46 protein-coding genes, 2 tRNA genes and 2 rRNA genes (1 of these 50 only partly in view) are annotated in these 57,321 nt (G+C 62.4%); 25 read left to right on the forward strand and 25 right to left on the reverse strand.

Translation table 11 applies throughout. The features are described from left to right. Positions 1-51: 51 nt before the first annotated feature. The 11 genes from HS961_RS00005 to HS961_RS00055 all read right to left on the reverse strand — a co-directional run bounded on the left by HS961_RS00005 (position 52) and on the right by HS961_RS00055 (position 15,737). Positions 52-2,929: ribosomal RNA gene (locus tag HS961_RS00005) — 23S ribosomal RNA — on the reverse strand. A 403-nt stretch (positions 2,930-3,332) separates the two neighbouring features. Beyond that, positions 3,333-3,408 (reverse strand) — tRNA-Ala (locus tag HS961_RS00010). A gap of 89 nt (positions 3,409-3,497) precedes the next feature. Next, positions 3,498-3,574: transfer RNA gene (locus HS961_RS00015), tRNA-Ile, on the reverse strand. A gap of 114 nt (positions 3,575-3,688) precedes the next feature. Next, positions 3,689-5,221: ribosomal RNA gene (locus HS961_RS00020) — 16S ribosomal RNA — on the reverse strand. Together the 16S and 23S rRNA genes with 2 tRNA genes alongside form the textbook arrangement of a ribosomal RNA operon. A gap of 424 nt (positions 5,222-5,645) precedes the next feature. Beyond that, the gene (gene gshB, locus HS961_RS00025) at positions 5,646-6,599 is read right to left on the reverse strand and encodes a glutathione synthase (RefSeq protein ID WP_182325797.1); all 954 of its coding nucleotides are present in this window, start codon (positions 6,597-6,599) and stop codon (positions 5,646-5,648) included. 100 nt (positions 6,600-6,699) lie between these two features. Then, entirely contained in the window at positions 6,700-7,881 is a 1,182-nt protein-coding gene (locus tag HS961_RS00030; RefSeq protein WP_182325798.1) for a benzoate/H(+) symporter BenE family transporter, read from the reverse strand. Between the two features lie 70 nt (positions 7,882-7,951). After that, positions 7,952-9,847 (reverse strand): potassium transporter Kup, encoded by a 1,896-nt coding sequence (locus HS961_RS00035; protein WP_182325799.1) that lies wholly within the window; start codon positions 9,845-9,847, stop codon positions 7,952-7,954. Between the two features lie 143 nt (positions 9,848-9,990). Further along, a complete protein-coding gene (gshA, locus tag HS961_RS00040) occupies positions 9,991-11,280 on the reverse strand; it encodes a glutamate--cysteine ligase (protein WP_182325800.1) in 1,290 nt (429 codons plus the stop codon). A gap of 116 nt (positions 11,281-11,396) precedes the next feature. Next, on the reverse strand, positions 11,397-12,863 hold the full coding sequence (locus HS961_RS00045; RefSeq protein WP_182325801.1) for a TrkH family potassium uptake protein: 1,467 nt from the start codon (positions 12,861-12,863) through the stop codon (positions 11,397-11,399). A gap of 9 nt (positions 12,864-12,872) precedes the next feature. Next, positions 12,873-14,360 (reverse strand): Trk system potassium transporter TrkA, encoded by a 1,488-nt coding sequence (gene trkA, locus HS961_RS00050; RefSeq protein WP_182325802.1) that lies wholly within the window; start codon positions 14,358-14,360, stop codon positions 12,873-12,875. Between the two features lie 96 nt (positions 14,361-14,456). Then, entirely contained in the window at positions 14,457-15,737 is a 1,281-nt protein-coding gene (locus HS961_RS00055; protein ID WP_182325803.1) for a glutamate-5-semialdehyde dehydrogenase, read from the reverse strand. A gap of 125 nt (positions 15,738-15,862) precedes the next feature. On the opposite strand from HS961_RS00055, the gene HS961_RS00060 reads away from it, so the two are divergent. Beyond that, on the forward strand, positions 15,863-16,150 hold the full coding sequence (locus HS961_RS00060; protein WP_238347723.1) for a hypothetical protein: 288 nt from the start codon (positions 15,863-15,865) through the stop codon (positions 16,148-16,150). A gap of 38 nt (positions 16,151-16,188) precedes the next feature. On the opposite strand, the gene HS961_RS00065 is transcribed toward HS961_RS00060, so the two are convergent. Further along, positions 16,189-17,109: a phosphoribosylaminoimidazolesuccinocarboxamide synthase gene (locus HS961_RS00065; RefSeq protein ID WP_182325804.1), complete on the reverse strand. Its 921-nt coding sequence runs from the start codon at positions 17,107-17,109 to the stop codon at positions 16,189-16,191. A gap of 485 nt (positions 17,110-17,594) precedes the next feature. Between HS961_RS00065 and hpf the strand changes: the two genes are divergently transcribed. From hpf to hprK, 3 genes are all read left to right on the forward strand, one after another. Next, complete coding sequence (gene hpf, locus HS961_RS00070) at positions 17,595-17,927, forward strand: ribosome hibernation-promoting factor, HPF/YfiA family (protein ID WP_182325805.1); 333 nt, start codon at positions 17,595-17,597, stop codon at positions 17,925-17,927. Between the two features lie 136 nt (positions 17,928-18,063). Beyond that, positions 18,064-18,549 (forward strand): PTS sugar transporter subunit IIA, encoded by a 486-nt coding sequence (locus HS961_RS00075; protein ID WP_182325806.1) that lies wholly within the window; start codon positions 18,064-18,066, stop codon positions 18,547-18,549. Between the two features lie 127 nt (positions 18,550-18,676). Beyond that, positions 18,677-19,633, forward strand: coding sequence for an HPr(Ser) kinase/phosphatase (gene hprK, locus HS961_RS00080; RefSeq protein ID WP_182325807.1), 957 nt, complete (start codon positions 18,677-18,679; stop codon positions 19,631-19,633). 15 nt (positions 19,634-19,648) lie between these two features. Here hprK and HS961_RS00085 read toward each other — a convergent pair whose 3' ends face one another. From HS961_RS00085 to fur, 3 genes are all read right to left on the reverse strand, one after another. Then, a complete protein-coding gene (locus tag HS961_RS00085; protein WP_182325808.1) occupies positions 19,649-20,857 on the reverse strand; it encodes a DUF1501 domain-containing protein in 1,209 nt (402 codons plus the stop codon). Positions 20,858-20,869: 12 nt separating this feature from the next. After that, entirely contained in the window at positions 20,870-22,462 is a 1,593-nt protein-coding gene (locus HS961_RS00090) for a DUF1800 domain-containing protein (RefSeq protein WP_182325809.1), read from the reverse strand. A gap of 142 nt (positions 22,463-22,604) precedes the next feature. Further along, on the reverse strand, positions 22,605-23,027 hold the full coding sequence (gene fur, locus HS961_RS00095; protein WP_182325810.1) for a ferric iron uptake transcriptional regulator: 423 nt from the start codon (positions 23,025-23,027) through the stop codon (positions 22,605-22,607). 100 nt (positions 23,028-23,127) lie between these two features. On the opposite strand from fur, the gene HS961_RS00100 reads away from it, so the two are divergent. The 6 genes from HS961_RS00100 (at position 23,128) to HS961_RS00125 (ending at position 28,912) form a co-directional block, all read left to right on the forward strand. Further along, on the forward strand, positions 23,128-23,697 hold the full coding sequence (locus HS961_RS00100) for an outer membrane protein assembly factor BamE (protein WP_182325811.1): 570 nt from the start codon (positions 23,128-23,130) through the stop codon (positions 23,695-23,697). A gap of 115 nt (positions 23,698-23,812) precedes the next feature. Beyond that, positions 23,813-24,649, forward strand: a complete 837-nt coding sequence (gene dapB / locus HS961_RS00105) for a 4-hydroxy-tetrahydrodipicolinate reductase (protein WP_182325812.1) — start codon at positions 23,813-23,815, stop codon at positions 24,647-24,649. Between the two features lie 39 nt (positions 24,650-24,688). Then, positions 24,689-25,423, forward strand: a complete 735-nt coding sequence (locus HS961_RS00110; RefSeq protein ID WP_182325813.1) for a MotA/TolQ/ExbB proton channel family protein — start codon at positions 24,689-24,691, stop codon at positions 25,421-25,423. Positions 25,424-25,447: 24 nt separating this feature from the next. After that, a complete protein-coding gene (locus tag HS961_RS00115) occupies positions 25,448-25,876 on the forward strand; it encodes an ExbD/TolR family protein (protein WP_182325814.1) in 429 nt (142 codons plus the stop codon). A 202-nt stretch (positions 25,877-26,078) separates the two neighbouring features. Further along, positions 26,079-27,080 (forward strand): DUF2157 domain-containing protein, encoded by a 1,002-nt coding sequence (locus HS961_RS00120; RefSeq protein WP_182325815.1) that lies wholly within the window; start codon positions 26,079-26,081, stop codon positions 27,078-27,080. Next, complete coding sequence (locus HS961_RS00125; RefSeq protein ID WP_182325816.1) at positions 27,080-28,912, forward strand: GDYXXLXY domain-containing protein; 1,833 nt, start codon at positions 27,080-27,082, stop codon at positions 28,910-28,912. The genes HS961_RS00120 and HS961_RS00125 overlap by 1 nt, the downstream gene beginning before the upstream one ends. Positions 28,913-28,918: 6 nt before the next feature. Here the strand turns inward: HS961_RS00125 and HS961_RS00130 are convergent, their stop codons facing one another. Further along, positions 28,919-30,145 (reverse strand): mechanosensitive ion channel family protein, encoded by a 1,227-nt coding sequence (locus HS961_RS00130; protein WP_182328041.1) that lies wholly within the window; start codon positions 30,143-30,145, stop codon positions 28,919-28,921. A 273-nt stretch (positions 30,146-30,418) separates the two neighbouring features. Here HS961_RS00130 and leuS point away from each other — a divergent pair, with 273 nt between their 5' ends. The 7 genes from leuS to HS961_RS00165 all read left to right on the forward strand — a co-directional run bounded on the left by leuS (position 30,419) and on the right by HS961_RS00165 (position 37,950). Continuing rightward, positions 30,419-33,118 carry a leucine--tRNA ligase gene (leuS, locus tag HS961_RS00135; RefSeq protein WP_182325817.1) on the forward strand — a complete coding sequence of 900 codons (2,700 nt, stop codon included), beginning with the start codon at positions 30,419-30,421 and terminating at the stop codon, positions 33,116-33,118. Between the two features lie 5 nt (positions 33,119-33,123). Next, on the forward strand, positions 33,124-33,636 hold the full coding sequence (gene lptE / locus HS961_RS00140; protein ID WP_182325818.1) for an LPS assembly lipoprotein LptE: 513 nt from the start codon (positions 33,124-33,126) through the stop codon (positions 33,634-33,636). Between the two features lie 40 nt (positions 33,637-33,676). Next, positions 33,677-34,729: a DNA polymerase III subunit delta gene (gene holA / locus HS961_RS00145; protein ID WP_182325819.1), complete on the forward strand. Its 1,053-nt coding sequence runs from the start codon at positions 33,677-33,679 to the stop codon at positions 34,727-34,729. A 163-nt stretch (positions 34,730-34,892) separates the two neighbouring features. Further along, entirely contained in the window at positions 34,893-35,711 is an 819-nt protein-coding gene (locus HS961_RS00150; RefSeq protein WP_182325820.1) for a MetQ/NlpA family ABC transporter substrate-binding protein, read from the forward strand. 2 nt (positions 35,712-35,713) lie between these two features. Next, entirely contained in the window at positions 35,714-36,778 is a 1,065-nt protein-coding gene (locus HS961_RS00155; RefSeq protein ID WP_182325821.1) for a methionine ABC transporter ATP-binding protein, read from the forward strand. Continuing rightward, positions 36,762-37,415 (forward strand): methionine ABC transporter permease, encoded by a 654-nt coding sequence (locus tag HS961_RS00160; RefSeq protein ID WP_182325822.1) that lies wholly within the window; start codon positions 36,762-36,764, stop codon positions 37,413-37,415. The genes HS961_RS00155 and HS961_RS00160 overlap by 17 nt, the downstream gene beginning before the upstream one ends. A gap of 16 nt (positions 37,416-37,431) precedes the next feature. Further along, on the forward strand, positions 37,432-37,950 hold the full coding sequence (locus HS961_RS00165) for an OsmC family protein (protein WP_182325823.1): 519 nt from the start codon (positions 37,432-37,434) through the stop codon (positions 37,948-37,950). 32 nt (positions 37,951-37,982) lie between these two features. On the opposite strand, the gene HS961_RS00170 is transcribed toward HS961_RS00165, so the two are convergent. From HS961_RS00170 to HS961_RS00190, 5 genes are read right to left on the reverse strand one after another with little or no spacing between them, the layout of a single operon-like run. Next, complete coding sequence (locus HS961_RS00170) at positions 37,983-38,600, reverse strand: hypothetical protein (protein ID WP_182325824.1); 618 nt, start codon at positions 38,598-38,600, stop codon at positions 37,983-37,985. Further along, complete coding sequence (locus HS961_RS00175; RefSeq protein ID WP_182325825.1) at positions 38,600-39,118, reverse strand: carboxymuconolactone decarboxylase family protein; 519 nt, start codon at positions 39,116-39,118, stop codon at positions 38,600-38,602. The genes HS961_RS00170 and HS961_RS00175 overlap by 1 nt, the downstream gene beginning before the upstream one ends. 15 nt (positions 39,119-39,133) lie before the next feature. Then, complete coding sequence (locus tag HS961_RS00180) at positions 39,134-40,120, reverse strand: Bug family tripartite tricarboxylate transporter substrate binding protein (RefSeq protein WP_182325826.1); 987 nt, start codon at positions 40,118-40,120, stop codon at positions 39,134-39,136. A gap of 30 nt (positions 40,121-40,150) precedes the next feature. Next, positions 40,151-40,984 (reverse strand): SDR family NAD(P)-dependent oxidoreductase, encoded by an 834-nt coding sequence (locus HS961_RS00185; RefSeq protein WP_182325827.1) that lies wholly within the window; start codon positions 40,982-40,984, stop codon positions 40,151-40,153. A gap of 22 nt (positions 40,985-41,006) precedes the next feature. Next, positions 41,007-41,894 carry an amidohydrolase family protein gene (locus HS961_RS00190; protein ID WP_182325828.1) on the reverse strand — a complete coding sequence of 296 codons (888 nt, stop codon included), beginning with the start codon at positions 41,892-41,894 and terminating at the stop codon, positions 41,007-41,009. A 93-nt stretch (positions 41,895-41,987) separates the two neighbouring features. Here HS961_RS00190 and HS961_RS00195 point away from each other — a divergent pair, with 93 nt between their 5' ends. From HS961_RS00195 to HS961_RS00205, 3 genes are all read left to right on the forward strand, one after another. Beyond that, the gene (locus tag HS961_RS00195) at positions 41,988-42,875 is read left to right on the forward strand and encodes a LysR family transcriptional regulator (protein ID WP_182325829.1); all 888 of its coding nucleotides are present in this window, start codon (positions 41,988-41,990) and stop codon (positions 42,873-42,875) included. A gap of 266 nt (positions 42,876-43,141) precedes the next feature. Continuing rightward, on the forward strand, positions 43,142-45,580 hold the full coding sequence (locus HS961_RS00200) for a membrane-bound PQQ-dependent dehydrogenase, glucose/quinate/shikimate family (protein ID WP_182325830.1): 2,439 nt from the start codon (positions 43,142-43,144) through the stop codon (positions 45,578-45,580). 136 nt (positions 45,581-45,716) lie between these two features. Continuing rightward, positions 45,717-46,400: a TetR family transcriptional regulator gene (locus HS961_RS00205; protein WP_182325831.1), complete on the forward strand. Its 684-nt coding sequence runs from the start codon at positions 45,717-45,719 to the stop codon at positions 46,398-46,400. A 134-nt stretch (positions 46,401-46,534) separates the two neighbouring features. Here HS961_RS00205 and HS961_RS00210 read toward each other — a convergent pair whose 3' ends face one another. Beyond that, positions 46,535-47,905 carry a hypothetical protein gene (locus tag HS961_RS00210; protein WP_182325832.1) on the reverse strand — a complete coding sequence of 457 codons (1,371 nt, stop codon included), beginning with the start codon at positions 47,903-47,905 and terminating at the stop codon, positions 46,535-46,537. Positions 47,906-48,056: 151 nt separating this feature from the next. Between HS961_RS00210 and HS961_RS00215 the strand changes: the two genes are divergently transcribed. The 5 genes from HS961_RS00215 to HS961_RS00235 all read left to right on the forward strand — a co-directional run bounded on the left by HS961_RS00215 (position 48,057) and on the right by HS961_RS00235 (position 52,321). Beyond that, entirely contained in the window at positions 48,057-48,974 is a 918-nt protein-coding gene (locus HS961_RS00215; protein WP_182325833.1) for a LysR family transcriptional regulator, read from the forward strand. A gap of 79 nt (positions 48,975-49,053) precedes the next feature. Continuing rightward, a complete protein-coding gene (locus HS961_RS00220; protein ID WP_238347725.1) occupies positions 49,054-49,971 on the forward strand; it encodes a tripartite tricarboxylate transporter substrate binding protein in 918 nt (305 codons plus the stop codon). Positions 49,972-50,294: 323 nt separating this feature from the next. Then, the gene (locus HS961_RS00225; protein WP_182325834.1) at positions 50,295-51,020 is read left to right on the forward strand and encodes an OmpW/AlkL family protein; all 726 of its coding nucleotides are present in this window, start codon (positions 50,295-50,297) and stop codon (positions 51,018-51,020) included. A gap of 216 nt (positions 51,021-51,236) precedes the next feature. Next, entirely contained in the window at positions 51,237-51,821 is a 585-nt protein-coding gene (locus tag HS961_RS00230; protein WP_182325835.1) for a DJ-1/PfpI family protein, read from the forward strand. Between the two features lie 62 nt (positions 51,822-51,883). Further along, the gene (locus tag HS961_RS00235) at positions 51,884-52,321 is read left to right on the forward strand and encodes a hypothetical protein (protein ID WP_182325836.1); all 438 of its coding nucleotides are present in this window, start codon (positions 51,884-51,886) and stop codon (positions 52,319-52,321) included. Positions 52,322-52,381: 60 nt separating this feature from the next. Here the strand turns inward: HS961_RS00235 and HS961_RS00240 are convergent, their stop codons facing one another. The 3 genes from HS961_RS00240 to HS961_RS00250 form a co-directional block, all read right to left on the reverse strand. After that, positions 52,382-53,368, reverse strand: coding sequence for a siderophore ABC transporter substrate-binding protein (locus HS961_RS00240; RefSeq protein ID WP_182325837.1), 987 nt, complete (start codon positions 53,366-53,368; stop codon positions 52,382-52,384). 73 nt (positions 53,369-53,441) lie between these two features. After that, positions 53,442-55,361: a ligand-gated channel protein gene (locus HS961_RS00245; RefSeq protein WP_182328044.1), complete on the reverse strand. Its 1,920-nt coding sequence runs from the start codon at positions 55,359-55,361 to the stop codon at positions 53,442-53,444. Positions 55,362-55,883: 522 nt separating this feature from the next. After that, positions 55,884-57,321 carry the 3' portion of a ligand-gated channel protein gene (locus HS961_RS00250; RefSeq protein WP_182325838.1) on the reverse strand. 647 nt of this gene lie beyond the right edge of the window, so 1,438 of the gene's 2,085 nt are visible here — the last part of the coding sequence; its start codon lies beyond the right edge, outside the window — the gene reads right to left on this strand; its stop codon occupies positions 55,884-55,886.

A 57,321-nucleotide genomic window follows, 5' to 3' on the forward strand; every position in this document is an offset into this window, starting at 1 on the left:
GCAGTGTTTCTTTGCATGGGCCCCATCTAAGGCGGGGCCAATCAAAGTTATAGGGTCAAGCCGCACGAGCAATTAGTATTGGTTAGCTTAACGCATTGCTGCGCTTCCACACCCAACCTATCAACGTCCTGGTCTAGAACGACTCTTCAGGGGGGTCAAGCCCCCGGCAGATCTCATCTTGGAACGAGTTTCCCGCTTAGATGCTTTCAGCGGTTATCTCTTCCACACATAGCTACTCGGCAATGCCACTGGCGTGACAACCGATACACCAGAGGTGTGTCCACTCCGGTCCTCTCGTACTAGGAGCAGGCTTCCTCAAATCTGCAGCGCCCACGGAAGATAGGGACCAAACTGTCTCACGACGTTTTAAACCCAGCTCACGTACCTCTTTAAATGGCGAACAGCCATACCCTTGGGACCGACTACAGCCCCAGGATGAGATGAGCCGACATCGAGGTGCCAAACACCGCCGTCGATATGAACTCTTGGGCGGTATCAGCCTGTTATCCCCAGAGTACCTTTTATCCGTTGAGCGATGGCCCTTCCATACAGAACCACCGGATCACTATGTCCTGCTTTCGCATCTGCTCGACTTGTCAGTCTCGCAGTTAAGCACGCTTATGCCATTGCACTATCGTCACGATGTCCGACCGTAACTAGCGTACCTTCGAACTCCTCCGTTACGCTTTGGGAGGAGACCGCCCCAGTCAAACTGCCTACCATGCACTGTCCCCGATCCAGATAATGGACCAAGGTTAGAACCTCAAACACACCAGGGTGGTATTTCAACGTTGGCTCCATGAGAACTAGCATCCTCACTTCAAAGCCTCCCACCTATCCTACACAGATCTGTTCAAAGTCCAATACAAAGCTACAGTAAAGGTTCATGGGGTCTTTCCGTCTTTCCGCGGGGAGATTGCATCATCACAAACATTTCAACTTCGCTGAGTCTCAGGAGGAGACAGTGTGGCCATCGTTACGCCATTCGTGCAGGTCGGAACTTACCCGACAAGGAATTTCGCTACCTTAGGACCGTTATAGTTACGGCCGCCGTTTACTGGGACTTCAATCAAGAGCTTGCACCCCATCATTTAATCTTCCAGCACCGGGCAGGCGTCACACCCTATACGTCCACTTTCGTGTTTGCAGAGTGCTGTGTTTTTATTAAACAGTCGCAGCCACCTATTCTTTGCAACCCCGTTTAGCTCCATTTGTTCAACTTCACTTACTGAGGGCACACCTTCTCCCGAAGTTACGGTGTCAATTTGCCGAGTTCCTTCTCCTGAGTTCTCTCAAGCGCCTTAGAATACTCATCTCGCGCACCAGTGTCGGTTTGCGGTACGGTCGTGTGTAGCTGAAGCTTAGTGGCTTTTCCTGGAAGCTGGGTATCACTCACTTCGTCTGCAAGCAGACCCGTTATCACCCCTCATCTTAGCCCGGCGGATTTGCCTACCAGGCATGACTACAGGCTTGAACCAACATATCCAACAGTTGGCTGAGCTAACCTTCTTCGTCCCCACATCGCACTACACATCGGTACGGGAATATTGACCCGTTTCCCATCAGTTACGCATCTCTGCCTCACCTTAGGGGCCGACTTACTCTACGCCGATGAACGTTGCGTAGAAAACCTTGCGCTTACGGCGAGGGGGCTTTTCACCCCCTTTAACGCTACTCATGTCAGCATTCGCACTTCTGATACCTCCAGCATCCGTCTCCAGACACCTTCACAGGCTTACAGAACGCTCTCCTACCACGCACAGTAAACTGTGCATCCGCAGCTTCGGTAACTGGCTTAGCCCCGTTACATCTTCCGCGCAGGACGACTCGATCAGTGAGCTATTACGCTTTCTTTAAATGATGGCTGCTTCTAAGCCAACATCCTGACTGTTTTAGCCTTCCCACTTCGTTTCCCACTTAGCCCGTTTTAGGGACCTTAGCTGGCGGTCTGGGTTGTTTCCCTCTTGAGTCCGGACGTTAGCACCCGGTGCTCTGTCTCCCAAGCTGTACTCTGCGGTATTCGGAGTTTGCATAGGTTTGGTAAGTCGCCATGACCCCCTAGCCTAAACAGTGCTCTACCCCCGCAGGTAATACTTGAGGCACTACCTAAATAGTTTTCGGAGAGAACCAGCTATTTCCAAGTTTGTTTAGCCTTTCACCCCTATCCACAGCTCATCCCCTAGTTTTGCAACACTAGTGGGTTCGGACCTCCAGTACCTGTTACGGCACCTTCATCCTGGCCATGGATAGATCACTTGGTTTCGGGTCTACACCCAGCGACTTGTCGCCCTATTCGGACTCGATTTCTCTACGCCTTCCCTATTCGGTTAAGCTTGCCACTGAATGTAAGTCGCTGACCCATTATACAAAAGGTACGCAGTCACCCCTGGGGGCTCCTACTTTTTGTAAGCATGCGGTTTCAGGATCTATTTCACTCCCCTCCCGGGGTTCTTTTCGCCTTTCCCTCACGGTACTTGTTCACTATCGGTCGATGATGAGTATTTAGCCTTGGAGGATGGTCCCCCCATATTCAGACAGGGTTTCTCGTGCCCCGCCCTACTTGTCTCTAGCTTAGTACCACCACTGCGTTTTCACATACGGGGCTATCACCCACTATGGCCGGACTTTCCATTCCGTTTTGTTAACACAATGACTATCTCTAGACGGCTCTTCCGAATTCGCTCGCCACTACTATCGGAATCTCAGTTGATGTCTTTTCCTCTGGGTACTTAGATGTTTCAGTTCTCCAGGTTCGCTTCGACAACCTATGTATTCAGTTGCCGATACCTATTGCTAGGTGGGTTCCCCCATTCAGAAATCTCCGGATCAAAGTTTATTTGCCAACTCCCCGAAGCTTATCGCAGGCTATCACGTCTTTCGTCGCCTATCATCGCCAAGGCATCCACCACATGCTCTTAGTCACTTGACCCTATAACTTTGACATCTATCTCTAGATCTCAAGCAAAGAACCCAAGCAACTGCTTTGCGAGGTCTCTCACCTCGCGCGTTATGCCGTAAATTGAATATCTATCTTGCCAACCTATTGCTAAGTCAGCAGGCTTGTAGAATATTCGTCATTACTGAATAAAAATTGCTCACGCAAAGTTTCATTCGTTTTGACGCAATCAAATTGTTGCTGGTGGCACGGTCTGCACTAAACCTTTACGAATGTGCAGTTTCCACCAGCAACGCTGATTTTCGACTCTATGAATTTTTAAAGAACAGCCGTGTTGTGCGATCTATATCGCTCAACAACAAAGCAGTCTGTCTCCAAACTGCTTTGGTGTTGATGACCCTAAAGGTCAATCTGATAAGTTATCTATTACAAGTGTTGGTGGAGGATGACGGGATCGAACCGACGACCCCCTGCTTGCAAAGCAGGTGCTCTCCCAGCTGAGCTAATCCCCCTGATTGCCTATAGCTTGCTCTAGTCAATCAGCATCTAGCTAATCAACCAAAGCGGCATAAGCTCAACTTCTAATCCGTCGGAACCGTAATGGTGGGTCTAGTTGGGCTCGAACCAACGACCCCTGCGTTATCAACACAGTGCTCTAACCAGCTGAGCTACAGACCCATTCCAACGCCTTGCAGCTGCTGCGTCCTAACAGACACAGTCTCTACAAAGCCTTGGCTTGTGTTCCAACAACCGATAAGTGTGGGCGTTCAATTTTGATTGCTAAGTTTCCAGAAAGGAGGTGATCCAGCCGCACCTTCCGATACGGCTACCTTGTTACGACTTCACCCCAGTCACGAACCCCGCCGTGGTAAGCGCCCTCCTTGCGGTTAGGCTACCTACTTCTGGCGAGACCCGCTCCCATGGTGTGACGGGCGGTGTGTACAAGACCCGGGAACGTATTCACCGTGACATTCTGATCCACGATTACTAGCGATTCCGACTTCACGCAGTCGAGTTGCAGACTGCGATCCGGACTACGACTGGCTTTATGGGATTAGCTCCCCCTCGCGGGTTGGCAACCCTTTGTACCAGCCATTGTATGACGTGTGTAGCCCCACCTATAAGGGCCATGAGGACTTGACGTCATCCCCACCTTCCTCCGGTTTGTCACCGGCAGTCCCATTAGAGTGCCCAACTAAATGTAGCAACTAATGGCAAGGGTTGCGCTCGTTGCGGGACTTAACCCAACATCTCACGACACGAGCTGACGACAGCCATGCAGCACCTGTGTTACGGTTCTCTTTCGAGCACATGTCCATCTCTGGTCACTTCCGTACATGTCAAAGGTGGGTAAGGTTTTTCGCGTTGCATCGAATTAAACCACATCATCCACCGCTTGTGCGGGTCCCCGTCAATTCCTTTGAGTTTCAACCTTGCGGCCGTACTCCCCAGGCGGTCAACTTCACGCGTTAGCTTCGTTACTGAGAAAGTTAATTCCCAACAACCAGTTGACATCGTTTAGGGCGTGGACTACCAGGGTATCTAATCCTGTTTGCTCCCCACGCTTTCGTGCATGAGCGTCAGTACAGGTCCAGGGGATTGCCTTCGCCATCGGTGTTCCTCCGCATATCTACGCATTTCACTGCTACACGCGGAATTCCATCCCCCTCTACCGTACTCTAGCTATGCAGTCACAAAGGCAGTTCCCAGGTTGAGCCCGGGGATTTCACCTCTGTCTTACATAACCGCCTGCGCACGCTTTACGCCCAGTAATTCCGATTAACGCTTGCACCCTACGTATTACCGCGGCTGCTGGCACGTAGTTAGCCGGTGCTTATTCTTACGGTACCGTCATGGACCCTCTTTATTAGAAAGAGTCTTTTCGTTCCGTACAAAAGTAGTTTACAACCCGAGGGCCTTCATCCTACACGCGGCATTGCTGGATCAGGCTTTCGCCCATTGTCCAAAATTCCCCACTGCTGCCTCCCGTAGGAGTCTGGACCGTGTCTCAGTTCCAGTGTGGCTGGTCGTCCTCTCAGACCAGCTACAGATCGTCGGCTTGGTAAGCTTTTATCCCACCAACTACCTAATCTGCCATCAGCCGCTCTAGTAGCACAAGGTCTTGCGATCCCCTGCTTTCATCCTTAGATCTCATGCGGTATTAGCTACTCTTTCGAGTAGTTATCCCCCACTACTAGGCACGTTCCGATGTATTACTCACCCGTTCGCCACTCGTCAGCATCCGAAGACCTGTTACCGTTCGACTTGCATGTGTAAAGCATGCCGCCAGCGTTCAATCTGAGCCAGGATCAAACTCTATAGTTCGATCTTGAATTTAAAGTCTCTCGACTACTCACTCACTTGACGGAATAAAAAAGATCCTAAGATCTTACTCATTACTGTTTTTGTGAGCGCTTGTTTTGCTCCGAAGAACATATGGCAATCGCCACCAAACGCCCACGCTTATCGGCTGTTAATTTTTAAAGACCTAACCTGCAAGCCTTAGCTTCCAGATCCACCCCGCTGCAATCAGCGAAGCCTTGTATTGTAGCACAGCTTTTTGAACTGTTTGACAAAGTTTTCAGCGTCTTCGCTTGCCACCTTGTCAGCACCCAAAAAAAACAAACCTTGCGAACCGCCCTCTTTCGAGTCTGGCAGCTTTGCAAGGCATCGTGCTGTCGATAGACGCTATTGTATAGGCGTTTTCCCGGGGCTCCAGGAAAACGTCAGAGTTTTTTGCAGGCGTGTGTCAGACGGCGTCTGCAACGGCCTTTTCCAGTGCTTCGATGAACATATCACCCACGGGGAAGCCGGCTTGCTGTTCGATCTCCTGGAAGCAGGTGGGGCTGGTCACATTGATCTCGGTGATGCGGTGGCCAATGATGTCCAGACCGATCAGCAAAAGGCCACGCGGCGCCAGCTCTGCACCAATGTGCTCGGCAATGGCGCGGTCTTCCGGCTCCAGTGGCTGCGCCACGCCCTTGCCGCCAGCGGCCAGGTTGCCGCGCACTTCATTGCCTTGCGGAATACGCGCCAGGCAGAACGGCACCGGCTTGCCGCCAATGATCAGCACGCGCTTGTCGCCCTTGCTGATCTCGGGCAGGTACTTTTGCACCATCACGCTCTGCGCGCCATCGAGGTTCAAGGTTTCGATGATGCTGCCCAGGTTCATGCCATCGGGACCCACACGGAAGATGCCCATGCCGCCCATGCCGTCCAGCGGCTTCAGGATGATGTCCTGGTGCTGGGCGTGGAAGTCACGGATATCCTGGGCGCTGCGGGTGACCAGGGTCACAGGCGCGTATTCGGCAAACTCCATGACCGCCAGCTTTTCAGGATGGTCTCGCAGCGAAGCAGGCTTGTTGAACACCTTGGCACCTTCGCGCTCAGCCTGGCCGAGCAGGTGCGTCGCATAGAAGTACTCGCTGTCGAAGGGCGGATCCTTGCGCATGATGATGGCGTCGAACTCGGCCAGCTCAGCGCGGCGACCCGCTGCTTCGTCAAACCAGCGGGACTCGTCCCCGGTCAGCACAATGTCGCGCACCCGGGCCGAGACCTTCTCGCCGCTGATCCAGCGGATGTGCTGTGGTTCGCAGACGGTAATGCGGTGGCCGCGCGCCTGGGCGCTGCGCATCATCGCAAAGGTACTGTCCTTGTAGATCTTGAAGGACTCAAGCGGATCGGCAACAAAGAGGATATGCATGGTGTGGGTTGGCAGCCTGGTGGCAGCCCTGTGTATTCAATAGCCATGCGCGCCCACCAAAAGGGCCAACGCAGGCAGGAATGGGCAGAAAGAGGCGCGCTCAAGCCGAGCGGCGCTTGCCATAATGTTGCACAAAAAACGCAAGGCTGCCTGCAACCACCGCCCAAAAGGCCGAGCCGATCCCGGCTATTGTCACGCCGCTCACTGCTACCAGGAAGGTGATCAGCGCGGCCTCGCGGTATTGCTCACCTTGCAAAGCGGTGTGCAATCCGCCTCCGATGGTGCCCAGCAGCGCGATGCCGGCAATTGCCACCACCAGCTCATGCGGGAAAGCCGTCAGCAGCCCGGCGATGACCACACCGAACCAGCCAATCAGCACATAGATCACACCGCAGACCACCGCTGCGGTGTAGCGGCGCGCTTTATCAGGATGGGATTCTGGCCCCATACAAATCGCTGCGGTGATGGCTGCCAGATTGATGCCAAAGGCACCAAAGGGTGCCAGCAGCAAGGTGGCCAGGCCGGTCATCGTGATCAGCTTGGAGACCGGCAAATCAAAACCCGAGCCCCGAATGATGGCCACGCCCGGCAGATTCTGCGAGGCCATGGTGACCACAAACAAGGGCAGCGCCAGGCTGATAGCGGCCTGCCAACTGAAGCTGGGCATGGTGAAGACGGGCATCGTCAGCCCCGGCTGCACGGCCGACCACTGGATCTTGTGCTGCAGCAGCGCCACCGCAATGCCGACTGCCAAGGTCAGCATGACGGAATAGCGCGGCAACAGGCGCCGGCCCAGCAAATAGGCCAGCAGCATGGCCACCACCAGCCAGGTGTTGGTCTGGGCCGCAGCAAAGGCATCCAGGCCAAAGCGGGTCAGCACGCCTGCCAGCAAGGCCGAGGCGATGGCAATGGGGATGCGGTTCATGAGCCGCTCGAACCAGCCCGTGATGCCCACCAAGGCAATCAGCACCGCGCTGATGATGAAGGCGCCAATCGCATCGCCCATGCCGAATGCGCCGGTGGCGCCGGCCGTGGCCAGCACTGCGGCACCGGGGGTGGACCAGGCGACCACTACCGGCTTGCGCAGCAAGATGCTGGGCACCCAGCAACACAGCCCGACACCAATACCCAGCGACCAGACCCAGGACGAGACCTGGGCGGGCGTGGCGCCAAAGCTTTGCGCGGCCTGAAACACGATGGCGATGGAGCTGGTCAGCCCCACCAGCACCGTGACAAACCCCGCTATGAGCGATGAGGCGCTCAGATCCTTGAAAAACCGCATAGGCCCTTTCGCGCCACCATGGGCCCCGCTGGCCCTGGGTGAGCGCAGCGGGTGAGAAGCCCTGGCGGGATTAGATTTCTAGTTTGGAGCCCAGCTCTACCACGCTGTTGCTGGGCAGCAGCAGGAACTCGGCCGCACCCGCCGCATTGTGGTGCATCTGGGCGAACAACTTCTGACGCCAAGGTGCCATGCCGGCACTGGCCTTGTCGGTGGGCACAAACACATCGCGCGAGAGGAAATAGCTGGTCACCATCTGCCCGGTGTCACAGCCGTGCCCGCGCAGCTGGTGCAGCGCATTGGGTACATCGACATCGTTCTTGAAGCCATAGTTCAGCTGCACACGCCAGCAGTCGCCCCCCAGGGGCTCAATCACCGCGCGCTTTTCCATGCCGATCCAGGGCACCTCGTGGTAGACGATGTTGACGAACATATTCTGCTCATGCAGTACCTTGTTGTGCTTGAGGTTGTGCAGTAGCGCCGTGGGCACCACATGGGGGTCGGAGTTCAAAAACACCGCCGTGCCCGGCACGCGCGTAGGCGGCGCCTGCAGCACCATCTGCAAAAAGCCCTGCAGATCGATGCCATTGGCGTGCAGCTTGCTGTAGACCAGCTCCCGCCCGCGCTTCCAGGTCATCATCACCACAAACAGGCACAGGCCGATTACCAGCGGGAACCAGCCGCCATCGAACAGCTTGAGCAGGTTGGACGCGAAGAAGGTGAAATCGATGCAGAAGAAAAACACCGTGGGCGCCAGCGCCATCCACAAGGGGTATTTCCAGCCGTAGCGCAGCACAAAGAAGGTGAGCACTGTCGTGATGGTCATGTCCAAGGTCACCGCAATGCCGTAGGCCGCTGCCATATTGCTGCTGGATTTGAACAGGATCACCGCCAGCACAATGGTCAGGAACAGGGCCCAGTTCACGAACGGGATATAGATCTGGCCGGTGTCGCGCACGCTGGTGTGGAAGATCTGGATGCGCGGCAGGTAGCCCAGCTGGATGACCTGCTTGGTAACACTGAAGGCACCAGTGATCAGCGCCTGCGATGCGATCACCGTGGCCATCGTCGCCAGCAGCACCAAGGGCAGCAGCGCCCAACCCGGCGCCAGCATGAAGAAGGGGTTCTTCACCGCCTCGGCGTTCTCCAGCACCAAGGCCCCCTGGCCAAAGTAATTGAGCACCAAGGAAGGCATCGCAATGCTGAACCAGGCTAGGCGAATCGGCTTGCGGCCAAAGTGGCCCATGTCCGCATACAAAGCTTCAGCGCCCGTCACGCACAGCACCACGGCGCCCAGAATGATGAAGCTGATGCCCGGATGGCGAAAGATGAAGCCCAAAGCATGGTAAGGGCTGAGCGCCCACAGTACCTGCGGGTGGTCCATGATGTTCCAGACACCCAAGGCCGCAATGCACAGGAACCAGACCACCATGATGGGGCCGAAGAATTTGCCAATGCCTGCGGTGCCGCGCTTTTGCACCCAAAACAGCAGCAGCAGGACCACCAGGGTGAGCGGAATCACCCAGGACTTGAAGCCGGGCGACACCACCTCCAGCCCTTCAACCGCTGAGAGCACGGAGATGGCCGGCGTGATGACACCATCGCCATAGAACAGGCAGGTGCCGAAGATGCCGACCAGCATCAGCACCGAGCGCAGCTTGGGTTTGTCTTTGACCGCTTGCGAGGCCAGCGCCAGCATCGCAATCAAACCGCCTTCGCCGTTGTTGTCCGCCCGCAGCACCAACACCACGTATTTGAGCGAGACGATGAGGGTCAGGGTCCAGAACAGGATGGACAGCACGCCGTAGACGTTGTCGTGGGTGAAAGGCACATGGCCTGAGCCGAACACCTCTTTGAGCGAGTACAGCACGCTGGTGCCGATATCGCCATACACCACCCCGATGGCGCCAAGCGTCAACCCGGGCAGTGCAGATTTATTGTTGTTTTGCACATCAAGCCTTTGTGCCATGCCGCATGGGGCATGCTTGTAGTGGATTGGTTTGCATTGTGCGCCTGTTGTTGCGCCCACAGGGAAGCCGCACATCGGGACAAGCCCGAATGGCGGATCCGCTGCGGGCAGCGATCAGAACGTGGATACGCGTGGCGCCAGGCTCAGTCGTAGATTTCGGCGTCCGGGTCGGTCGCCTCCAGCTCATAGCTGGCCGCCAGCATCGCCAAGCGGGCTACGACGCCATACATATAGAAGCGGTTGGGCGCGCTGGCTCCCACCGAATCGCCCGGAGAGATGCCGTGCTCAAACGCAAGCGGGATGAAATGTGCGCCCGGCACATTCAGGTTGTCCTCGGCGCCCTTGTCGGAGTGGGCGCGGTAGTAACCGCCCACTACATAGCGGTCGATCATGTAGACCACCGGCTCGGCGGCCTCCTTGTCCATGCGCTCAACCGTCTGCACACCCTCCTGGATGATCATGTCGTGCACCTGCTGGCCGTCCTTGACCAGCGACATCTGGTTCTTGGTCTTGACCGACAGCTGCCGCAGCTCCTTGGCATCGTGCACGCTCATCACGCCCATGCCGTAGGTGCCGTTGTCGGCCTTGACGACGACAAAAGGCGTTTCCTTGATGCCGTACTCCTTGTACTTGCGGCGTACCTTGGTCAGCATCACATCGACATCTTCGCGCAGCTCATCGAGTGCATGCTCGCTGCCGTCGGTGAAATCCACGCCCTTGCGGCTGCTGAACATCGGGTTGATCAGCCAGGGATCGATCCCCATCAGCTTGCCAAAGCGCTTGGCCACCTCTTCATAGCTCTGAAAGTGGCGGCTCTTGCGGCGCACGCTCCAGCCGGCATGCAGCGGGGGCAGCACAAACTGCTCATAGACCTCTTCCAGAATGCCGGGCGCGCCGGTGGACAGGTCGTTGTTCAGCAAGATGGTGCAGGGGTCGAAATACTTCAAACCCACGCGGCGGCCATGGCGCAGCGCCGGCTCAATCACCAGCTCCTTGTTGCCGACCTTGAGCTTGATGGTCTCCTTGACCTCGGGGTCAATCGAGCCAATACGCACATTGAGACCCGCCATCGAGAAGATATGCTGCAGCTGCACCAGGTTGGCCAGGTACTGTGGGTTGCGCGTCTGGTTCTCCGGGATGATCAGCAGGTTGCGCGCCTCGGGGCAGATCTTTTCAATCGCCGCCATCGCCGATTGCACGGCCAGCGGCACCATTTCAGGCGTCAGGTTGTTCCAACCACCAGGGAACAGATTGGTGTCCACGGGCGCCAGCTTGAAGCCGGCATTGCGTATATCCACCGACGAATAGAGCGGAGGCGTGTGCTCCATCCACTCCAAGCGGAACCAGCGCTCGATCGCGGGCATGGCATCGAGCATGCGCTGTTCCAGTTCGTTGATGGGCCCCGTTAGGGCTGTTATGAGATTCGGGACCATAAATGAATACTGTTTGAGGGCTCAAAAAAAACGAGCAAAAAACAATCGAGTGCCAATTGTAGAGAGTTGGGGGCCAAAGTCACCAGAACTTTGCGGCGCCATACATTAGCAAGTACTTACCTGCGCCAGAAAGCAGGTGTTAAAAGGGCGAGGAAACTGAGAATCTCCAGCCGTCCCATCAGCATGCCCAAAGTGGTCACGCTCAACTGGAAGCTGGTCAGGCCCGCAAAATTATTGCTGGGCCCCAGATCGCCCCAGCCTACACCAGCACAGTTCACGCTGGCAAGCACAGCGCCCAGCGCATTCTGCAAATCCATGTCCGTGAACAGCAAGGCCATGGTCAACACGGCAATCGTGGCGCAGTACACCAGCATGAAGGCCAGCACCGAAAACAGCACCCGCTCATCGACGGCCATGCCGCCTACCGTCACCGGTTGCACCGCATTGGGGTGCACCAGGCGCCGCATCTCGCGCCGGGTCTGCTTAAGCAGCAACAGCATGCGGATCATCTTGATACCGCCGCCAGTGGAGCCCGCACTGGTGGCCACGCCTGACAGCAGCAGCATGAACACCGGTGCAAAAGGCGGCCACAGGCCAAAATCTACCGCAGCATAACCGGTCGTGGTCGCCACCGATACGGTGTGGAACACGCCCATCCGCAGCGATTCCAGCGGGCCATACACCCCTTTGAACCACAGCAGCGCCGCCACCAGCAACCCACCGCCCAGCAAGGTGCCAATGGTGGCGCGGAACTCCGGCTGCCGGTACAGCACCCAGGCGTTGCGCTTGCGAATGGCCACAAAATACAGCGCAAAGTTGCAGCTGGCCAGCAGCATGAAGACCGTGCAGATGCCCTCGATCAGCGGGGAGTTGAAATAGGCAAAGCTGGCGTCATGGGGGGTCAGCCCGCCCAGGCTCACCGTGGTGAACATCACCATCACCGCATCCAGCGGCGTCATGCCGGCCATCCAATAGGCCAGCGCACACAGCACCGAGAACAGGCCATACACGCCCCATAGCCCCTTGGCCGTCTCGGCCATGCGCGGGGTCAGCTTGGTGTCCTTCACCGGGCCGGCGGCTTCGGCGCGGAACAGCTGGCTGCCGCCCATGCCGATCATCGGCAAGATGGCCACGGCCAGAATCAAGATCCCCATGCCCCCCATCCATTGCAGAAAAGTCCGCCAGATATTGAGGGACACCGGCAGGGTATCCACATGGTTGAGCACGGTAGAGCCGGTGGTGGTCAGGCCCGAGACCGCTTCAAAATAGGCATGCTGCCAGCTCAGCGCCCGGTCAATGCGCTCAAAACCCAGGTACAGCGGCAGCGCCGCAAACAGCGGGAATACCATCCACACAAACGCGACCAGCATGATGCCGTGGCGCGCCTGCAGCTCGCGCTGCTCATGGCGCGCCATCCACCACAGGACCAAACCACAGGCCCAGGTGATGCCCATGGTCAGGGGATAAACGCCAAACACGCCATCGTCGAGCCACAAGGAAGAGATCGCGGGCACGGCCATCGTGCCGCCAAACATCAGCAGCAAAATGCCCAATACACGCAGCACGGGTCGGAGGTCAGTCATCGGCTAGACCTAGAAAAAGGTCACCCCGACACGGAACAGGGCCTCGACCTCATGCACCAGGCGCTTGTTGGGCAAGAAGAGGATGACGTGGTCATTGCTCTGGATGATGGTGCCACTGGTGGGAACAATCACCTCTACCACGTCCTCGCTCTCTTCCTCATCGCGCTCGGCCGCCTCGCTGCCATTGGTGTTGCGCGCGTCCGGCTCGGGCAGGCCGCGCACAATCATGCCAATGTGTACATCGCGCGGCAGTCGCAGGCTGCCCACCCGCCGGCCTACCGCGCGCGAGGTCTTGGCATCGCCCCGCGCCACAATCTCGATCGCCTCGGCCACGCCCCGGCGCAGGCTGTGTACGGCCTGCACATCGCCCTGCCGCACATAGGCCAGCAGCTCACCCAAGGTGGCCTGGGCGGGCGACAGCGCAATGTCAATCTGGGTGCCATGCATCAAATCGGCATAGGTGCGGCGGTTGATCAGCGCCAGCACCCGGGTCGCACCGAGCTTTTTGGCCAGCAGGCAGGACATGATGTTGTCCTCGTCGTCATCGGTGATGGCCACAAACAGGTCCACGTCCTCGACGTTCTCGTTCTCCATCAAAGTCTCGTCGGTCGCATCGCCCTTGAGCACCAGCACATCGGAGGGCAGGCGCGAGGCCAGGTAGACACAGCGGTCCTCGTCCTTCTCAATGATCTTGACCTGGAAACGCCTGGATTCTTTGGTCAGCGCGCGCGCCAGCCGCATGCCCACACGCCCGCCCCCGGCCACCATCACCCGGCGCACCGGCTCGGCCTGCTCACCCACCTGGCGGTTGAAGGCAGCCAGTACATCGCCCAGATAGTCTTTGTCAGACAGCACAAACACTTCGTCACCCGGCTCGATGCGGGTGCTGCCCTCCATCGGTACCAGGCGGTCGGCCTCATGGTGAAAACGCCGGTACACGCCCACCACCCGCACAGCGCCGTGGGGTAGGTTCTGGCGCACATCGGCCACGCTCAGGCCCACCACCGGGGCGCCGCCACGGGCACGCACCGATGCCAGCGCCACATGGCCCTGGGCAAATTCGCGCACCTGCAGCGCCTCGGGGAAAGTCACCAGCTTGCCGATGTAGCCCATCAGCGCCTCTTCGGGGCAAAAGGCATGCGTCACCCCAAAGCCGGTATCCGACAGCAGCTCGGCGTGGCTTTTGAGTGCTACCGAGCGCACGCGCACGATACGGGTAGGGATGTTGAACAGCACCTGCGCGATCTTGCAGGCGGTCAGATTGGTTTCATCCTGCGAGGTGCAGGCAATTAGCATGTCGGTGTCCGCCGCGCCGGCCTCGGCCAGCACTTCGGGGCTGATGCCATTGCCCACAACGCCGCGCAGATCGAAGCGGCCTTCGAGATCGCGCAGGCGCACACCATCCGTATCGACCACGGTGATGTCGTTTTTTTCACTCAGCAAGCTCTCGGCGACGCTCTCGCCCACGCGGCCTGCGCCGAGGATCAGAATTTTCATATCATGAGGCGCCAGCCGCTAGGGAGCGGCTTGGCATGGCCGCATCATAACGTGGGCGAGAGGCGGCCGGTCGGCAAAGATCGGCGCCCGTTCAGCTCAGCCGCGCACTTCGCCTTCGCCCAGCACAATGTATTTCAGCGAGGTCAGGCCTTCGATGCCCACGGGCCCACGGGCATGGAACTTGTCGGTGCTGATGCCGATTTCCGCGCCCAAGCCATATTCAAAGCCATCGGCAAAGCGCGTGCTGGCATTGACCATCACGCTGGCCGAATCCACCTCGCGCAGAAACTGCTGCGCATGCATATGGTCGCGCGTGATGATGGCCTCGGTGTGGTGGCTGGAGTACTGGTTGATATGGGCGATGGCCTCTTGCACACCCTCCACCACCTTGATGCTGATCACGGCAGCCAGGTATTCTTCCGACCAATCTTGCTCGGTGGCGGGCAGCAAGCTTGCGCCGGGCACGCTCTGCAGCAGCGCCAGGGCTTCGGCATCGGCACGCATCTCCACGCCCTTGGCCGCAAACACCGCGCCAATGCGGGGTAAAAAATCTGCCGCCACCGCGCGCGCCACCAGCAGGCTTTCGGTCGCATTGCAGGGGCTGTATTTCTGGGTCTTGGCGTTCTCAGTCACCTTCACCGCCATGTCCAGGTCGCAAGGCGCATCAATATAGGTGTGGCAATTGCCATCCAGGTGCTTGATCACGGGCACCTTGGCATCGCGGCTGATGCGCTCGATGAGGCCCTTGCCACCGCGCGGAATGATCACATCCACGAAGGCGGGCATCGCAATCAGCTGGCCCACGGCCTCGCGGTCCGTGGTTTGCACCAGCTGCACGCCAGCCGCTGGCAAACCTGCCTCCAGCAGTGCCTGCTCCACTAGGCGCGCCAGCGCCTTGTTCGAATCAATGGCTTCCGAGCCGCCGCGCAAAATGCAGGCATTGCCGCTTTTGATCGACAGGCTGGCCGCCTCGATGGTCACATTCGGGCGGCTTTCATAGATCATGCCAAACACGCCAATCGGCACGCGCATCTGGCCCACGCGGATGCCGCTGGGCATCTGCTTCATGCCGACCACCTCGCCCACCACATCGGCCATCGCTGCCAGCTGCTCGCAGCCCTGTGCGCAGGTCTCCAGCACCGCTGGCGTCAGGCGCAGGCGGTCGACCATCGGCGCCGACAGGCCATTGGCCTGTGCACGCGCCAAATCCTTGGCATTGTCGGCCTGCAAGGCATCGGACTGTTCGCGCAACAACCGCGCCAGTGCCAGCAGAGCTTTGTTTTTGATAGCAGAAGGCGCTTTGGCCATCTGGGCAGAGGCTTGTTTGGCCTGCAGACCCAGGGCCTGCATGGTTTCCGCGATGTTCAGGGCATTCATGCCGCTATTGTCCGGCATTTGCGCGCAGGCAGCGGCGCTGCGACCAATGGCCCCTGGCAAATCCCAGGCCTGGCCCGTACAAAGCGCCCTACACTGCAGCCATGTTGAGTCACCGGGAGAACGCCATGCAAACGGCTGCACTGCGCCAGTTGGGCGCATTACAAGACGGGTTGAAACATTTCGAGGCGGGCCATATGGATGCCGCAGCCTTGAGCGAGCAGGCCCGCAGCTATACCGATTTGCTCGGCGCGCTGCCTCCGCAGTTCCAGGAGGTGTTGCTGCAGCTGCTGGACCGGCTCGAATCCAGCGCGCTGTTTGATGAGGAGAGCTGCTCTTTCAGCCGCAAAGACCTGGTAGACAGCCTCCGCCTCTGGCTGAAAAAGGCAGATGCCAAACTGAGCGCCACCGCCTAAGCGGGCGGCGCCGCCGCAGACACCAGATCGTCAGGCCATCAAGCCGTCAGGCGATCCAGCGCTTCGCGGTACTTGGCAGCAGTCTTGTCGATCACCTCTTGGGGCAGGCGCGGCGCAGGCGCCGTCTTGTCCCAGGGCTTGCCGTTGACCTTGGCCTGCTCCAGCCAGTCACGCACAAACTGCTTGTCATAGCTGGGGGGATTGGCACCCGTCGCCAGCGCATCGGCATAGCCTTCCACCGGCCAGTAGCGTGAGCTGTCAGGCGTCAGCACTTCGTCCATCAGCACCAGCGTGCCGTCTTCGTCCAGACCGAACTCAAACTTGGTGTCCGCAATGATCATGCCCTTAGTCAGCGCAATCGCAGCGGCCTTTTGGTAGATGGCGATGCTGATGTCGCGGATCTGGGCAGCCAGCTCGGGGCCCACCATCTCCACCGTGCGCTCAAAGGTGATGTTCTCATCGTGCTCACCCGCTTCGGCCTTCGCCGCTGGCGTGTAGATAGGCTCGGCCAGCTTGGCGGAGTTGATCAGGCCAGCGGGCAAGGGCACGCCGCACACGGCCTGCGATTCCTGGTATTCCTTCCAGCCGCTGCCAGCCAGGTAGCCGCGCACCACCGCCTCGATGGGCAGAGGCTTCAAACGCTTCACCAGCATTGAGCGCAATTGGACCTGGGCCACTTCATCGGGCTGCACGGCCGACTCCGGCGCTTCACCGGTCAGGTGGTTGGGGCAGATATCGCCGAGCTTGTCGAACCAGTACAGCGCCATCTGGGTCAGCAGTGCACCTTTGCCGGGAATCGGCTCACCCATGATCACATCGAAAGCCGACAGGCGGTCCGAGGCCACCATCAGGATGCGGTCGTTGCCGACGGCGTAGTTGTCGCGCACCTTGCCACGCGCGAGCAGCGGCAGGGAATGGAGCTTGGAGGTATGCAATGCAGAAGGTACGGGCTGGGTCATGGTGATGCAAAACGATGGACAGGCACCCTGCGTAATAAAAACAGAGAGCGCGGATGGCCGCGCAACCTCGGCAAGGCAAGCGCTCGATTGTAGTCGTCCCCTCTGCGATGGCCCAAGGCCTGGGCTGGATGCCTTGGATTGCGGTGCAGTATTGGCAGTCCGCCTCTCAAACACGTAGGTGGGTACGTGCCGCCATCCGCGCCAAGCTGCCGTTGCGCAGGGCAAACAACCGCGCCGAAAGCCCCCTGCTGTGGGCACTTGGCATGCATTTTTTGCAGCAAGGCTTGCGCAACTTGTAACCGCCTGAGCGGCTATGCGTCCCACACTCTGCCCAGAAACCTACTGGACCGGATTGTCATAGACTTGCAATTTTGCAGGTCCGGGCGCATCATGGTTTACACGCATGCATGTGTTTCCCCCTCGGGGTGGCTTGGGTTTTCAACGACCTCGGTCACTTTTCTCGGTTTGCAGAAGGAGACTTGTTCATGAACCTGACGATCAGCGGTCACCATTTGGCGGTGACCCCGGCGCTGCGCGAATATGTAACATCCAAGCTGATGCGCATAACGCGACACTTTGACCAGGTGGTGGATGCCAAAGTTTTACTTTCGGTGGAAAAGCAGAAGGAAAAGGAGAAACGGCAGCGTGTAGTGTGCAATTTGCGGGTGAAAGGCGAAGAACTTTGTGTTCAGTGCTCGCACCACGATTTGTACGCTGCGGTAGATGCTTTGGTGGACAGGTTGGACCGCATGGTCGCCCGTCACAAGCAACGTGTTCAATCCCACTACAGCGATGCGTTGCGGCAAGCAATGGCGTAAACCCTTTGCTTTTAGCTGAGGAAAAAGAATCTGTTTGAGTACTGACCGATAATACGCGCAGCAACACTTGCCCGCAGGTGTTGCTGTGCTTGTTTGATCTTGCTCTCAGCTGCTTGCCCTATTTCCGCACTCCACTATGAACTGTCTTGCCTCTATCTTGCCTCCAGCTCAAGTGCTTGTGAGTGTGGATGTTTCCAGTAAAAAACGTGCATTTGAAGAAGCAGGTCTGCTGTTCGAGAGCCTGCACGGCCTCTCCCGCGCCTTGGTCACCGACAGCCTGTTCGCCCGCGAACGGCTGGGCTCGACCGGTTTGGGCCACGGTGTTGCCATTCCGCATGGCCGCATCAAGGGACTCAAATCACCAATGGCTGCCGTGTTCCAGCTGGAGCGCCCGATTGGCTTTGACGCACCCGATGAGCAACCCGTCAACCTGCTGATCTTTCTGCTGGTGCCAGAGGCCGCCACGCAGCAGCATCTGGAGATCCTCGGCGAGATTGCCGAGCTGCTGTCCAATGCCAGCCTGCGCGAGCAGATGAAGTCCAGCGCCAATGCCGAGCAACTGCACCAGATGATCGACACCTGGCAGTCTTCAGCCAACAACACCTCCACCGCGCACGCCTGAACCCAGCGCGCCCGCACCTCTGCCCCCTCCTCAGCGCTGATCTGGCTTGACCGCCACTTTTCCTGCTAGTCTTTAGCGCTTGCGGGTAGCTTTGCTGCGCGCGCTCTGGCTTTGAAAGGACTGCACCGTGAAACCCAATGTCGTAAGCGCCGATGTGTTGTTCGAGGAGTTCCGCACCTCGCTGCGCTGGGAATGGCTGGCGGGCCTGGGCGCCTCCGAGCGGCGCTTTGACGAAGTGGCGGTGCGCAGCGCCCGCTCCAGCGCTGACCTGGTGGGCTACCTCAACTACATCCACCCTTACCGGGCGCAGGTGTTGGGCGAGCGCGAAATCGCCTACCTCACCAACTCCACCACCGAAGACTGCCGCCGCCGCATTGCCCGCATCGTCACCCTGGAGCCGCCGGTGCTGGTGCTGGCCGATGGCCAGGGCGCGCCCGATGAGCTGCTGTCCATGTGCGAGCGCGCGCACATCCCCATGTTCTCCACCAAGGAGTCGGCGGCCTTTGTCATTGATGTGCTGCGCGCCTACCTGTCCAAGCACTTCGCCGACCGCACTACCATGCATGGCGTGTTCATGGACATTCTGGGCATGGGCGTGCTGATCACCGGCGAGTCCGGCCTGGGCAAGAGCGAGCTGGGGCTGGAGCTGATCACCCGTGGCAACGGCCTGGTGGCCGATGATGCGGTGGACCTGTACCGCATCAACCAGACCACGATTGAAGGCAAGTGCCCCGATCTGCTGCAGAACCTGCTGGAAGTGCGCGGTATCGGCCTGCTCGACATCCGCGCCATCTTTGGCGAGACCGCCGTGCGCCGCAAGATGCGGCTCAAGCTGATCGTGCACCTGGTGCGCAAGGAAACCATGGAGCGCGACTACGACCGCCTGCCCGCCGCACCACTGACCCAGGATGTGCTGGGCATTCCGGTGATGAAGGTGGTCATCCAGGTGGTGGCTGGCCGCAATATTGCGGTGCTGGTCGAGGCCGCGGTGCGCAACACCATCTTGCAGCTGCGCGGTATCGATACCTACCAGGAATTTGTGGACCGGCACCGCAAGGCCATGGCCAGCGGGCGTGAGTTCTAAGACGATTCAGCGGTATCAGACCAGCCGCAGGTCCTGGACCGCAGCCTGCGGAAACACCTGCTGCAGCTGCGCTGGCGACAGGCCATACATGCGCGCAAACAGCCCGCCCAGCACGCCCCGGTAGTCGTTGAGCACGGGGTAGTCTCGGTTCTGGAACAGGCTGGCTTCGCTCACCTCCACCTGCTCACCCACCATCTGGCCGCCTGCCTGCGCCGACAGGCCACCGCCCAGCAGCCAGTAGGCGGTGCCATGGCCATGGTCGGTGCCCTTGTTGCCGTTTTCGCGGAACGTACGGCCAAACTCGCTGACCACGGCAACCACGGTGTGGCGCCAGGCTTCGGGCCCCATCTCTTGCGCGAAGGTGGCCAGGCCCCGGCCCAGGTCATCGAGCCGGTTGGCCAGGTTGCCACTGGCGCCGCCCTGGTTCACATGCGTGTCCCAGCCGCCCACATCGACAAAGCCCAGGTCGAACTGGTCGCGCATCAAGGTGGCCATGCGCTGCGCCACCAGGCTGAAGCCCTTGGCGCTGATGGCATCGCGCCCGGCCTTGTCCATCTCGTCCTGAATGCCGCGCAACACCGTCTCGCGCACCGCAAAGCCCTCGTTCACCGCAGGCGCCAGCGCGGTGCCGGCGTACATGGCGGCAATCGCGCGGCTGCGGTTGGCATCCACACCGCCCTTGCCCACGTTGGCCAGCGCCGTGTTGGCAATGCGGGCCGGCCCGCGCATGCACAGCGGCAACTGGGCGGTAAAAGCCATCGGCGCCATGCCGATGCGCCCTTGCAGCAGCTGCGCCAGGCGGTTCATAAAGCCGGAGCGCGAGCCCGGGTGCGCCTCCAAAGGCTGGCCAAGCTCGATGGAATCCTGGGTTTCAAAATGGCTGCGCGACAGGTCATCGGTGCCGGCAAAGGGCACAAAGCAGGCCTGCTTGCGCTGCCACAGTGGCAGCACGCTGCCCTCCATCGCCGGGTGCAGGCCCCAGCGCCCATCCAGCGGCAGGGCGCCATTGGCCTCGCCCGGGCGCGCGATGGCAATCGTCGGGCGCGCGTCATAGTAAAAATCGCTGTGCGTGGGCACCAGCAGGCTGTTGCTGTCATAGGCGCCGCGCAGAAACACCAGCAAAAAGCGCGGTGTATCGCTGCGGGGTGCGGCAGCGCGGGCACGCGCCAGGCTAAAGGCCAGCGGCACACTGGCGGCGGCGGAGAGAAAGTGGCGTCTTTGCATGGTGGACCTCGGTCAGCGAACCATCATTTCGGGGGCAGAGAGAAAGTAGGTGTTCCAGTCGGGCACATTGCGCGCCTTGGACAGCGCTTCGCGGGATGCCGCGCTCCACTGCGCCACGCGGGCCTGGACTGTGGCACGCTGCGCCAGGTCAGGGTAAGGCGGCTGCTCCAGCGCGGCCTGCGGTTCAGCGCGGAACAGCACGGCACTGCGGGTCGCGATCTGCCGCGCCACATCAAAGCGTGCCGCCATCTGGCCGGAACTGGCCCAGTCCGATTGCGATACGGGGTAGCCATCCGGCGTTTCATGGCCATAGAGGGGCTGGCCCTGGCGGTTGATCCAGCCGATCACCGGGCGCACATCGCTGGCCACGCGCTCGTCATAGCCCAGGCGCACGGCGCCCAGCACATAGTGCATGGGGTCCTTGAAGCGCTGGCCTTGCTGGGCCAAGGCCTCGGGCGCCGTCAGCAGCGCACGCAGGGTGGCGGCTATATCGCCGTGGCTGCGGGCAAAGGCCGCTGCCGTGCGCTGCACCAAGGCGGGCGGCGGGTTATCGCTGATGAAGAACAGCGCCAGCTTGCGCGCAATGAACTGCGCCGTGGCGGGTGAGGCCACGATGCGGTCCAGCGCCTCATCCACCGCCGCGAAGCCCTTGGCCCGCAGCGGCTGGCCCAGCAAGACCTGGGGGGCATAGTCGTGCCGGCTGGAGTTGAACTCAAAAAAGCCCTGGCGGCGGTAATCGGCCTGCAGCGCAGGCGCCATGCGGGGCGGCGGCGCGGCAGCATCGCGGGTGCTGAAGCCCACCCCCGTCAGCACATGGGCCATGGCCTGTACATCGGCCTGGGTGTAGCCACTGCCCACGCCCATGGTGTGCAGCTCCAGCAACTCGCGGGCGTAGTTTTCGTTGATGCGGCCTTTGGCATTGCTGGCGTTGTCCAAGTAGAGCAGCATGGCCGGGTGGCGCATGCTGGCTTCGAGCAAGCTGCGGAAGTTGCCCAAGGCATGGGGGCGGATCGCCTGCTCTTCGTAGTCACCAATCCACAGCCGGGTTTCGGCCTTGCGGGTGCTGACGTTGAAGTGGTTCATCCAGAACCAGGTCATCTGCTCCTGCAACTGCGCGGGCGAATAAAGCGCGCGCAGCACCTGGCGCTGCTGGGCCTGGGCCGCCAGCTGGTTCAGGTGGCGCTGTACCTGCTGGCGCAGGCGCGCACCTTCGCCATCGCCCTGGCCTTGCTCGGTAGCGGTACGTGCGGCTTGGCGCTGCGCAGCAATGTCGCGCTGCAGATCCGCCATGCTGCGCTGGCTGATTTCCAAAGCTGCTATCTGTTGCTGGGCTTGCTCAGGCAGATGGGCCGACTGGCGGGGTGCGAGCTGCGCGTCCAGCCAGCGCTGCAGGCCCAAGCGCTGCAGCTGCGCATCCGCGCTGTCGCTGGCGCCCCAGGTCACGCGGTCCAGCCATTGCTGGCGCTGGGCGGCGCTCAGCGGTGCATCCGGTACCGCCGCTTGGCTGCTGGCCGAATCTGGCGGCGCGTGGGAGGCGCAAGCAGCAAGCCACAAGGAGCCCGCCAAGGCGGCGGCGCTGAGGGAGAGCATTCGGTAGGCGCGCATGGGGTGTAAACCTGGTGCAGAGACGCCCATGGTGCGCTTCTGCCGTCGCGCTGCTGTAAAGCTATGTGTGCAAAACGTAAAAAGCGAAGCGCTTGAGGCGCTTCGCTTTTCGTATCAGTATCCCGCTACCGCGAGAGGCCACTTATTTGGCCTTAGTGGCGCACTCCGCGCATTGGCCATACAGGGCCATCGAGTGGTCATGCACAATCCAGCCCTTGCTCTTGGCAATCGACTGCTGGCGTTTTTCAATCTCGGGATCGTAGAACTCCTCGACCTTGCCGCAGCTGGTGCAGACAAAATGGTCGTGGTGCTGGCCTTCGTTGAGTTCGTAGACGGCCTTGCCGCTCTCGAAGTTGCTGCGGATCAGAATGCCGGCCTGCTCGAACTGGGTCAGCACGCGGTAGACGGTGGCCAGGCCGATGTCGGAACGCTCCTCCAGCAGCACGCGGAACACATCTTCCGCCGTCATGTGGCGCTGTGCACCGTTCTGGAAGATATCCAGAATCTTCAGCCGAGGCAGAGTCGCCTTGAGGCCAGTGCTTTTGAGTTCTTCAATATTTTTCATTACAAGGTCTTTCAAGTGGGCCCGATTGGTATACGGACTTCTGGAGAAGGCCTGGAGACCAGCCGCTACAATGGCCGATCATATCGCTATGTCTAAAACCATGCCTGAATTTGTTCGTTCCGGTGTCCGCATGGCGGCGCTGTTGGCCCTGGGCGCCAGTGTGGCCGCTTGCGGCTCTTTCAATGAAGCCAGCCGTAAGTTCGCCAGCGCCGTCACGCCTTACAAGGTCGAGGTGGTGCAGGGCAACGTGATCACCAAAGAGCAGGTCGACGCGCTGCAAAAAGGCATGAGCCGCCAGCAGGTCAAGGATCTGCTGGGCACCCCGTTGCTGGCCAGCGTCTTCCATGCCAATCGCTGGGACTACGTGTTCACCATCAAGCGCAAGGGCGTGCCTGCACAAGAGCGTCGCTTCACCGTGTTCTTCAACGACACTGGCCTGGAGCGCTTTGAAGGCGATGAAATGCCCAGCGAGCAGGAGTTTGTCGCCTCGGTCACGACGTCGATCAAGAACCCCAAGGTGCCGCGCCTGGAAGCCACGCCCGATGAGTTGGCCAAGTACAAGGCTGACCAGCCTGCGCCCAATGCCGACACGGCAGACACCAGCAGCAGCGACACCAGCACCGCTGCGCCGCCTGCCAGCTACCCGCCGCTGGAATCACCACAGCGCTGATGCCCCTGCGCTGGCCAGCACCCGCCCTGCCCCGGCAGCGGGTGGCCAGCGCCGTCTTTGGGCCGTGTCCGATGTTTGCTGAGACGCCGCCCGCTTGAGCCCCAGGAACCGACCCATGACCGCCTCTCTCTCCCCAACGTCCAGTACCCCCATTTCCGTGGCCATTACCGGCGCCAGTGGCCGCATGGGCCGTATGCTGATCGAAGCCGTGCTGGCCAGCAACGACCTGCGACTGAGCGGTGCGCTGGATGCGGCAGGCAGTGCCAGCCTGGGCAGCGATGCAGGCGCCTTTTTGGGCCGTGATACCGGCGTTCGCATCACCGCCGACCTGGCCCAAGGCCTGCAAGGCGCTGATGTGCTGATTGACTTCACCCGCCCCGAAGGCACCCTGGCCCACCTGGCCGTGGCCGCAGAGCGCGGCGTAGGCGTGGTCATTGGCACTACCGGCTTCAGCGACGAAGAAAAGGCGCAGATCCGCCAGTTTGCCGACAAGACGGCAGTGCTGCTCTCCCCCAATATGAGCGTGGGCGTGAATGTGACCTTCAAGCTGCTGGAGATGGCGGCCAAGGCCTTGCAGGAAGGCGGCTACGACATCGAGATCGTTGAGGCCCATCACAAGCACAAGGTCGATGCTCCCTCGGGCACGGCGCTGAAGATGGGCGAGGTGATTGCCGAGGCCCAGGGCACGCAACTGGCCGACCGCGCCGTTTACGAGCGCTTTGGCCACACCGGCGCGCGCGTGGCCAACAGCATTGGCTTTGCCAGCATGCGCGGCGGCGATATCGTCGGCGACCACACCGTGCTGTTTGCCGGCGATGGCGAGCGCATCGAGATCTCCCACAAATCCAGCAGCCGCGCCGGCTATGCGAATGGCAGCCTGCGTGCCGCCCGCTACCTGGCCCGCCAAAAGGCCGGCCTGTACGACATGTACGACGTGCTCGGCCTGCACTGATCTTCTGCCCACCCAGCTTCTCAAAAAGGACGGCCACCCATGACGCTTTGGCAATGGCTCTCACAAGCGGATGCGGTAGCGCTCGCCACCGCCTTGGCCCTGCTGGCAATGTCCGTCATCAGCTGGGTGCTGATTCTCTACAAGGGCTGGTGGCTGGGCCGCGCCCAGGGCGCCACCGTGCAAGCCACCCAGGCTTTTTGGCAAGCCAGCAGCTGGGAGCAGGCGCGTATCCAATTGCCGCAGATTGACCGTGCCAACCTGCTGACCCCGGTGGCCGATGCGATTGCCCACATTGTGGCGGCCGAGCCCGCCGCCAACCACAGCCTGGCTGTGGCCAGCGGCGCCCAGGTGCAAACCACCCGCGTGCTGCGCGAGGCCCTGCATGGCGCCAGCCACCGGCTGCAATGGGGGCAAACGGTGTTGGCCTCGATTGGTGCCACTGCCCCTTTTGTCGGTTTGCTGGGCACCGTTTGGGGCATCCACCAGGCACTGGCCGCACTGGCCGGTGCCGACCATGTCAGCCTGGAGCAGCTGGCCGGCCCCGTGGGCGAGGCGCTGGTGATGACCGCTGCCGGCCTGGCCGTCGCCTTGCCGGCCGTGCTGGCCTACAACCTGCTGGGCCGCAAACTCGCCCAGGTCGAGGAACTGCTCGAAGGCTTTGCCCATGACATGCAAACCTGGGCGCTGCAGCAGGCCGCCCAGGCACCGCAGGCTTACACCAGCGTCCATGCGCACACGGGCGTGGATGCAATCGCCCATGTGGGCAGCCGCTAAGCAGCAGCCCCTGCAGCCCACGCCATGGCCTTCGGACGCTTCAGCAAAAACCCCAGCAGCCCGCCCATCAGCGCCATCAATGTGACGCCGCTGGTGGATGTGATGCTGGTGCTGCTGGTCATCTTCATCATGGCCGCGCCCTTGCTGGCCGCCTCCATCCGGCTGGACCTGCCCCAGGCCGCCAGCGCCACCCGCGCCAATCCGCCCGCTGCGATTGCGGTGCAGATCAATGCCCAGGGCGAGCTGTTTGCCGATGGCGAAGCCACCGACATGGATGCCCTGAAGGCCTTGCTCAAGCAGCAGGCCGAGCGTAACCCGCAGACCGAGGTGCAGCTGTCCATCGACCAAAGCCTGCCCTATGCGCGTGCGGTGGAGCTGATGGATGCCGCGCAGACCGCCGGCCTGAGCCGCATGGGCTTTGTAGCCCAACCCCCGGCGCCTGCGGCGCGCTGACCCCCGCCATCGTCGGCCAGCAGCCTGGTCTCGGGGCGCGGGCCCCGGCAGTATCGTTTCCAGCTACCCCGCCTGCTGATTCACCAGCCCCAGACCCACTTCGTTATATTGCTGGCTGTGTACCCACTGCCATCGGCAGCGGTGCGCAGCCCGGCCCGGCCTTCGCCATCGCGCAGATCGGGCCTCTCAACGAGGAAAACGGATGGACTCCACCCTGTACCAAGTGAGCGCGCAATCGGCGCCTGCTGACCCCCGCATGCCAAGGCTGTATGCGCTGGTCGTGTCTGCGGGCACGCCCGCAACCCTGGCCCACAAAATACGCGCCGGCCTGCTGCTGGTGGCCGCATTGCTGCTGGCCAGCGGGCTGATCTTTTGGGTGGCGGCCAACTGGCAAGCGCAATCGCACTGGTTCAAGCTGGGCCTGATCGAAGGCGCGCTGGCGCTCTCGGTGCTGGCCGCCTGCCTGTGGCCGCGCTTGCGGCTCGCGGCGCTGTTCTGCGCCACCTTGGTGCTGGGCGGCTTGCTGGCCTATGTGGGCCAAACCTACCAGACGGGCGCCGATGCCTGGCAGCTGTTTGCCGCCTGGGCCGCGCTGGCGCTGGTCTGGGTGGCACTGGCCGCCAGCGATTTGCTGTGGTGCGTCTGGGTGCTGATCGTCGCCGCCGCCATCGTCTTCTGGACCGGCAAGCTCGATCTGTGGCAGGTGCTGGTCGCCGACCGCGACAGCTTTGCGCAGCTGATGCTGCGCCTGGTGCTGTGGCTGGCCTTGGCGCTGGTGCCGCTGCTGGTCTACTGCGTACCTGCCTTGCGAGTGCGCGGCGGCATGGGCTGGTGGTCGCAGCGGCTGGCGCTGGGCGGCGCACTGGCAGCCTGGTCGGCCATTGCCACCGTGCAGCTGTTTGATGAGGCCACGCGCCAGACCGTGGCGGCCTTTACGCTCAGCGGCACCCTGGTGGCCGCCAGCCTGCTGCTGTCGCTGTTCAGCCGTTTTCGGGACTTTATCTGCACCTGCCTGGCCACCGTGGCGGCGAATGTGTTGGTCCTATCGCTCATCGCCCGCTGGATATTTGAGTGGCAAGAGACCGAGGCCCTGCTCGCCTTCGCCGTCGTGGTGATGGTCTTCCTGGGCGTCTCGGTCAAGGCCTTGATCAGCGCGCAGCATTATCTGCATGCCCAGCAAGGCAACACCCAGGAGGTGCTGTGATGGCTAGTATCCGTCCCTTGTCCTTTCTGCGCACCCAGCCCAGCTGGTGGGCCCAGGCCCGCCAGCAAGGTCTGGTGCAAGGCGATGCGCCGGCCCCGGATCTGGAAGAGCCGCCCGTGCTGGTACTAGCGCTGGCCATGCTCGGCGCGCTGGCCAGCCTGGTGCCGCTGGCGGTGTTTCTGGCATTTGCGCTGGGCGAGCACTTTGTGTTCGGCACCGGCGGTGTGGTGCTGGGCCTGGTGGTGTTGGCCGTCGCCGGTGGCTTGATGCACCAATCGCGCCAGGCCTTTGTGAACTGCATCGCCCTGGTGCTGTGGTGTACCGGCGGGCTGCTGGTGCTCGTCAACTTGGGCGATGTTGCCGATTCCCGCCTGGGCGTGCTGCTGATTGGCACGGTGTCGGCCCTGGTGCTGATGCTGGGCGCCTCCCTGGCGCAGATGCGCTGGATCCAATCGCTGATGGGCCTGGGCTGGGGCATGGCCGTGGTGGTGAGCCTCATGGCGCTGCAATCCTGGCTGCCGGCCTTGCTGCCCTTGCAGCTGGATGCGCTGCTGCCCGCCTTGCTCTGGTGCTTGTGGCTGCGGGGCGAGCCTGCTCGCCTGGCAAGCCCTGCGCAGCGCTGGTCCCAGCCGCGCTGGGCAGCCTTTGCCGATGCCGCCATCGTCGGCGTGCTCATCAGCAATTTCGCCTCTGGCTATGTGGCCCGCGCTATCTTCTGGGAGCAGAGCGGCGACTTTATGCCCTGGGCCTTCCCAGCCGGGCGCGCGCTGGCGGTCCTGGTGGTGGCGCTCTCGACCTGGATGCTGGCCCGGCAATGGCGCTCCCGGTGCAGCACCAACCGCCAGGCAGAGCACAGCCTGCTGCTGGCGGGTGCCGTGCTGGCCATCGCCGCCTGGTTCAGCACCGGTCTGGCCGTTGTTGCTTTGGTGGCCGCTGGCGCCTTGCTGGCCGCGCGCTGGCGCATCGCAGTGCTCTGCGCGCTGCTGGCACTGGTGGCGCTGGGCCAGTTCTACTACCACCTGGGCTGGTCGCTGGCCGCCAAGGGCCTGGGCCTGGCGCTGGTCGGTGCGCTGCTGCTCGCCTGCCTGTGGGCCTTGCGCCGCGCGGCAGATGCCGGCGCCGCTGCCGCAGGCGCGCAGCCTGCAGCGCCGCAGCGCCGCCTGCAGTGGGTTGGGCTGGTCGTCGGTGCCGTGCTGGCGCTGGGCCTGGTGAACTGGGATGTGCGCGGCAAGGAGCAGGTCATTGCCCATGGCCAGCGCATTCTGGTGCCGTTGATCCCGGTGGACCCGCGCTCCTTGATGCAGGGCGACTATATGGCGCTCAGATTTGCGCTGCCCTTTGAGATGCGCGAAAAGCTCCAGGACATCGTCAGCCCCAGCCAGCTGGTGCGCGCCAGCATTGACGATCAGGGCGTGGCCACCATCCAGGGCCTGCTGACGGAGAGCAGCCCACTGGAAAAAGGCGAGCTGGCCCTGCCACTCAAACGCCTCAAGGGCCAGTGGGTGCTGGTGACGGATGCCTACTTTTTCCCCGAAGGCCAGGGCCGGCATTTTGAGCAGACCCGCTATGGCGACTTCCGGGTGCTGCCCGATGGCCGTGCGCTGCTGGTGGGCCTGGCCGATGCTGATGGCCAACCGGTGCTGCCGCTGCCGGGCCGCTCGATCTGGGAAAGCCCGCTGGGCATCAACAGCCCAGAGGCGACCGGCGTGGACAGCGAAGCGCCGGTGCCCGATGCCGATGAGCCAGTGGCCGTGGCGCCCGAGCCGATGCCTGAAGCGGTAGCAAACGTGCCGACGCCAGCGCCTACCCCTGCGCAAGGGGTACGACGCTAGGCAAGCTCAGCGCTGCAGGGCCTGCACTTCGTGCTGGCGCAGCGCCACTTGCATGTCATTGCCCGATGGCACCTGGAACACGCGCAGGCCAAACTCCGGCAGGATGGCGGTCAGGTGGTCAAAGATATCGCCCTGGATGGCCTCGTACTCCAGCCAGGCGGTGGTGTCGGTAAAGGCATAGATCTCCAGCGGCGAGCCCTGGTTGGTGGGCTCCATTGCGCGGGCCATCAAGGTCATATCCTTGCGCAGCTTGGGGTGCGCCTGCAGGTAGGCATTGCAGTAAGCGCGGTAGGTGCCAATATTGGTGAGCTGGCGCAGGTTGACGATCTCATCGGCCATGTCCGGCGACTTGGTCGAGAAATCCTGGTTGTAGGCGCTGATCTCGGCGAGCTTGCTTTGCAGATAAGGGCGCAGCACGGCGATCTGGCTCAGCTCGGTGATTTCGGCGCGGGTCAAAAAGCGCACCGAGGTGGTATCGATGCACAAGGGCCGCTTGATGCGGCGGCCACCCGATTCCGACATACCCCGCCAGTTCTTGAAGCTGTCGCTCATCAAGCGCCAGGTGGGAATGGTGGTGATCGTGTTGTCCCAGTTGCGCACCTTGACAGTGTTGAGCGCCATGTCCACCACGGCGCCATCAGCGCCCACCTGGGTCATCTCCAGCCAGTCGCCCACGCGCAGAATGTCATTGCTGGCCAGTTGCACGCCAGCGGTAAACGACAGAATCGTATCCTTGAACACCAGCATCAGCACCGCTGACATGGCACCCAGGCCGCTCAGCAAAATGAGCGGGGAGCGGTCGATCAGGGTGGCCACCATCACGATGCCCGCGACCACCATCACCAGCATCTTGCCCAGCTGCACATAGCTTTTGACCGATCGCGTGCTTTGCTCGGCCTCCAGCTGGCTCTCATTGGCCTCCTGGATGCTGTCCATGATGGCGCAGAGCAGGCGTGCCACCTGCAGCGCCGTCACCGCAATCGCCACATTGCGGATCACCGTGCTGGCGACAAGCGGCAGGTGCGGCACGGCGGCAATGCCGGTCTGAACCACCAGCGAGGGCACGATCTGCGCCACGCGCACCAGGATGCGGTTGTCCAGCAAGGTGCGCAGCCAGGCGGCGCCCAGGCTGGAGCGAAAACGCGGCACGATCTGCAGCAGCGCCATGCGCACCACCAGGCGCAGTGCATAGGCCAGCAACACCAAGGCCGCCAAGCCGGCGGCCGTTTGCATCCAGGGTTCGAATTGGTCCAAGGTTTCCCAGGTCACGAGGCAGAGTCCTTTCAAAGACAGAAACGGAAAACGCCTGCAGCGCCCAAGGCCTGCAAGCGGTGATAAGATTGGCTATCAATCAGCAGATAGCCATTTATTTTTACATGCGATCTATAACCGCACCCCAGCGTGCGGCACTCGCCATCTACGGGCTATGGCGATGGGCCTACAATCTTTGCCCATTGACCTCGCCCCGGAAAGCCCGTGGGCGGCCGCTTTTTCCTGACCAGTTCCATGCAAGAAAAATACAACCACTCCGACGTAGAAGCCGCCGCGCAAAGCCAGTGGCAAGCCCAAGATGCCTACCGCGTGTCCGAGGACGCGGGCAAGAAAAAGTTCTACGCCTGCTCCATGCTGCCCTACCCCAGCGGCAAGCTGCACATGGGCCATGTGCGCAACTACACGATCAACGACATGCTCACGCGCCAGCTGCGCATGCAGGGCTACAACGTGCTGATGCCCATGGGCTGGGATGCCTTTGGTCTGCCGGCCGAGAACGCCGCGATCAAGAACAGCGTGCCGCCTGCGCAGTGGACCTACGACAACATCGCCTACATGAAGAAGCAGATGCAGGCGATGGGTCTGGCGATCGACTGGAGCCGCGAGGTAGCGACCTGCGACCCCGACTACTACAAGTGGAACCAGTGGCTGTTCCTCAAGATGCTGGACAAGGGCATTGCCTACCGCAAGACCCAGACCGTGAATTGGGACCCGGTGGACCAGACCGTGCTGGCCAATGAGCAGGTGATCGACGGCCGCGGCTGGCGCACCGGCGCACCGGTAGAGAAGCGCGAGATCCCCGGCTACTACCTGGCCATCACCCAGTATGCCCAAGAGCTGCTGGACCATGTACAGATGGGCAACGACAAGGCAACCCTGACCGGCTGGCCCGACAAGGTGCGCCTGATGCAGGAGAACTGGATCGGCAAGAGCGCCGGTGTGCGCTTTGCGTTTACGCACAACATCCAGGGCGCCGATGGCAACCTGATCGGTGACGGCAAGATGTATGTCTTCACCACCCGCGCCGACACCATCATGGGTGTGACCTTCTGCGCCGTGGCCGCTGAGCACCCACTGGCCACGCAGGCCGCCGCCTCCAACCCCGCGCTGGCTGCCTTTATCGAAGAATGCAAAAAGGGCGGAACCACCGAGGCCGAACTCGCCGTCAAGGAAAAGGAAGGCAAGCCCACGGGCCTGTTCGTCACCCACCCGATCACCGGCGCCCAAGTCGAGGTCTGGATCGGCAACTATGTGCTTATGAGCTATGGCGATGGCGCCGTGATGGGCGTGCCTGCCCATGACGAGCGCGACTTTGCGTTTGCCAACAAGTACAGCCTGCCGATCCGCCAGGTGGTGGCCGTCGAGGGCGAAGGCCCCTACGACCAGCAGCAATGGCATGACTGGTATGGCGACAAGGAGCGCGGCGTTCTCATCGAATCCGGCGCCTTTGATGGCCTGCATTACAAGGATGGCGTTCAAGCGGTGGCCAAGGCCCTCGAAGCCAAGGGCCTGGGCGAGCTGAAAACCACCTGGCGCCTGCGCGATTGGGGCGTGAGCCGCCAGCGCTACTGGGGCACCCCTATCCCGATCATCCACTGCGAAGACTGCGGCGCCCAACCCGTGCCCGAGAAGGACCTGCCGGTCGTGCTGCCCCAGGACCTGGTGCCCGATGGCTCCGGCAACCCGCTGATCAAGAGCGAAGCCTTCCACGCTGGCGTCGTCTGCCCTTGCTGCGGCAAGCCGGCCCGCCGCGAGACCGACACCATGGACACCTTTGTGGATTCGTCCTGGTACTTCATGCGCTATTGCGATGCCAAGAACAGCGAGAAGATGGTCGCCGACGGCGCCGACTACTGGATGCCGATGGACCAGTACATCGGTGGCATCGAGCACGCGATCCTGCACTTGCTGTACGCCCGCTTCTGGACCAAGGTCATGCGTGACCTGGGCCTGGTGAAGGTCGATGAGCCCTTCACCAAGCTGCTGACCCAAGGCATGGTGCTTAACCACATCTACAGCCGCCGCACCGCCAAGGGTGGCAAGGAATACTTCTGGCCCAAGGATGTGGATCAGGTGATGGACGAGACCGGCAAGGTCGTCGGCGCCAAGCTCAAGATCGCCGTGGACAGCGCCGATGGCCTGTTGCCCGAAGGCACCGCGATCGACTACGAGGGCGTGGGCACCATGTCCAAGTCCAAGAACAACGGTGTCGATCCGCAGGACCTGATCGAGAAGTACGGCGCTGATACCGCGCGTCTGTACACCATGTTCACCGCGCCACCCGAGCTGACCCTGGAGTGGAACGAGTCGGCCGTCGAAGGCAGCTACCGCTTCCTGCGCCGCGTCTACAACTTTGGCAGCAAGCTGCATGCGCCGGAGTTTGACACGGCACGCGCCCAAGCGGCCAGCGCTGGCAGCGCCGCCTTTGGCAAGGAAGCCAAGGCGCTGCGCCTGGAGATCCACACCGTGCTCAAGCAAGTGGCCTATGACTACAGCCGCATGCAGTACAACACGGTGGTGTCGGGCGCGATGAAGATGATCAACGCGCTGGAAGACTTCAAGGCCATCGACAGCGAAGGCGGCCGCGCCGCGCTGGTCGAAGGCTTTGGCATCTTGCTGCGTGCGCTCTACCCGGCCACGCCCCACCTCACGCAAGTGCTGTGGGATGCGCTGGGCTACCAGCAAGCCATGGGTGGCCTCTTGGATGCCGCCTGGCCCGAGGTCGATGCCCAGGCGCTGGTGCAAGACGAGATCGAGCTGATGCTGCAGGTCAACGGCAAGCTGCGCGGCTCCATCGTCGTGGCCGCCGGTGCCGACAAGGCCACCATTGAAGCGGCTGCTTTGGCCAATGAAGACTTCCACAAAATCGCCAATGGCGCGGTGCCCAAGAAAGTCATCATCGTGCCGGGCCGCCTGGTGAACGTGGTAGTCTAAGCGCCATGCAAAAACGCACGCTGCTTACTGCCCTGGCAAGCGTGCCGCTGCTGGCGGCATGCGGCTTCAAACTGCGCGGATCGGTCGATTTCGCCTTCAAATCGCTGTATTTGAACGGCAGCGCCAATTCGGCCTTCCTCAAGGAACTGCAACGCCACCTGGAGGCTGCCGGCAGCCTGCAGGTGCTGCGCGATCCGAGCCAGGCCACGCAGGCCGAGGCCATCTTTGATGACCTGGGCCAGCGCCGCGAGCGGGTTGTCGTCTCGCGCAATGCGGCCGGCGAGGTGCGCGAGCTGCAGATCCGCCTGATCACGCGCTTTCGGGTGCGCGATGCCAAGGGCGGGCTCTATGTGCCCGACTCCGAGCTGATGCAGTACCGCGAAATCAGCTACGTGGAAACCTACGCGCTCTCGAAGGCCAACGAAGAAGAGATGCTCTACCGCAATATGCAGACCGACATCGTCCAGCAAATTGTGCGTCGCCTGGCCATCGTCAAGACCGTCACCCCCACTGAATGACAAGCGCTGCGGCAACGCAGTGCTGGAAGCGCGATCAAGCATGCAAGTGCCGTTGAACCAGTTGACTGCCCAGTTGGGCAAGGGGCTCCGGTCCCTGTATACCGTGTATGGCGATGAGGCCCTGCTGGTGCAAGAGGCCGTGGACGCCATCCGCGCCGCGGCGCGCGCCAATGGCTATACCGAGCGCAACAGCTTCACCGTTGCCGGCGCACATTTTGACTGGAGCGCGGTGCTGGCAGCCGGTGGCAGCCTGAGCCTGTTTGCCGACAAGCAGATCATTGAAGTGCGCATCCCCAGCGGCAAGCCCGGCAAGGATGGCAGCACGGCGCTGCAGCAGTTGGTCAGCAGCAGTGTGGACAACGACAGCACCCTGACCATCGTCATCCTGCCGCGCCTGGACAAGGCCACCAAAACTGGCGCCTGGTTTGCTGCGCTGGACACCAACGGCATCACCTTGCAGGTGGACAGCATCGAGCGCGCCGCGCTGCCCGCCTGGATCGCCCAGCGCCTGCAGCGGCAGGAGCAGCATGTCAAAGCCGGTGAAGAAGGCCAGCGCACCCTGGCCTTTTTTGCCGACCGGGTCGAGGGCAACCTGCTCGCCGCCCACCAAGAGATTCAGAAACTCGGCCTGCTCTACCCGGCAGGCGAGCTGGGCTTTGAGCAGGTTGAGCAGGCGGTGCTGAACGTCGCCCGCTACGACGTGTTCAAGCTCTCGGATGCCGTGCTCTCCGGCCAGGTGCTGCGCACCGAGCGCATGCTCAACGGCCTGCAGGCCGAAGGCGAGGCCGAGGTGCTGGTGCACTGGGCGCTGGCCGAGGACATCCGCGCGATGAAGCGGGTCAAGGACGCGCTGCGCAATGGCCGGCCGATGCCGATGGCCCTGCGCGAGAACCGGGTCTGGGGCAACAAGGAGCGCCATTTTGAGCGCGTGCTGCCCCGCATCAACGATGCCACCGTCGCCCGGCTGCTGCACTCGGCCCATGCGGTCGATGGCATCGTCAAGGGCCTGAAGGTGCCCGAATGGCCGGCCAATGGCTGGCAGGCGCTGCACCGCCTGGCCTTGCAAACCTGCAAGGCCTGCAGCAGCCGCTGAGAACTGTTCTCAACCACAGCTAGCACTTATTCCCTTGATCAATAGGGAATGCAGGTGACTGATGACCCCCGCATGACACCGCTGCGCCAAGCTTGGCGCATGCTGCACTGCAGCAAACGATGGCGTACACTGCGGGCTGTTTTTGTAAAACAGGTTTCATGTCATGAACAAGCGCGCGTTTCTCCACACCAGCCTGGCCGTCCTGGCCGCCACCTCCGCCGCCTTTGTCTGGGCGGCTGATGCCACCACGCCCAAGGTGATCAAGGTGGGCATTCGCGGTGGTGTGGCAGAAGACCTGTGGGCCGAAGTCGCCAAGGTCGCCAAGACCAAGGGCCTGAACCTGGAGCTGGTGGTGATGAGCGCCTCGGTCAGCCCCAATGAGGCGCTGAACAATGGTGACCTGCAGGCCAACGCCTTCCAGCATCTGCCCTTCTTGGAAGAGCAAGTGCGCCAGCGCGGCTACAAGATCAGCTCCGTGGGCACGACGATGATGTCGCCGCTGGCCTTCTACTCGCGCAAGCACAAGCGCCTGGAAGACCTGCCCCAAGGCGCGCATATCGGCATCACCGATGACGCCAGCAACCAGGCCCGCGCGCTGATCGTCTTGCGCGACCATGGCCTCATCCGCCTGCGCGATGGCTTTGATCCCTTCAGCCCCAAGGCCGGCCCGGCCGACATCATCGACAACCCCCGCAAGCTGCGCTTTACCGAGGCCCATGCCGTGGTGCTTGCCCGCTCGCTGCAGGACATGGATGCGGCGGCCATCACCAGCAACTTTGCCTTCCAGGCCGGCCTGCGCCCCTTCATCGACGGCATTGCAGTAGAGAAGAGCGAAGGCAATCCTTACGCCGCCTTGATCGCCGTGCGCAGCCAGGACAAGGATGCGCCCTGGGTCAAGCAGCTGGTCGCCTCGTTCCAGAACGACACGATCCGCCAGCTCATCAACACCAAGTTCAAAGACATGTACGCACCGGCCTTCTGAGCATGGCGGCGCATATTGTTTTTGAGCAGGTCGGCAAGTCCTATGACGGCGCCGACGGCAAGCCCGGCGCCATGCAGGCGCTGGCCGATATCAGCTTCGAGATCCGCCGGGGCGAGATCTTCGGCATCATCGGCCGCAGTGGTGCGGGCAAATCCACCTTGCTGCGCACCATCAATGCGCTGGAAATACCCAGCCAGGGCCGCGTGCAGGTGCAGGGCATTGACCCGGCCCGCCTGCCCGAGAACGACCTGGTGCAGCTGCGCCGCAAGATCGGCATGATCTTCCAGCACTTCAACCTGCTGTCGTCCAAGACCGTCTGGGAGAACGTCGCATTGCCGCTGCGCGTGGCCGGCGCTACCGCCAGCCAGATGCAGGAGCGCGTGGCCAAGCTGCTCGATCTGGTGGGTCTGTCAGCCAAAGCCCAGGCCTACCCGGCGCAGCTGTCGGGCGGGCAAAAGCAGCGCGTGGGCATTGCCCGGGCGCTGGTGCATTCGCCCGAGGTACTGCTTTGCGACGAGGCCACCTCGGCGCTGGACCCGGAGACCACGCAATCGATTCTGGACCTGCTGCGCGACATCAACCGCCAGCTGGGACTGACAGTGGTGCTGATCACCCATGACATGGCCGTCATCCGCGCCATTTGCGACCGGGTGCTGGTGCTGGACCATGGCCGCATGCAGGAGCTGGGCGAGGTCTGGTCGGTGTTTGGTGCGCCACAAAGCGCCGCCTCCCAGGCCATGCTGCATTCGCTCAAGCAAGGCCTGCCCCATGCGGTGGCGCAGCAGCTGCAGCCCAGCCCCGATGCCGTGCACAACCATGCGCTGATCGGTCTGCGCTTTCATGGCCTGCCGCCCGGCCAGGGCCTGCCACTGGCTGCGCTGCAGGCGTTGGATGCGCTGTGCGGCGGCGCCCAGCTGATCCACGGCGGCCTGGACCATCTGCAAGGCCACAGCGTGGGCCAGCTCATCGTGCGCCTGCCGGCCAGCCCCTTGCCGCCTGAGGAGACCCTGCGCCAGGCCGCAGGTGCCGATACCCTGGAGATTCTTGGCTATGTCCAGCCCCATTGATAAATACCTGCAGGCCTTTGGCCAGACCATGCTGATGGTGGGGGTCTCGTCGGTCATCGCCATCAGCTGCGGCTTGCTGCTGGCCATTGTGCTGACTGTCACCGGCCCCAAGGGCCTGTATGCGCGCCCGCTGTTCTACAAGGGTCTGTCGGTGCTGGTGAATATCTTCCGCGCCATCCCCTTCATCATCTTGCTGGTGGCGCTGCTGCCGGTCACCCGCACGATTGTTGGCACCACCTTGGGCACCTGGGCTGCCGTGGTGCCGCTGTCGGTCAACCTGATCCCCTTCTTTGCCCGCATTGCTCAGGTGAGCCTGAACGATGTGGACCATGGCCTGATCGAGGCCGCACGCGCCATGGGCTGCAAGCGCTGGCACATCGTGCGCCATGTGCTGCTGCCCGAGGCCCTGCCCGGCATCATCGGCGGCATGACGGTCTGCGTGATCGCCATCGTCAACGCCTCGGCCATGGCTGGCGCCGTGGGCGCCGGCGGCCTGGGGGATCTGGCCATCCGCTATGGCTATGAACGCTATGAAACACGAGTGATGTTTGAAGTCATCGTCATCCTCGTCGCCCTGGTCTCGGTGCTGCAATTTGCGGGCGAATGGCTCGCACGCCGCGCCAACCACAAACACTGAATCTGAAAGAGTCGCCATGAGCCTCAACGAATTTCTGGTCCACAAGCGCAAGGCGGTTCTGGCCCGCGACCAGCGCATCAGCGATGGCGACGTGGGCCCCAGCCCGCTGCATGCCAAGGTGACGGCCGAGGGCCGCACCGGCCTGCGCCGCATGCGCATCCGCGACCACCAGATCATCAGCGATAGCGCCAACGGCTTTGCCGGCTACGACCTGGGCCCCAGCTCGCCCGAGCTGCAACTGGGCGTGCTGGGCACTTGCATGGTGCACATCTTCGAGATCCAGGCCGCCGCCATGCAGGTGCCGCTCGATACCGTCGAGGTCGATGTCTGGGGCAGCATGGATGCGCGCGCCGGCACCCCCGGTTTTGAATCACTGCCGCGTGGCCTGCAAGGCATCCGCTATGAAGTGCGCGTGGGCTCGCCCGCCAGCGATCAGCAGATCGATGCGCTGTATGCATCGGTCGAAAGCACCTGCCCCATCCTGAGCCTGCTGCGCAATCCGCAGGAAGTGCATGGGCAGTTGGTGCGGGTTTAAGAAGCTGCTCTAAGAGCAAGTGTTCAAGGCGCCTAAGCCAGCGCCTGCGTATCAAACATGGTGCGCCGGGTATTCGTGAAATGCGGCCGCACCCGCGCGCTCCAATCTGTACCTCGCACCGCCAGCCATGCCGGGCAGCCCATCACCTCGGCATCGACCAGGTCATAGCAGGCGAGCGACAGCGGGCCATGGTCCAGGTTCAGGTAGCGAAAGGCCTGGGCAGTGCCGGCCACACTGGCCAAGCCAGGCAGATGCTCCTGGTCATACCAGGCAAACAGATCGTCCTGCCAGCCGGCCTCGGGGTCCATCTCGACGGCGTAGTGAACGGGGGTGGCCTCGCCCTGCGCGGGGCCGATGCGGTGCATCACCAACTGCAGGCGCGATAGCTCGCCAGCCACCAGGCCAGCGATGCCCGCGCCCTGCAAACGGCGCTCAGCCTGCACGGTGTACTCGGCGCTCAGTGGCTGGGGGCTGCTGAGTTCAAAGTACAGATAGGCGATGCCCTGCGATTGCTGGGCCACACGCACCAAACGCAGATCAGCAAAAACGTCGCGCAGCAAGGCTAAGGCGGCCTGCGCCAGTGCAGTGGCGGTTTCATTCACCGCTGGCGTGCAGCGCAGCAGCAGGCTGTCGATGACAGGTGTGGACATCAGTGGCCAATCTCAAAAGCGTTCAGAAACCGCGACACCATGTTGTAGGCGCCGATGGTGGCAAACAGCTCCACCTGCTCCTGCGCATTGAAGCGGGCGGCTACCTGCGCAAACAGCGGCTCGGGCACCTGCAGATCGCGGGTCAGTGCATCGGTCACCGCAATCGCCAGTTGCTGCAGGCTATCCCAGGCCGGGCTGGCGGTGGTGCTGGTGTCGCGCGTCGCATCGATGGCGGTCTGCGTCACACCAGCCTTGAGCGCATGCGGCACATGGGCATCGAACTCGTAGGCGGCCTGGTTGAGCATGGCCACCCGCAGGATGATCAGCTCGCGCAGCCCGGCATCGATGCTGCTGTAGTTGCGCACGGCAGAGAGCATCTGCTCCCAACCCTTGGCAATGGCGGGGCTGTGCAGCAGCACCTGGTAGAGCGGCGAGATGCGGCCACGCTCGGCCTGGATCTGTTGCTCCAAATCGGCCAGGGCACGGCGGGTGCCTGGCTCAATCGCTTCAATGCGCATGGCAGTCTTTCAATCTCAATCGGGGGTGATGCGGTTGCGGCGGATGATGGCGGTCCACTTTTCCGTGTCGGTCGCCAGCTGCTGGGCCAGCGCTTCAGGACTGGAACCCACCACCTCGGCACCCGAGGCCTCGATCTTGCGCTGCACATCGGGTGCATGCAAGGCCGCATGAATGGCGCGGCTCAAGCTGGCCGCCACCTGGGGGCTGGTGCCCTTGGGGGCAAACACCGCATACCAGTTGTTCGAATCCACACCCTTGTAGCCCAGCTCGTCAAAGGTGGGCACATTCGGGTAGCGGGCGCTGCGCTTGGCAGCGGCAATGCCCACGGGCCGGAACTTGCCGCTGTCGATGGCGCCCACCAGGCCGGGAATGTCGCCAAAGAAGCCATCGACATGGCCGGCCATCAGGTCGGTGATGGCAGGGGCCGCGCCCTTGTAGGGCACATGCATCAGGTTCAGGCCAGCCGATTCATTGAGCTGGATAGCGGCCAGATGCGGCACGCTGCCGGTACCTGACGAGGCCATGGTCATCGGCTTGTCCTTGCGCTGGCTGGCGGCCTGCACAAACTCCTTGCCGTCCTTGAAGCTGGTCTGCGCGTTGACCACCATGATCTCCACGTTGTTGACCACCAGCGAGACGGGCACCAGGTCGCTGGCGGGCTTGTAGTTCAGCTTCGGATAGAGCGCGGGGTTGATGGCCACCGCGCCTACGCTGGTCAGCCACAGGGTCTTGCCATCGGGTGCGGAGCGGATCACGCTGTCGGCGGCAATCGCGCCGTTGGCGCCGGGCTTGTTTTCCACAATCACCGGGTGGCCCAGCTCCTTGGCCAGCTGCTGCGACATGCTGCGCGCAATGAAGTCCACCGGGCCGCCGGGCGGAAAAGCCACCAAGAGGCGCGTCATATCGCTTTGCGCCATGGCACTGCTGGCGCAGCCCAGGGCCGTGCCCAGCAAGGTGGCATGCAGCCACTGGCGGGCGGAGGGAAAGGCTTGGAATCGCATGGTTGTCTCCTTGTTTAGTCTTGTCTTGCTTTAGCCGCAGCGCACGGTCATACCGCCGTCCACCACAATCTCGGTGCCCGTCACAAAGCGCGATTCGTCGCAGGCCAGGAACAGCGCCGCATTGGCGGTGTCGCGCCCATCGCCCATGAAGGGCAGCGGAATGCGCGCCTGGCGCTGGGCCAGCAGCGCCTCGACATCGCCACCGGCGCGCTGGCCGGCCAAGCGGGTCTCGACCATGGGCGTGTGCAACTGGCCGGGCACGACGGTGTTCACGCGGATGCGGTGCGGCGCGTACTGCACGGCCAGCACCTTGGAAAACTGGATCACCGCCGCCTTGCTTGATGCATAGGCAATCTGCGCCGCACCGGTCCAGCGCATGCCCGAGGTCGACGAGATATTGACGATGCTGCCCGCGCCCTGCGCCTGCATCAGCGGCAGCACCGCCTTGCAGCACAGAAACACGCTCTTGAGGTTGTAGTCCAGCTGGGCGTCCCAGACCGCTTCGTCCATCTCCACCGGCCCGCCCTTGGCCGAGCCGCCCACGTTGTTGACCAGCACATCGATGCGCCCCAGCGCCGCCTTGCAGGCCTGCACCGATGCGGCGATCGAGGCCGGGTCCATCACATCGCAATGGCCCGCCACAAACTGACCACCGGCACTGCGGATGCTGTCTTCGGTCTCGCGCAGCGCCTCGGCATTGCGGTCCACGCCAAACACCAGCGCGCCTTCCTGCGCAAAGCGGATCGCAGTGGCGCGGCCATTGCCCCAGCCGGCGCCTGCGGCCCCGGCACCGGTGATATAGGCCACCTTGCCGGCCAGCCGGCCTTGCGGGTTGACAGGGGTGTGGGCATCAAAAATCGGCATGCTTTTGTTCCTCGTGCACGTTTCAGGCGGCAAAGCGGTAGAGGCGCTGGGGGTTGTCCACCAGCAGGGCCTGCAGATGCGCCGGGTTGGCGCTGAACTGCGCCAGCGCATCGACCAGCACACCGTCATCGGGCACATGCGTGTGGTTGGGGTGCGGCCAATCACTGCCCCAGAGCACGCGGTCGGGCACATGGGCCACCAGCTCCTGCGCCCGCGCAATGCCATGCTGGTAAGGCGGGGTTGCATCAATGCGGTCGATACCGCTGACCTTGACGTAGAACAGCGGCTGCTCCAGGAGCCGCAGCAGTGCCTGAAAATCGGCGCCGTCCCCGCCCAGCGTGGCATCGACACGGCCCATGTGGTCAATCACTACCGGGCAGGCCGATTGCTGCAGCACGGGGCCCAGGCTGTGAATCAGCGCGCTCTCAAAATGGATCTGCAGATGCATGCCCAGCTCGGCCAGCATCGGCGTCAGAACCACCACGTCCTCAACCGATGCACCGGTGTTCAGGTGCTTCATGAAGTTAAAGCGGATCGCCCGAAAGCCGGCCGCCGCCAGGCGCTGCAGCTCGGCAGGCGTTACCGACAGCGGCACCAGGGCCACACCCAGGTAGCGGCCGCCGCCATGGGCAATGGCATCCTCCACCACGCGGTTGTCATAGCCATGGCAGGCCGATTGCACGATCACGCAGCGGCTGATGCCCAAGTGGCGGTGCAGCGCAAACAAGGTGTCCTTGCCGGCATCGGCAGGGGTAAAGCTGCGCGGCTCGGCATACGGAAAGGCATTCACCGGGCCAAACACATGCACATGGCTGTCGCAGCTGCCAACGGGCAGCACCAGGCTGGGCTTGGAGGGCGCCAGCATGTAGGTCTGTACGGGCTGCTGGAGGTGGGGGGTCGGGGCGTTCATGCAAGGCCATCAAAGAGTCGTCTTGAGCGCATTGTGGAACTCCCAACTTTTTAATCACCTATAAAATCCAAATACCAGATATAGAGGTGATGCATGGATTTTGTGCGTTTGCGGTATTTCATGGCGGTGGCCGAGGCGCAGAGCTACAGCCTGGCGGCCGCCGCGCTGAACCTGAGCCAGCCGACTCTGAGCCGCCAGGTGCAGTTGCTCGAAGCCGAGCTGGGCCAGCCGCTGCTGGAGCGCCATGGCCGGGGCGTGCGGCTGACAGAATCGGGCAAGGCCATGCTGGCCCATGGGCGCAGCATCAGCGCGGCCGTCGACGCCGCCAAGGCCGACATGGCCGAGCGCCTGCAAAGCCCGCGCGGCAAGGTGCGCCTGGGCTTGCCGCCGCTGGTGGCCAGCCTGATCACGCCCGATGTGGTGCAGCAGTTTTTGCAGGCCTGCCCGGATGCCTCGATCATTGTCGAAGAGAGCCTGAGCATTCGGCTGCGCGAATGGCTGCTGGCCGACCGGCTTGATGTGGCCGTGCTGTTTGACCCCAGCCACACCGCCCAATTGCTGACCGAGCCGCTGACACGCGAGCCCCTGGTGCTCATCAGCACCCGCCCCTTGCCCGAGCGGGTCAAGGTCGCCCAGCTGGTGGACTACCCACTCGTCCTGCCCAGCCGCCCACAAGCGCTGCGCATGATTTTTGACGATGCCGTGGAAGACCAGCAGCTGCCGCTGCGCATCGTCGCTGAGGTGGATTCGATCAAGATGGTGCTGTCCTTGGTCGCCCGCAATGTGGGCTGCTCGGTGGTGCCCGCCAGCGCTGTGAAGACCTGGCCGGGCAGCGCGCCGGTGTTTACCGCCCAGGTCAGCCATCCTGTGATCCGCAACCGCATCGTGCTGGCCACACCGGCAGCCCGGCCGCACAACCGCCTGGTCAAGGCCGTGCACGGCATTCTGAAGCCGCTGATGAAGCAGCACTTCAGCGCGTAAATCTTCGCCGTTTCAGCGCCCTTCAAGCCAGCATCTGTGCCCGCCAGAGGAGACTCGGCGGCTATTTATTTCAGAAGTTCTTGAAATGTCCGGTACACATCAGGCAGCGATGGACTTTATTTCTCACCACAATGGACATTTTTTCTCACACAAGACAAGGCCTGTAGCAAGGACCGCCCAGGGCCCTCTGCACAACTCCCCATCCCGGGCGTTGTGGAGAGGGTTCTCCGCCGTCTGCCCGGGCCCACAACCATTCGAGGATCGATATGACACAACAAGCGCGTACACCGTCACTGGCCGTGCGGCTGCTGCTCGGGATATTGGGGGCAGTGTTGGCCATTGCCGGCTTGGCCTTCTTGGTCGGCGGCGGCAAACTCATCAGCCTGGGTGGCAGCTGGTACTTTTTGCTCGCAGGCCTGGGACTGCTGCTGTCGGGCGTGCAGGTGCTGCGCGGCCGCCGGTCGGGCGGCTGGCTGTACCTGGCTACCTTTGCGGCCACGGTGCTCTGGGCCTTGGCGGAAGTGGGGCTGGACTACTGGAGCCTCGTCTCGCGCCTGCTGGCGATGACCTTTGGCGCCGCAGTGGTCAGCGCCTGCCTGCCGCTGCTGCAAGGCGGCGCCCCGCGCGCGCGCAACAGCAAGGGACCGCTGGCATTGGCAGCGGTGCTGCTGCTGGCGGGTGTGGCAAGTTTTGCCTCCATGTTCCAGATCCATCCTGAGGTGCAGAGCCAGGCCGCCATCAGCCGCAAGCCGGTGGATGCCGCCAGCGCGCAAAAGGACTGGAGCCACTACGGCAACGGCACGAACAATGACCGCTTTGCAGCGCTGGACCAGATCAATGTGGACAACGTCAACCAGCTGCAAGTGGCCTGGACCTTCCACACCGGCGATGTGCCCAAATCCACCGGCGCCGGTGCCGAAGACCAGAGCACCCCCCTGCAAGTGGGTGACAAGGTGTTTGTCTGCACCCCCAGCAACAACGTGATTGCGCTGGATGCCGACACCGGCAAGCAGCTGTGGCGCCACGAAACCAACTCGCATGTGGGCGGTGTCTGGGAACGCTGCCGGGGCCTGGCCTACTTTGATGCCAATGCGCCGCTGCCAGTGCCCCAGGTGGCCGGTTCCTCACCCGTGCAGCCCGTTGCGCTGCCCGCTGGCGACCAGTGCCAGCGCCGCATTGTGATGAACACCATCGATGCGCGCCTGTTTGCGATCAATGCCGACAACGGCGAGCTCTGCGCCGGTTTTGGCAACCAGGGCATTGTCGATCTGAAGCAAGGCCTGGGCACCATCGCCAACCCGGCGTACTACACCCTCACATCGGCCCCCACCGTGGCGGGCACCACCATCGTCGTCGGCGGCCGTGTGGCCGACAATGTCCAGGTCGATATGCCGGGCGGCGTGATCCGTGGCTTTGATGTGATGACCGGCGCACAGCGCTGGGCATTTGATGCGGGCTCCAACACGCCCAACGAGGTGCTGGCCCCGGGTGCCACCTACACGCGCTCGTCCGCCAATGTGTGGGCAGGCACCACCTACGACCCCAGCTCCAACACCGTCTACTTGCCGATGGGCTCGCCCTCGGTGGACTTGTATGGCGTGCCCCGCTCCGCAGCCGACCTGAAGTACGGCGCCTCCATCCTGGCGCTGGATGCCTCCAGCGGCCAGGAGAAATGGGTCTACCAGACGGTACACAACGACCTCTGGGATTTTGATATCCCGATGGCCCCGACCCTGATCGATTTCCCTAAAAAGGATGGCAGCACCACACCCGCCCTGGTAGTGGGCACCAAGGCCGGCCAGATCTTTGTGCTGGACCGCCAAAGCGGCCAGCCGCTGACCCAGGTGGACGATGTGCCCGTCAAGCCCGCAGGCATTGCCGGCGAAAAATACGCCCCCACCCAGCGCGTCTCCGTCGGCATGCCGCAGATTGGCACCCAGACCCTGACCGAAGCCGACATGTGGGGCGCCACGCCGCTGGACCAGCTGGTCTGCCGCATCAAGTTCAAATCGATGCGCTATGAAGGCCTGTTCACGGCGCCGTCCACCGATGTGTCGCTGAGCTTCCCCGGATCGCTGGGCGGCATGAACTGGGGCGGTATCTCGGCTGACCCGAACAACCACCTGATCTTTGTGAACGACATGCGACTGGGCCTGTGGGTGCAGATGATGCCGCAGAAGCCCAAGGCCACGCTGTCTGACGGCGGCGAGCAGCCCAACACTGGCATGGGCCAGGTGCCCCTGGGCGGCACGCCTTATGCGGTGATCAAGGACCGCTTCATGTCGCCGCTGGGCATCCCCTGCCAGAAGCCACCGTTTGGCACGCTCTCGGCCATCGATATGAAAACCCAGCAAGTGGTCTGGCAAGTGCCTGTGGGCACCGTGCAGGACACCGGCCCGATGGGCATCAAGATGCGCCTGCCTTTGCCCGTCGGCCTGCCCACCCTGGGCGGCAGCCTGTCCACCCAGGGCGGCCTGGTGTTCTTTGCCGGCACGCAGGATTACTACCTGCGCGCCTGGAACACCGCCAACGGCCAGGAGATCTGGAAGAGCCGCCTGCCGGTGGGCAGCCAGGGCGGCCCTATGACCTACCAATCGCCCAAGACCGGCAAGCAGTATGTACTGATCTCCGCCGGCGGCGCGCGCCAGTCGCCCGACCGTGGCGACTACGTGATCGCCTACGCCTTGCCTGACAAGGCCCAGTAAGCACGCAGGGGCCACGTTGCCCCTGCACCCGCACCGAGCCATGGCCTGCATTGCAAGCCATGGCTTTTTTGTGCTCCAGCCTCGGCGAGGAGCGCGCATGTTACGCTTGCCCGCTTGAGTCCACGGAGATCCGGCAGTGAGCAAGCAGCAAGGCCAGCAAGAGCCAACCTCTCAACCCCCCCAGGCAGATGAGCCCAGCACATCGGCAGGCATGCGCCAGGCCTTGCTCGATGCCGGCAAGACCGAGTTTGCCAACTATGGCTACGACGGCGCCCGGCTCGAACGCATTGCGGCCAAGGCCGGCTGCGCTAAGCGCATGCTGTACTACTACTTCGGCAACAAGAAGGATGTGTACCTGGCCGTCATCGAGCAAAGCTACACCGACATCCGCGCCTCCGAAGAAAGCCTGAACCTGGACGCATTGGAGCCCCTGCAAGCCCTGCATGCGCTGGCCCAGAAAAGCTTTGACTACCACGCCAACAACCAGGCCTTCACCCGCCTGGTGCTGCAGGAGAACTTCCAGGGCGGGGAGATGCTGGGCCAGGTCTCCAACACCGAATCCCTGCGCCGCGCGGCCCTGACCCCCCTGGAGCGCATCCTGGAACGCGGCGTGGCCCAGGGCCTGTTCAAGCCCGAGGTCACTGCCACTGATGTGCACTATTTGATCTCCGCGCTGAGCGGCTTTCGCATCGACCACGCCGCCACCTGGCGCAGCCTGCTGCAGGTGGATTTGCTGGGTGACGCCTTGCGCGAGCGGCATCTGCAGATGCTGCTGGACCAGGTGGATGCGTTGGTGTGTGTGCGGGCATCAAAAGGCTGAGGGCAGTCGCAGAAACACGGCCCGGTGTGCCGTGTTTTGCAGCAAGTTTTGCACCGGCCATAGCTTGGGCCAGTGCAAAAATCATGGCCCGCTTGCCTGTGGCACCCAAGCACCGGGGGCAGCGCCAGCAGCAATCACTGCGGACGTTGGCGTGGAACGACGCGTGTGGACAGCGCCGGTGACGTGTAGCTCGCATCAAAGCTACAGCCCTTGCCGTAGGTAGCCTCCATGCCCAGGCAGGCACTGGCGATACCGGCAGGCGTGGGTTTTGTACCCGTGTTCACCCACTGCAGCAGCGCGTCCATCAGTGTGGGATAGGTGGGATCGCTGATAAAGCTGTGGGTGCCATTGGTGGTGAAGGTCTGCACCAGACGAGCAGCACTGCCGCCTTCTTGCATCACCTCGCGGAAACGAGAATCAAGCTCCACAAACGCGGTCGGGTCGCTGATCCATTTGGTCGAGAGCACCGGCACAGGGATCTTACCGACCGGGTCGGTGTCGGCGGCAAACTTCTGGTAGGCGGCAGGGTTGGCCTTGTAGCGCAGCACGCCGGCATTCAGGGCGGCATCGTCCCCAGAGCCGCTGTAGACCGCGCCTTCATTGCCGAACGGGCTCTCGCCGCCGGTGCGCTTGGCGGAGATATCCTGGAAGTGCATGGTCGCCCAGTTCATGTGCGACTGGATGGCGCTCTCCGGAATTTTGATCACATTGACAATCGTCTGGATCTTGGCCTTCTGCTCGGGGGTGCGCTCGGCAGCGGGCTTGTTGAGCGCCAGGCATTCGTTCACACGCAGCGCCACATCCGCCTGCTTCATCGTGACATTGGCGGGCAAGCCGAGGTTGAGTGCGTAAGGCTGCTCGCTGGGGCGTGGGTGGTTGCCACACAGGTACTGGTAGACCACGCGCAGATCAAGCCGGAAATCGTAGGAACGTGTGCCCCCACCCAGCACGCCGCTGGTGAGCAAAACGCCATCATAGGGACGCTCGCCCACGGTATCTACCGTGAACATCTCCGCGCCCTTGGCCGCCACGCCAGCGCCCCATGACTGGCCATGCAAGATGGTCTTGCTGGGGATCGCCACATGCTTGCGGAAGATGCCGCGCAGACGTTCCGTGTCTTCGGCGGCAGCGCGCACTTCGACACCGCCCTGGCGGTAGGACGAGCCCGCCCATGCGTAGCCGGATTTCACCATGATGGACCAGCGGGTCAGGTCTTCCATGGAGCGGTCCAGATCGGGCGCGGCCAGATCGGGGCCTCCATGCGCATGCATCACCAGGATGCCATTCCATTTCGCCGGCACCGCAATCATGTAGAACGCGCCCTTGGAGTCGCGGCCGGACAGGCATTTCGCGTCGGTGGGAACATCGGCAGGGCAGGTGGCCACAACCGGCGCTGCCTCGTCGGACGTGGAGGGCCCTTGCAACACCAGGGAGCCGTCGCCGCAGCCGCTGAGCGCGAGCAGCGCCAGCAGGGGCAGGCCGAGTTTGGGAAGATGTGATTTCATGGTTTTGTCTCCTATCAAGCGTTTTTTATGTCTGAGGCTCCCCGCACGACTGGCGGACCAGCGCTTGGTTTTCGAGGGCTTCGCTATTCTTGGTCGGCTTGCGAAATATTTCAAAGATTTCTAAGATATCAACTGCATACTTTTTAAATATATGGAATTGCGTCATCTCCGGTATTTTCTTGCGGTGGCCGAATGCGGCCACATCACGCGTGCCGCAGAGCGCCTGGGCATCCAGCAGCCGCCGTTGTCGCAGCAGATTCTGGCGCTGGAGAACGAGCTGGGCAGCGCGCTGTTTCGTCGCCATCCCAAAGGCGTGGATCTCACCGATCTCGGTCATGCGTTGCGCGCAGAAGCCGAACGGCTGCTTGGCGACTTTGCTGCCATGCAGCAGCGCATCGAGGCGTTTGCGCGCGGCGAGCGGGGCCATCTGCGCATAGGCTTCACCAGCTCGGCGGCGGCACATGCGTTCACTCCGGAAGTGCTGCGCACCTGCCGCAAGTCGCACCCCGACATCCTGCTGAGCGTCAGCGAGAACAACGCCGCGGAAATCACCGAAGCCGTCGCGGCCCAACGTCTGCATTGCGGCTTTTTGCGCGTTCCGGTGGCACACCCGGAGGGATTGGCGTTCGAGCCCCTGCTGCAGGAAGAAGCGCTGTTGGCCATTCCGGTGGACCACCGATTGGCGCACAACAGCGCCCAGCCCGTCATGCTGGAGGAGCTCGATGGCGAGAAACTGGTGCTGGTGCGCAGGCCCGGTGCGCCGGGCCTGTATGCCAATCTGCTGGCGCTGTGTGCACAACGCCATGTCCATGTGGAGGTGGCCGCCGAAGTCGAGCGCATGATGACCAATGTGAACCTGGTGGCTGCAGGCGTGGGCTTGTCCATTGTTCCGGCATCGATCAAAGGGTCACATCGCCATGCCGTGGTGTATCGCTCGCTTGATCCGTCCCTCGATCTATGGGCGCCGCTGACCTTGGTGTACCGCGCGCATGACTGCGATGGCCCGCTGGGCACGGTGATCGCCTTGGCCAAGAAGCTGGCCAAACGCCATGCCTCCAAAAGCAGGTGAACCTATGTCCGCATGGCCCAAGCTGAGCCCGGCAAACACCCAACGATGGTCGCGCAGGGCCATGCTCCTGAGCGGCTTGATGGGCGCATCGCTCCTGATCCCGAAGGGCTGGGCCGCCCAGAGAAGGCCAGGCGCTGGTCTCAAGATTCTGGTGGCCTATCCACCCGGCGGTGTGAGCGATCTGGTAGCGCGCGCCTTGGCCAAAGCCATGGCCGATCAGCTCCAGACGCCGGTGATCGTCGAGAACCGGTCCGGCGCGAGTGGGACCTTGGCGCTGGAACTCCTGCAACGCAGTCCGCCCGACGGCCAAACGCTGGTCTTTACCGCCGCCGCTGCGGTGGGCCTGCTGCGCCACGCGGCTGCGCGGCGTGCCCCCAGGTCCGCAGCCGCTGCGCCATTGCCGGTGCAGCCCGTGGCGGGTGTCATGCGCACGCCGCTGCTCTTAGTCGGCACCTCCGCGCTCCAAGCCTCTACTTTCGCCGACATGATCGAAGCGGCACGCAAGCACCCCGGCATGCTGCGCTGGGCGACGACCGGTGAAGGCACGACAGGGCACACCGTGCTGCAACGCGTGAGTCAGCTTGCGGGCCTGCGCATCATCCATATTCCGTACAAGGGTGGCGGGCAGCAATTGACGGATGCACTCGGTGGCCACTTCGAGCTGCTGTCGACCAACGTCGCACCGAGCCAACTCAGCGCCTTGCGTGACGGGCGCTTCAAGGCCTTGGCGGTAGGCGCGCCGCGCCGCCTGCCCGTGCTCCCAGAGGTGCCAACCCTCGCAGAGCTGGGTTACCCATCTGCGAATCTGGATTCCTTGTTCGGGCTCTTCGCCCCACCGGGTACGCCCTCCCAGGTGGTAATGCGCGTTCACGCCTTGATCGAGCAAGCCCTTCGCTCGCCTGCCATTCGCCAGAGCCTGCTTGATGCCAACAACCAGCCCTACGAGGGCTCTGTGCAGGACTTTGCAGGACAGGTGGAACACGAAACCGATCGTTAAGGCTAGCTGGTTTGTATGACATGTTTGGACTGCTGCATGGGGGTTGTGCATCCGGATCAGTCGCGGTTTAGACCCCTCCCGCGTGGAAAATCCCCGCCGCAGATCCACAGGCGCCTGCGTAAGAAAGGTGTGCTTTTACAACAAACTCCCGCCCTTTCCCATCTGCGTTTTCCCCAGGTCGCCACAAATTAGAACGAGTGTGCTTTTTTTGCTGAAATTCAGCGCTTACCCTGTCGACATGGCCGGCCGGTCTTCCTATGCTCTGTCTTCGAGACAAGCCAGATTTGACGATCGTTCAAACAGCAACCCAAGGAGACAAAGCAATGAAACAGGCCAAAAAATGGATGTGGCTGGCAGCCACCGCCTTGCTCGCAAGCAGCGCTTACGCACAAAAGGCGGGCGACTGGGTGTTAGGTGCCGGGGCGCTCAATTATTCGCCCCAGGACAAGAGCAAGCCGCTGACCTTCACGGAGCCCTTTGAACGCCAGATCGCTGGCTCAGGCGCCGATCTGAAAAGCTCCACCACCTTGGGCTTGAACGTGCACTACTTCCTGACCGACAACTGGGCGGTCGAAGGCGTGCTGGGCATTCCGCCGCGCCTCAAGCTCAATGGCGCTGGTACCTTGGCGCCCATTGGCGAGCTGGGCAATGCCCGCCTGTATGCGCCTTCGCTGCTGGGCAAGTACTTCTTTGGCAATGCCGATGACAAGTTCCGCGTTTCGCTGGGCCTGGGTGTAACCTACTCGCAGTTCCGCAGTGTGCGGCTGAGTAGTGGCCTGCAGAACACCTTGGGTGGTGCCATTGGTGCGCCTCCCGGTGTGGCCAAGACCACCGCCAAGATCGACAGCCAATGGGCGCCGGTCTTGAACATTGGCGCCAACTACGCCATCGACAAAAACTGGGGTATCACCTTCTCGGTGTCCTATGTGCCGATGAAGACCGATGCCAAGCTGACCACGACGGTCAATGGCAACAAGGTGGCGGTCTCGCAGACCCGCCTGACCCTGGACCCGATCATTCCGTTCCTGTACGTCACCTACAAGTTCTGATTGTCTTGTGAGGAGAAGCGCGCAGCGCCTGCGCTGCGCCCAACAAGTGGCCTGCATGCGATGCACGCCACAGCATGCGGTGGCTCCAAGCCATCTTTTGCCACCCTGCTCCCTGAGCAGGGTTTTTTTTGCCCGCAGCGGCCGCCCTTGGCATCTCCGCCGGCTCGGCCCACAATGGCGCAGGCAGACCCGCCTGAACCCAACGTTGGAGACCCTATGCCGGCCAAGAAAATCCTGATGATCTGTGGTGACTACTGCGAGGACTACGAAACCATGGTGCCCTTCCAGACCTTGCTGGCCGTCGGCCACCAGGTCCACGCGGTCTGCCCGGACAAGAAAGCCGGCGACCATATCAAGACGGCGATCCATGACTTTGAAGGTGCGCAGACCTACAGCGAAAAGCCCGGCCACAACTTCACGTTGAACGCGAGCTTTGCCGACATCCGGGCCGAAGACTATGACGCGCTGGTGATCCCCGGCGGACGCGGCCCCGAGTACCTGCGCAACAACGAGGCGGTGCTGGCCGCCGTGCGCCATTTCTTCACGGCCAACAAGCCCGTCGCGGCCGTCTGCCATGGCGCGCAGCTGCTGGCGGGCGCCGGTGTGCTCCAAGGCCGTACCTGTTCGGCCTACCCGGCCTGCAAGGCCGAGGTGGTGCTGGCCGGCGGCACCTATGCCGATATCGCGGTGGACCAGGCCTATACCGATGGCAACCTGGTGAGCGCCCCCGCCTGGCCAGCCCATCCGCAGTGGCTGGCGCAGTTTTTGGCCTTGCTAGGAACCCGCATCCAACACAGCTAAACGGTCAGCGCGGTGGCTAGTGCCCTGCAAGCCCTTGCCATCGCTGCTACCATCGCAGCCCCATGACCGCAGACAGCCACAGCCCCCACCTCGACGCCGGCAAGCAATTCGTTGCCGAAGCGCAAAAGATTGCCACCACGGATTTCGCCGCCGCCCGCGCCTTGTGGCAGCAGGCGGGCCAGGCTTTCTACCGTGCCCACCAGGCCGACCGCAACCAGCCCGAAGCCGCAATGCGCCTGGCGCAGGCCTGGATGGCCGAAGCCCATGCCTTGCACAAGGAGGGCTCGCCCAATGCCACGGTGATGTGGCAGAACGCCGCTGCCCAGAACGAGCTGGCCTTTGACCTGGACCCGCGCAATGCCCGCCTGGCGATGGCCGCCGCCAGCTGCCACCACTATGCCGGCGATGCCGAGGCGGCCGAGGCCTGGATGCAAATCGGCCAGCATCTGGCATCGGGCGGCGACCAAACCCAGGAATCTGGCGACCAGACCCCCGACTAGATTCCTTCTGGGCGCAGGTCTCAAACGGCTCTTAGGCTTGGTGATTCAAGGCTGAGCGGCTCAGCGTTGGCTCCAGGCACGCTTCAACTGCGCCGTCGTTTGCAGCATGGCCTGCGGGCCTGCCACACCCAGCAGGTACCAGACCTGCGGATCCAAAAACACCACCCGGCCCTGCTGGCCGGCGGCGCTGCTGCGGATGGCTTCGTTGTTGAACAGCTCGGTGCTGGCAACGACGGGCTTGCCATCGCGGCCGGTGGTGCTGCCGGTGCCGGCATTGCGGTCGATCACGTAGAGCCAGGCGGGGTTGAGCTGGCTGATGTCTTCCATCTTCATCGGCACGCCGCGCGGCTTGCTGGCATCGGCAGGGATGGCAGGTTGGACGCCCAGAACATCGTGCAGCAGGCCAAAGCGTGCGCCGGGGGGCTGGGCATTGATCATCGTGCTGATAGCCAGCACCAAGAGGCCGGGCGCCTGCTGCTGGGCCAGTGCGCGGGTGCTCTCCACCTCGCTGCGCACCCGCTGCATCAGCTGCTCGCCCTGGGCCTGCTTGCCCCACAGCGATGCCAGCGCCACCACATTGCGCTGCATATCGGCCAGCAGCTGCTGGTTGTTGACGCTCAGGTCCACCGTGGGCGCAATCTTGCTCAAGACGTCGTACTTGCCGGCGCTGCGGCCTGCCACAACGATCAGGTCCGGGCGGATCTGGCTCAGCGCGTCATAGTCGGGCTCGAACAGGGTGCCCGCTGGCAGGTAGCGCGCATCGGCATAGGCCTGCATATAGCCGGGGAAGTTGGCCTTGGCCAAGGCCGTCACCGGCAGGTTCAGCGCCTGCATCGTGTCCAGCGATGCCAGGTCATACACCACCACGCGTTGGGGCGCTAAGGGCACTGCCGTGCTGCCCTTGGCGTGTTGCACGGTGATGGTTGCCGGGGCCTTGGGGGTGGAGGGGGTGGCTTGGGCAAAGGCTGCCGGGGCAGCAAACAGCGACGTGGCGAGGGCGGCAGCGGCGCTGGCGCGCCAGCAGGCCGTGGTCAATGGCTGGGTCATGTCTATCTCCAAAAGATGCGAATCAATGCGAGGGTGCGGCGCCGGCAACAATGCGGGGCGCCGCGTGCTGGCGTTAGAACTTCAGGTTCATGCCGACCCAGTAACGGCGCCCGTCCTGCACGGTGGCGTAGTCTTCGTAGTACACATCCTTGTCAAACAGGTTGTAGATACCGGCGAAGAAAGTGGTGTTCTTGTTGTAGTGGAACGAGCCACCCACATCGAACATGGCATAGCTGCCAGCGACCCAGGTGCGCGAGGAGCGGCCGCCGGTAGGCTGGCTTTCCTTGCCACGGTAGGACAGCTTGGTCCAGCCGTTCCAGCGGTCAGACGGCTTCCAATCCAGGGCGACATTGAGCATGTGGCGCGGCAGCTGCGACAGCGGCTGGCCAGCAAACTCGCCGCTCTTTTGCTCCGACTTGGTGAAGGTGTAGCTGGAGTTCAGATCCAGGCTGCGCGCCAGCGGCATGGTCAACGTTGCCTCGATGCCGCGCGTCACCGCCTTGTCGATATTGATATTGGTGGTGGGCGTGTTGCCGGACGCATTCAAGGGACCGCATTCCGGGCAGGCAATGCGGGTGATCTTGTCGCGGAAGTCGTTGTCAAACACGGTCAGACCGGCCGACAGGCCGGCACCATCGTTGTAGAGCACCCCCACTTCCTTGGACAGCGATTTCTCCGGCTTCAGATCCGGGTTGCCATAGATATTGCCGCCCCGGCTGGCCTGGCCCCAGTCGCCCAGGGTCTGGCGCAAGGATGGCGCGCGGAAGCCGGTGGAGACGCCGCCCTTGACGGTCCAGCGCGGGTTCAGGTTCCACACGCCATAGAGGCGCGGGCTCCACTGCGATCCACCCTTGCTGTCGTCGTCAAAACGCAGGCCGCCGGTCAGCGCAAAGTCCTCGCGCAGGCGCCATTCGTCTTCGACAAACCAGGCGTACTGGGTGCGGTTGGCGGTGGTACGGTTGCTGCCGGGCAAGGTGTTGGTGGTGGTGTCGGTCAGGTCCTGTTTGTTGTAGTACAGGCCGGTGCTGACGATGTGCGCCTCGCCCACCGGAAGCACCCAGCTGCTGTTGGCCACCGTGTTCTTGATGGTCATCTCGCGCGAGATGTTGCGGGTCTTCTCATGCTGCACATAGGTATCCGACGAGGCCCAGCCCCAGCGGCCTTTGTGCTGCAAAGAGTAGTTCTCGCGCTCGAACTTGCGGTCCGACAGCTCGCCCGTCTCCAGCAAGGTTTTGCCGGGGGTGGAGATAAAGTGCTGCTTGGCCGAGCCCAGCTCGGCAATGATGTCGTGGTCTTTGTTCGGGGTCAGCGCAATGCGGGCGTTGAGCGCCTTGGTGTCGCTGTCGTTGTAGCCCTGGTAGATGCGGTCTTCGTCGCGCTTGCTGTAGTTGCCGTAGAGGCTGATGCCCAGCAACTCTTCCTTGATCGGGCCCGACAGGTAGAAGTTGCTCTGGTAGGCATTGCCGGATTCGGAGCGCTCTTGCAAGGTGGCATCGGCGCGCAGCGAGCCATGCCACTGCTTGGCCACCTTGCGCGTGATGATGTTCACCACGCCGCCCATCGCATCCGATCCGTAAAGCGAGGACATGGGCCCGCGCACCACCTCGATGCGCTCAATGGCTTCGAGCGGCGGCACCCAGCTTTGGTCAGTTCCCGTCGAGCCATTGGTCTGCGTCTCGCGCGTACTCATGCGCTTGCCATCCACGAGGATCAAGGTGTAGTTGGCACCCATCCCGCGCAGGCTGATGTCGTTGGAGTTGTTGTCCGACGGGGTCATGATGACGCCCGGCACATCGCGCAGGGCATCGTGCAAGTTGCTGTACGCGCCCTGCTCCAGCTTCTCGCGCGGGATCACGGTGATCGATGCCGGTGCCTGGGTTACCTCTTGCTCAAAGCCTGCCGCCGTCACCACCACGGTGCCCAGCGTCTTTTCGGGGGCCGTTGGCTCTGCGGCATCGGCCGCTTGCGCTGCCGCAGCGCCATGGACCAGCATGCCGGCCACCACGCCTGCGATGGCGCGCAGTGCATGGCGCTGGGGTGCCGATGGCAGCCGGTGGATATCAAAACGCAGAGACCGTGCTGGCGCACGACCTGCTGCCAATGTGGCAGAGGAAAACATGGAATTTCTCAGTAATGAGGTGGTCAACAGCCACGCCTGGGCACCCGCCGATGGCGGCCATCGACTGGTGCTGGCGGCGGGCCAGCGATGCTTCGCTTGTTGTGCGGGTCGGCGGCCACGGCGCTTGTCAGGGCACCGCCCGGTGGGGGCATGGCTGCCGCATTCAGCGATGGGCAGCAAGGGAAAACGCGAGACGTTTGTATGCGAATAATTCTCATTATAGAGTTTGATGAAGAATTGTTACGGTTTGCGAAGTTTCGCAACTGTAAAGTTATTACGGACGCAACTAACCCGCGCCCCTCTGCGCTGGCATGACAACCAAGCGGGGCGCGGGTTTGCGAGCGCTGGCACCCTCCGTTGGCGCCGGCGCCTGGCTATGGTTTAAAAGCTACAAACTTAGAAGCCGACCGTGACTTTGGCCCAGTAACGGCGGCCGTCATAGACCGCGTCGTAGGTGGCGGTATCGACCCGCTTGTCAAACAGGTTGTAGATGCCGGTGCTGAAGCGCACATCCTTGCTGTAGGCATAGTTCAGGCCCAGGTCCATGAAGGTGAAGGACGGCGTGCCCTTGGCCATCGAGGTGCGGCTCAGATAGTCCGAGCTTTTGCCTCGGAAGTTGAGACGGCTCCACACGCCCAGCTTGTCGGTGCTCTGCCAGTCCAGGGTGGCATTGAGCATGTGCTTGGGCATCTTGTTGAGCGGCTGACCGGCAAAGCTGCCACTCTTTTGCTCCGAGCGGGTGAAGGTGTAGTTGGTAGCCAGGCGCAGCGCTTCGCTGGCCTTCCAGGTGGCGGTGGCCTCCACGCCGCGCATGGTGGCCTTGTCCACATTGGTGCGGTCGCTGATGAACTTGTAGGGCGTGCCCAGCACGGTGCAGTTGCCGGTGACGATGGCGCGGCCGCCGCCCTCGGTGTCTTCACAGCTGCGCACTTCGGTGATCTTGTCCTTGAAGTTGGTGTTGAACAGGGTCAGGCTGCCGCTGAAATCGCGGCGGTTGTCCCAGATCACACCCAGCTCCTGGCTGGTGCTCTTTTCGGGCTTGAGGTCGGGGTTGCCCCGGATGATGGCCGGGTCACCTCCGCCGCCAGTGATCTGGCCCCAATCGGCCACCGCAGCGCGCAGGCTAGGCGATTTGAAGCCGGTCGAGATACCGCCCTTGACGCTCCATTCTGGCGTCGCATGCCAGACGCCGTACACCCGCGGCGTCCAGTCGGTGCCGTAGTTCTGGTCATGGTTCATGCGCAGGCCGGTGGTCAGCGCAATCGCATCGGTCACCCGCCATTCGTTCTCGGCAAACAGCGCCCACTGGTAGCGCTTGAGCGTGTTGATGGGGTTGTCCACCTTCATCTGGTTGCCGTTGTCCATCAGCTTCTCATGCTTGTAGCTCAGGCCCACGGTGGTCAGGTTGCGCTCGCCAATCGGCATCACCATCTGGCTGTTGAACTCAGTGTTCTTCAGCTGCATTTCGCGGCCGGGGTTGTCGATCTCTTCGTGCTGCAGGTAGGTGGTCGAGGTGCCAAAGCCCCAGCGTCCGGTGTGCGAGATGGCGAAGTGGTTGCGGGAGTAGTCCGAGAAGCTGGAGGCACGGCTCGCGCTCTTGCCGGCCGTTGCATAGCGGTCCTGCAGGGTGCGGCCCACTTCCAGCGCCAGGTCGTGGTCCTTGTTCGGGGTGAGGGTCAGCTTGGCCGTCCCCGAGCTGCTGTCCTGCTCGTTAAAGCCGCCGACAAACTTGTCCTCCAGGCGGCGCGATTTCTGGCCGTAGATCTGCAGGCCCAGCACATCGCTCTTGATCGGGCCGGCCAGGTAGAAGTTGCTCTGGTAGATATCGCCCGAC

Source organism: Comamonas piscis (assembly GCF_014109725.1).
In the GTDB taxonomy this organism is placed as follows: domain Bacteria; phylum Pseudomonadota; class Gammaproteobacteria; order Burkholderiales; family Burkholderiaceae_C; genus Comamonas; species Comamonas piscis.

What these genes read in the sequence shown, in the direction of transcription:
- HS961_RS00125 (WP_182325816.1), top strand. Translation starts at nt 27,080, where the DNA reads ATGGCTAGTATCCGTCCCTTGTCCTTTCTGCGCACCCAGCCCAGCTGG.
- HS961_RS00065 (WP_182325804.1), bottom strand. Translation starts at nt 17,109, where the DNA reads ATGACCCAGCCCGTACCTTCTGCATTGCATACCTCCAAGCTCCATTCC.
- HS961_RS00030 (WP_182325798.1), bottom strand. Translation starts at nt 7,881, where the DNA reads ATGCGGTTTTTCAAGGATCTGAGCGCCTCATCGCTCATAGCGGGGTTT.
- HS961_RS00120 (WP_182325815.1), top strand. Translation starts at nt 26,079, where the DNA reads ATGGACTCCACCCTGTACCAAGTGAGCGCGCAATCGGCGCCTGCTGAC.
- HS961_RS00150 (WP_182325820.1), top strand. Translation starts at nt 34,893, where the DNA reads ATGAACAAGCGCGCGTTTCTCCACACCAGCCTGGCCGTCCTGGCCGCC.
- HS961_RS00215 (WP_182325833.1), top strand. Translation starts at nt 48,057, where the DNA reads ATGGAATTGCGTCATCTCCGGTATTTTCTTGCGGTGGCCGAATGCGGC.
- HS961_RS00075 (WP_182325806.1), top strand. Translation starts at nt 18,064, where the DNA reads ATGAACTGTCTTGCCTCTATCTTGCCTCCAGCTCAAGTGCTTGTGAGT.
- HS961_RS00220 (WP_238347725.1), top strand. Translation starts at nt 49,054, where the DNA reads ATGGGCGCATCGCTCCTGATCCCGAAGGGCTGGGCCGCCCAGAGAAGG.
- holA (WP_182325819.1), top strand. Translation starts at nt 33,677, where the DNA reads ATGCAAGTGCCGTTGAACCAGTTGACTGCCCAGTTGGGCAAGGGGCTC.
- HS961_RS00085 (WP_182325808.1), bottom strand. Translation starts at nt 20,857, where the DNA reads ATGCAAAGACGCCACTTTCTCTCCGCCGCCGCCAGTGTGCCGCTGGCC.
- HS961_RS00210 (WP_182325832.1), bottom strand. Translation starts at nt 47,905, where the DNA reads ATGAAATCACATCTTCCCAAACTCGGCCTGCCCCTGCTGGCGCTGCTC.
- gshA (WP_182325800.1), bottom strand. Translation starts at nt 11,280, where the DNA reads ATGGTCCCGAATCTCATAACAGCCCTAACGGGGCCCATCAACGAACTG.
- HS961_RS00060 (WP_238347723.1), top strand. Translation starts at nt 15,863, where the DNA reads ATGCAAACGGCTGCACTGCGCCAGTTGGGCGCATTACAAGACGGGTTG.
- gshB (WP_182325797.1), bottom strand. Translation starts at nt 6,599, where the DNA reads ATGCATATCCTCTTTGTTGCCGATCCGCTTGAGTCCTTCAAGATCTAC.
- HS961_RS00230 (WP_182325835.1), top strand. Translation starts at nt 51,237, where the DNA reads ATGCCGGCCAAGAAAATCCTGATGATCTGTGGTGACTACTGCGAGGAC.
- HS961_RS00160 (WP_182325822.1), top strand. Translation starts at nt 36,762, where the DNA reads ATGTCCAGCCCCATTGATAAATACCTGCAGGCCTTTGGCCAGACCATG.
- HS961_RS00035 (WP_182325799.1), bottom strand. Translation starts at nt 9,847, where the DNA reads ATGGCACAAAGGCTTGATGTGCAAAACAACAATAAATCTGCACTGCCC.
- HS961_RS00245 (WP_182328044.1), bottom strand. Translation starts at nt 55,361, where the DNA reads ATGCTGGTCCATGGCGCTGCGGCAGCGCAAGCGGCCGATGCCGCAGAG.
- fur (WP_182325810.1), bottom strand. Translation starts at nt 23,027, where the DNA reads ATGAAAAATATTGAAGAACTCAAAAGCACTGGCCTCAAGGCGACTCTG.
- HS961_RS00190 (WP_182325828.1), bottom strand. Translation starts at nt 41,894, where the DNA reads ATGAACGCCCCGACCCCCCACCTCCAGCAGCCCGTACAGACCTACATG.
- HS961_RS00180 (WP_182325826.1), bottom strand. Translation starts at nt 40,120, where the DNA reads ATGCGATTCCAAGCCTTTCCCTCCGCCCGCCAGTGGCTGCATGCCACC.
- HS961_RS00170 (WP_182325824.1), bottom strand. Translation starts at nt 38,600, where the DNA reads ATGTCCACACCTGTCATCGACAGCCTGCTGCTGCGCTGCACGCCAGCG.
- dapB (WP_182325812.1), top strand. Translation starts at nt 23,813, where the DNA reads ATGACCGCCTCTCTCTCCCCAACGTCCAGTACCCCCATTTCCGTGGCC.
- HS961_RS00110 (WP_182325813.1), top strand. Translation starts at nt 24,689, where the DNA reads ATGACGCTTTGGCAATGGCTCTCACAAGCGGATGCGGTAGCGCTCGCC.
- HS961_RS00100 (WP_182325811.1), top strand. Translation starts at nt 23,128, where the DNA reads ATGCCTGAATTTGTTCGTTCCGGTGTCCGCATGGCGGCGCTGTTGGCC.
- HS961_RS00195 (WP_182325829.1), top strand. Translation starts at nt 41,988, where the DNA reads ATGGATTTTGTGCGTTTGCGGTATTTCATGGCGGTGGCCGAGGCGCAG.
- HS961_RS00235 (WP_182325836.1), top strand. Translation starts at nt 51,884, where the DNA reads ATGACCGCAGACAGCCACAGCCCCCACCTCGACGCCGGCAAGCAATTC.
- HS961_RS00155 (WP_182325821.1), top strand. Translation starts at nt 35,714, where the DNA reads ATGGCGGCGCATATTGTTTTTGAGCAGGTCGGCAAGTCCTATGACGGC.
- HS961_RS00225 (WP_182325834.1), top strand. Translation starts at nt 50,295, where the DNA reads ATGAAACAGGCCAAAAAATGGATGTGGCTGGCAGCCACCGCCTTGCTC.
- HS961_RS00055 (WP_182325803.1), bottom strand. Translation starts at nt 15,737, where the DNA reads ATGAATGCCCTGAACATCGCGGAAACCATGCAGGCCCTGGGTCTGCAG.
- HS961_RS00175 (WP_182325825.1), bottom strand. Translation starts at nt 39,118, where the DNA reads ATGCGCATTGAAGCGATTGAGCCAGGCACCCGCCGTGCCCTGGCCGAT.
- HS961_RS00090 (WP_182325809.1), bottom strand. Translation starts at nt 22,462, where the DNA reads ATGCGCGCCTACCGAATGCTCTCCCTCAGCGCCGCCGCCTTGGCGGGC.
- HS961_RS00115 (WP_182325814.1), top strand. Translation starts at nt 25,448, where the DNA reads ATGGCCTTCGGACGCTTCAGCAAAAACCCCAGCAGCCCGCCCATCAGC.
- HS961_RS00200 (WP_182325830.1), top strand. Translation starts at nt 43,142, where the DNA reads ATGACACAACAAGCGCGTACACCGTCACTGGCCGTGCGGCTGCTGCTC.
- leuS (WP_182325817.1), top strand. Translation starts at nt 30,419, where the DNA reads ATGCAAGAAAAATACAACCACTCCGACGTAGAAGCCGCCGCGCAAAGC.
- hpf (WP_182325805.1), top strand. Translation starts at nt 17,595, where the DNA reads ATGAACCTGACGATCAGCGGTCACCATTTGGCGGTGACCCCGGCGCTG.
- HS961_RS00130 (WP_182328041.1), bottom strand. Translation starts at nt 30,145, where the DNA reads ATGCAAACGGCCGCCGGCTTGGCGGCCTTGGTGTTGCTGGCCTATGCA.
- HS961_RS00045 (WP_182325801.1), bottom strand. Translation starts at nt 12,863, where the DNA reads ATGACTGACCTCCGACCCGTGCTGCGTGTATTGGGCATTTTGCTGCTG.
- HS961_RS00165 (WP_182325823.1), top strand. Translation starts at nt 37,432, where the DNA reads ATGAGCCTCAACGAATTTCTGGTCCACAAGCGCAAGGCGGTTCTGGCC.
- trkA (WP_182325802.1), bottom strand. Translation starts at nt 14,360, where the DNA reads ATGAAAATTCTGATCCTCGGCGCAGGCCGCGTGGGCGAGAGCGTCGCC.
- HS961_RS00240 (WP_182325837.1), bottom strand. Translation starts at nt 53,368, where the DNA reads ATGACCCAGCCATTGACCACGGCCTGCTGGCGCGCCAGCGCCGCTGCC.
- HS961_RS00185 (WP_182325827.1), bottom strand. Translation starts at nt 40,984, where the DNA reads ATGCCGATTTTTGATGCCCACACCCCTGTCAACCCGCAAGGCCGGCTG.
- lptE (WP_182325818.1), top strand. Translation starts at nt 33,124, where the DNA reads ATGCAAAAACGCACGCTGCTTACTGCCCTGGCAAGCGTGCCGCTGCTG.